At 71.4% G+C, this 55,643-nt stretch carries 53 protein-coding genes, 1 pseudogene and 1 riboswitch (2 of these 55 only partly in view); of the genes and pseudogenes, 24 read left to right on the forward strand and 30 right to left on the reverse strand.

What is annotated here, in order from left to right; all coding sequences use genetic code 11:
• Positions 1-656, reverse strand: partial view of an alpha-galactosidase gene (locus ACFY36_RS31145; RefSeq protein WP_499749477.1) — the beginning only. 1,417 nt of this gene lie to the left of the window's left edge; 656 of the gene's 2,073 nt are visible here — the first part of the coding sequence; it begins with the start codon at positions 654-656; its stop codon lies beyond the left edge, outside the window.
• Between the two features lie 130 nt (positions 657-786).
• On the opposite strand from ACFY36_RS31145, the gene ACFY36_RS31150 reads away from it, so the two are divergent.
• Positions 787-2,379, forward strand: coding sequence for a methyl-accepting chemotaxis protein (locus ACFY36_RS31150; RefSeq protein ID WP_499749478.1), 1,593 nt, complete (start codon positions 787-789; stop codon positions 2,377-2,379).
• Between the two features lie 6 nt (positions 2,380-2,385).
• The gene (locus tag ACFY36_RS31155) at positions 2,386-3,258 is read left to right on the forward strand and encodes a P1 family peptidase (RefSeq protein WP_499749479.1); all 873 of its coding nucleotides are present in this window, start codon (positions 2,386-2,388) and stop codon (positions 3,256-3,258) included.
• Here ACFY36_RS31155 and ACFY36_RS31160 read toward each other — a convergent pair.
• The 3 genes from ACFY36_RS31160 to ACFY36_RS31170 all read right to left on the reverse strand — a co-directional run bounded on the left by ACFY36_RS31160 (position 3,208) and on the right by ACFY36_RS31170 (position 10,550).
• Positions 3,208-4,575: a hypothetical protein gene (locus tag ACFY36_RS31160; RefSeq protein WP_499749480.1), complete on the reverse strand. Its 1,368-nt coding sequence runs from the start codon at positions 4,573-4,575 to the stop codon at positions 3,208-3,210. The genes ACFY36_RS31155 and ACFY36_RS31160 overlap by 51 nt on opposite strands.
• A gap of 141 nt (positions 4,576-4,716) precedes the next feature.
• On the reverse strand, positions 4,717-7,662 hold the full coding sequence (locus ACFY36_RS31165; protein WP_499749481.1) for an ABC transporter permease: 2,946 nt from the start codon (positions 7,660-7,662) through the stop codon (positions 4,717-4,719).
• Positions 7,659-10,550: an ABC transporter permease family protein gene (locus tag ACFY36_RS31170; RefSeq protein WP_499749482.1), complete on the reverse strand. Its 2,892-nt coding sequence runs from the start codon at positions 10,548-10,550 to the stop codon at positions 7,659-7,661. Before ACFY36_RS31170 ends, ACFY36_RS31165 begins: the two co-directional genes overlap by 4 nt.
• A 105-nt stretch (positions 10,551-10,655) precedes the next feature.
• Between ACFY36_RS31170 and ACFY36_RS31175 the strand changes: the two genes are divergently transcribed.
• Entirely contained in the window at positions 10,656-11,525 is an 870-nt protein-coding gene (locus tag ACFY36_RS31175) for an LLM class F420-dependent oxidoreductase (RefSeq protein ID WP_499749483.1), read from the forward strand.
• A gap of 133 nt (positions 11,526-11,658) precedes the next feature.
• Complete coding sequence (locus ACFY36_RS31180; RefSeq protein WP_499749484.1) at positions 11,659-12,282, forward strand: cation efflux transmembrane domain-containing protein; 624 nt, start codon at positions 11,659-11,661, stop codon at positions 12,280-12,282.
• On the opposite strand, the gene ACFY36_RS31185 is transcribed toward ACFY36_RS31180, so the two are convergent.
• Positions 12,233-12,814, reverse strand: a complete 582-nt coding sequence (locus tag ACFY36_RS31185; RefSeq protein WP_499749485.1) for a DUF6518 family protein — start codon at positions 12,812-12,814, stop codon at positions 12,233-12,235. The genes ACFY36_RS31180 and ACFY36_RS31185 overlap by 50 nt on opposite strands.
• 343 nt (positions 12,815-13,157) lie before the next feature.
• On the opposite strand from ACFY36_RS31185, the gene ACFY36_RS31190 reads away from it, so the two are divergent.
• The gene (locus ACFY36_RS31190; protein WP_499749486.1) at positions 13,158-14,591 is read left to right on the forward strand and encodes a gamma-aminobutyraldehyde dehydrogenase; all 1,434 of its coding nucleotides are present in this window, start codon (positions 13,158-13,160) and stop codon (positions 14,589-14,591) included.
• Positions 14,592-14,715: 124 nt separating this feature from the next.
• Here the strand turns inward: ACFY36_RS31190 and ACFY36_RS31195 are convergent, their stop codons facing one another.
• A complete protein-coding gene (locus ACFY36_RS31195) occupies positions 14,716-15,888 on the reverse strand; it encodes a saccharopine dehydrogenase family protein (protein ID WP_499749487.1) in 1,173 nt (390 codons plus the stop codon).
• Between the two features lie 94 nt (positions 15,889-15,982).
• On the opposite strand from ACFY36_RS31195, the gene ACFY36_RS31200 reads away from it, so the two are divergent.
• Positions 15,983-16,504 carry an Lrp/AsnC family transcriptional regulator gene (locus ACFY36_RS31200; RefSeq protein WP_097329353.1) on the forward strand — a complete coding sequence of 174 codons (522 nt, stop codon included), beginning with the start codon at positions 15,983-15,985 and terminating at the stop codon, positions 16,502-16,504.
• Positions 16,501-17,763 (forward strand): NAD(P)/FAD-dependent oxidoreductase, encoded by a 1,263-nt coding sequence (locus tag ACFY36_RS31205; protein ID WP_499749488.1) that lies wholly within the window; start codon positions 16,501-16,503, stop codon positions 17,761-17,763. The genes ACFY36_RS31200 and ACFY36_RS31205 overlap by 4 nt, the downstream gene beginning before the upstream one ends.
• Here ACFY36_RS31205 and ACFY36_RS31210 read toward each other — a convergent pair.
• Positions 17,760-18,011 (reverse strand): DUF3040 domain-containing protein, encoded by a 252-nt coding sequence (locus ACFY36_RS31210; protein WP_499749489.1) that lies wholly within the window; start codon positions 18,009-18,011, stop codon positions 17,760-17,762. The genes ACFY36_RS31205 and ACFY36_RS31210 overlap by 4 nt on opposite strands.
• An 82-nt stretch (positions 18,012-18,093) precedes the next feature.
• On the opposite strand from ACFY36_RS31210, the gene ctaD reads away from it, so the two are divergent.
• Positions 18,094-19,839: an aa3-type cytochrome oxidase subunit I gene (gene ctaD / locus ACFY36_RS31215; RefSeq protein WP_499749490.1), complete on the forward strand. Its 1,746-nt coding sequence runs from the start codon at positions 18,094-18,096 to the stop codon at positions 19,837-19,839.
• Positions 19,840-19,887: 48 nt separating this feature from the next.
• Complete coding sequence (locus tag ACFY36_RS31220; RefSeq protein ID WP_499749491.1) at positions 19,888-20,109, forward strand: DUF6928 family protein; 222 nt, start codon at positions 19,888-19,890, stop codon at positions 20,107-20,109.
• Positions 20,110-20,112: 3 nt separating this feature from the next.
• On the opposite strand, the gene ACFY36_RS31225 is transcribed toward ACFY36_RS31220, so the two are convergent.
• The 3 genes from ACFY36_RS31225 to ACFY36_RS31235 all read right to left on the reverse strand — a co-directional run bounded on the left by ACFY36_RS31225 (position 20,113) and on the right by ACFY36_RS31235 (position 23,111).
• Positions 20,113-20,949, reverse strand: coding sequence for a DUF72 domain-containing protein (locus ACFY36_RS31225; protein WP_499749492.1), 837 nt, complete (start codon positions 20,947-20,949; stop codon positions 20,113-20,115).
• Positions 20,950-21,003: 54 nt separating this feature from the next.
• Positions 21,004-21,519: an alpha/beta hydrolase gene (locus tag ACFY36_RS31230; RefSeq protein WP_499749493.1), complete on the reverse strand. Its 516-nt coding sequence runs from the start codon at positions 21,517-21,519 to the stop codon at positions 21,004-21,006.
• A gap of 80 nt (positions 21,520-21,599) precedes the next feature.
• Positions 21,600-23,111, reverse strand: a complete 1,512-nt coding sequence (locus ACFY36_RS31235; RefSeq protein ID WP_499749494.1) for a hypothetical protein — start codon at positions 23,109-23,111, stop codon at positions 21,600-21,602.
• A 161-nt stretch (positions 23,112-23,272) separates the two neighbouring features.
• Between ACFY36_RS31235 and ACFY36_RS31240 the strand changes: the two genes are divergently transcribed.
• The 3 genes from ACFY36_RS31240 to ACFY36_RS31250 are packed head-to-tail and all read left to right on the forward strand — an operon-like array spanning position 23,273 to position 25,753.
• The gene (locus ACFY36_RS31240) at positions 23,273-24,094 is read left to right on the forward strand and encodes a peptidoglycan-binding domain-containing protein (RefSeq protein ID WP_499749495.1); all 822 of its coding nucleotides are present in this window, start codon (positions 23,273-23,275) and stop codon (positions 24,092-24,094) included.
• Positions 24,095-24,134: 40 nt separating this feature from the next.
• On the forward strand, positions 24,135-24,875 hold the full coding sequence (locus ACFY36_RS31245; RefSeq protein WP_499749496.1) for an arylamine N-acetyltransferase family protein: 741 nt from the start codon (positions 24,135-24,137) through the stop codon (positions 24,873-24,875).
• A gap of 8 nt (positions 24,876-24,883) precedes the next feature.
• Positions 24,884-25,753 (forward strand): PhzF family phenazine biosynthesis protein, encoded by an 870-nt coding sequence (locus ACFY36_RS31250; RefSeq protein ID WP_499749497.1) that lies wholly within the window; start codon positions 24,884-24,886, stop codon positions 25,751-25,753.
• Between the two features lie 2 nt (positions 25,754-25,755).
• Here ACFY36_RS31250 and ACFY36_RS31255 read toward each other — a convergent pair whose 3' ends face one another.
• From ACFY36_RS31255 to ACFY36_RS31305, 11 genes are all read right to left on the reverse strand, one after another.
• Positions 25,756-26,157 (reverse strand): cobalamin biosynthesis protein, encoded by a 402-nt coding sequence (locus ACFY36_RS31255; RefSeq protein ID WP_499749498.1) that lies wholly within the window; start codon positions 26,155-26,157, stop codon positions 25,756-25,758.
• Between the two features lie 140 nt (positions 26,158-26,297).
• Positions 26,298-27,650 carry a cobyrinic acid a,c-diamide synthase CobB gene (locus tag ACFY36_RS31260; protein ID WP_499749499.1) on the reverse strand — a complete coding sequence of 451 codons (1,353 nt, stop codon included), beginning with the start codon at positions 27,648-27,650 and terminating at the stop codon, positions 26,298-26,300.
• Complete coding sequence (gene cobO, locus ACFY36_RS31265; RefSeq protein ID WP_499749500.1) at positions 27,644-28,243, reverse strand: cob(I)yrinic acid a,c-diamide adenosyltransferase; 600 nt, start codon at positions 28,241-28,243, stop codon at positions 27,644-27,646. Before cobO ends, ACFY36_RS31260 begins: the two co-directional genes overlap by 7 nt.
• 229 nt (positions 28,244-28,472) lie before the next feature.
• Positions 28,473-30,581 (reverse strand): VWA domain-containing protein, encoded by a 2,109-nt coding sequence (locus tag ACFY36_RS31270; protein WP_499749855.1) that lies wholly within the window; start codon positions 30,579-30,581, stop codon positions 28,473-28,475.
• A gap of 34 nt (positions 30,582-30,615) precedes the next feature.
• Positions 30,616-30,785, reverse strand: a riboswitch (cobalamin riboswitch).
• A 19-nt stretch (positions 30,786-30,804) separates the two neighbouring features.
• Entirely contained in the window at positions 30,805-32,379 is a 1,575-nt protein-coding gene (locus tag ACFY36_RS31275; RefSeq protein WP_499749501.1) for a gluconokinase, read from the reverse strand.
• 61 nt (positions 32,380-32,440) lie between these two features.
• The gene (locus tag ACFY36_RS31280; RefSeq protein ID WP_499749502.1) at positions 32,441-33,667 is read right to left on the reverse strand and encodes a hypothetical protein; all 1,227 of its coding nucleotides are present in this window, start codon (positions 33,665-33,667) and stop codon (positions 32,441-32,443) included.
• Positions 33,664-34,176 carry a SigE family RNA polymerase sigma factor gene (locus ACFY36_RS31285; RefSeq protein ID WP_499749503.1) on the reverse strand — a complete coding sequence of 171 codons (513 nt, stop codon included), beginning with the start codon at positions 34,174-34,176 and terminating at the stop codon, positions 33,664-33,666. Before ACFY36_RS31285 ends, ACFY36_RS31280 begins: the two co-directional genes overlap by 4 nt.
• Before the next feature lie 58 nt (positions 34,177-34,234).
• Positions 34,235-34,759 (reverse strand): SRPBCC domain-containing protein, encoded by a 525-nt coding sequence (locus ACFY36_RS31290; RefSeq protein ID WP_499749504.1) that lies wholly within the window; start codon positions 34,757-34,759, stop codon positions 34,235-34,237.
• The gene (locus ACFY36_RS31295) at positions 34,756-35,079 is read right to left on the reverse strand and encodes an ArsR/SmtB family transcription factor (RefSeq protein WP_499749505.1); all 324 of its coding nucleotides are present in this window, start codon (positions 35,077-35,079) and stop codon (positions 34,756-34,758) included. Before ACFY36_RS31295 ends, ACFY36_RS31290 begins: the two co-directional genes overlap by 4 nt.
• A gap of 515 nt (positions 35,080-35,594) precedes the next feature.
• On the reverse strand, positions 35,595-35,780 hold the full coding sequence (locus ACFY36_RS31300) for a hypothetical protein (RefSeq protein ID WP_499749506.1): 186 nt from the start codon (positions 35,778-35,780) through the stop codon (positions 35,595-35,597).
• A 174-nt stretch (positions 35,781-35,954) separates the two neighbouring features.
• Positions 35,955-36,827, reverse strand: coding sequence for an alpha/beta hydrolase family protein (locus ACFY36_RS31305; protein WP_499749507.1), 873 nt, complete (start codon positions 36,825-36,827; stop codon positions 35,955-35,957).
• Between the two features lie 107 nt (positions 36,828-36,934).
• Between ACFY36_RS31305 and ACFY36_RS31310 the strand changes: the two genes are divergently transcribed.
• From ACFY36_RS31310 to ACFY36_RS31320, 3 genes are all read left to right on the forward strand, one after another.
• Positions 36,935-37,654, forward strand: a complete 720-nt coding sequence (locus ACFY36_RS31310) for an alpha/beta hydrolase-fold protein (RefSeq protein ID WP_499749508.1) — start codon at positions 36,935-36,937, stop codon at positions 37,652-37,654.
• A 59-nt stretch (positions 37,655-37,713) separates the two neighbouring features.
• Positions 37,714-38,076 carry a hypothetical protein gene (locus ACFY36_RS31315; protein ID WP_499749509.1) on the forward strand — a complete coding sequence of 121 codons (363 nt, stop codon included), beginning with the start codon at positions 37,714-37,716 and terminating at the stop codon, positions 38,074-38,076.
• An 86-nt stretch (positions 38,077-38,162) separates the two neighbouring features.
• Entirely contained in the window at positions 38,163-39,026 is an 864-nt protein-coding gene (locus tag ACFY36_RS31320; protein ID WP_499749510.1) for an alpha/beta fold hydrolase, read from the forward strand.
• 174 nt (positions 39,027-39,200) lie between these two features.
• Here the strand turns inward: ACFY36_RS31320 and ACFY36_RS31325 are convergent, their stop codons facing one another.
• From ACFY36_RS31325 to ACFY36_RS31335, 3 genes are read right to left on the reverse strand one after another with little or no spacing between them, the layout of a single operon-like run.
• Complete coding sequence (locus ACFY36_RS31325; RefSeq protein ID WP_499749511.1) at positions 39,201-39,752, reverse strand: GerMN domain-containing protein; 552 nt, start codon at positions 39,750-39,752, stop codon at positions 39,201-39,203.
• The gene (locus ACFY36_RS31330) at positions 39,749-41,074 is read right to left on the reverse strand and encodes a sensor histidine kinase (RefSeq protein ID WP_499749512.1); all 1,326 of its coding nucleotides are present in this window, start codon (positions 41,072-41,074) and stop codon (positions 39,749-39,751) included. The genes ACFY36_RS31325 and ACFY36_RS31330 overlap by 4 nt, the downstream gene beginning before the upstream one ends.
• Positions 41,071-41,751, reverse strand: coding sequence for a response regulator transcription factor (locus ACFY36_RS31335; protein ID WP_499749513.1), 681 nt, complete (start codon positions 41,749-41,751; stop codon positions 41,071-41,073). Before ACFY36_RS31335 ends, ACFY36_RS31330 begins: the two co-directional genes overlap by 4 nt.
• A 99-nt stretch (positions 41,752-41,850) precedes the next feature.
• Here ACFY36_RS31335 and ACFY36_RS31340 point away from each other — a divergent pair, with 99 nt between their 5' ends.
• The 3 genes from ACFY36_RS31340 to ACFY36_RS31350 are packed head-to-tail and all read left to right on the forward strand — an operon-like array spanning position 41,851 to position 42,820.
• On the forward strand, positions 41,851-42,198 hold the full coding sequence (locus tag ACFY36_RS31340; RefSeq protein ID WP_499749514.1) for an SPW repeat domain-containing protein: 348 nt from the start codon (positions 41,851-41,853) through the stop codon (positions 42,196-42,198).
• Positions 42,195-42,464: a GlsB/YeaQ/YmgE family stress response membrane protein gene (locus ACFY36_RS31345; protein WP_499749515.1), complete on the forward strand. Its 270-nt coding sequence runs from the start codon at positions 42,195-42,197 to the stop codon at positions 42,462-42,464. The genes ACFY36_RS31340 and ACFY36_RS31345 overlap by 4 nt, the downstream gene beginning before the upstream one ends.
• A complete protein-coding gene (locus ACFY36_RS31350) occupies positions 42,461-42,820 on the forward strand; it encodes an STAS domain-containing protein (RefSeq protein WP_499749516.1) in 360 nt (119 codons plus the stop codon). The genes ACFY36_RS31345 and ACFY36_RS31350 overlap by 4 nt, the downstream gene beginning before the upstream one ends.
• A 4-nt stretch (positions 42,821-42,824) precedes the next feature.
• On the opposite strand, the gene ACFY36_RS31355 is transcribed toward ACFY36_RS31350, so the two are convergent.
• The 3 genes from ACFY36_RS31355 to ACFY36_RS31365 all read right to left on the reverse strand — a co-directional run bounded on the left by ACFY36_RS31355 (position 42,825) and on the right by ACFY36_RS31365 (position 45,724).
• Positions 42,825-44,279, reverse strand: coding sequence for an FGGY-family carbohydrate kinase (locus ACFY36_RS31355; RefSeq protein ID WP_499749517.1), 1,455 nt, complete (start codon positions 44,277-44,279; stop codon positions 42,825-42,827).
• On the reverse strand, positions 44,279-44,644 hold the full coding sequence (locus ACFY36_RS31360; RefSeq protein WP_499749518.1) for a thioredoxin family protein: 366 nt from the start codon (positions 44,642-44,644) through the stop codon (positions 44,279-44,281). Before ACFY36_RS31360 ends, ACFY36_RS31355 begins: the two co-directional genes overlap by 1 nt.
• A gap of 66 nt (positions 44,645-44,710) precedes the next feature.
• Entirely contained in the window at positions 44,711-45,724 is a 1,014-nt protein-coding gene (locus tag ACFY36_RS31365; protein WP_499749519.1) for a LacI family DNA-binding transcriptional regulator, read from the reverse strand.
• A gap of 276 nt (positions 45,725-46,000) precedes the next feature.
• On the opposite strand from ACFY36_RS31365, the gene ACFY36_RS31370 reads away from it, so the two are divergent.
• The 5 genes and pseudogenes from ACFY36_RS31370 (at position 46,001) to ACFY36_RS31390 (ending at position 51,118) form a co-directional block, all read left to right on the forward strand.
• Complete coding sequence (locus ACFY36_RS31370; protein WP_499749520.1) at positions 46,001-47,272, forward strand: ABC transporter substrate-binding protein; 1,272 nt, start codon at positions 46,001-46,003, stop codon at positions 47,270-47,272.
• A 60-nt stretch (positions 47,273-47,332) separates the two neighbouring features.
• Positions 47,333-48,265, forward strand: coding sequence for a carbohydrate ABC transporter permease (locus ACFY36_RS31375; protein ID WP_499749521.1), 933 nt, complete (start codon positions 47,333-47,335; stop codon positions 48,263-48,265).
• A 2-nt stretch (positions 48,266-48,267) separates the two neighbouring features.
• Positions 48,268-49,164, forward strand: coding sequence for a carbohydrate ABC transporter permease (locus ACFY36_RS31380; RefSeq protein ID WP_499749522.1), 897 nt, complete (start codon positions 48,268-48,270; stop codon positions 49,162-49,164).
• Positions 49,161-50,532, forward strand: a pseudogene (locus ACFY36_RS31385) (GH1 family beta-glucosidase). The gene ACFY36_RS31380 and the pseudogene ACFY36_RS31385 overlap by 4 nt, the downstream one beginning before the upstream one ends.
• A 190-nt stretch (positions 50,533-50,722) precedes the next feature.
• Positions 50,723-51,118, forward strand: a complete 396-nt coding sequence (locus ACFY36_RS31390) for a winged helix-turn-helix transcriptional regulator (RefSeq protein ID WP_499749523.1) — start codon at positions 50,723-50,725, stop codon at positions 51,116-51,118.
• Here ACFY36_RS31390 and ACFY36_RS31395 read toward each other — a convergent pair.
• Entirely contained in the window at positions 51,115-51,522 is a 408-nt protein-coding gene (locus tag ACFY36_RS31395) for a RidA family protein (protein WP_499749524.1), read from the reverse strand. The two genes, ACFY36_RS31390 and ACFY36_RS31395, sit on opposite strands and share 4 nt — an antisense overlap.
• 251 nt (positions 51,523-51,773) lie before the next feature.
• Here ACFY36_RS31395 and ACFY36_RS31400 point away from each other — a divergent pair, with 251 nt between their 5' ends.
• The gene (locus tag ACFY36_RS31400; RefSeq protein ID WP_499749525.1) at positions 51,774-52,700 is read left to right on the forward strand and encodes an SDR family NAD(P)-dependent oxidoreductase; all 927 of its coding nucleotides are present in this window, start codon (positions 51,774-51,776) and stop codon (positions 52,698-52,700) included.
• 178 nt (positions 52,701-52,878) lie between these two features.
• Here ACFY36_RS31400 and ACFY36_RS31405 read toward each other — a convergent pair whose 3' ends face one another.
• Positions 52,879-53,409 carry a hypothetical protein gene (locus tag ACFY36_RS31405; RefSeq protein ID WP_499749526.1) on the reverse strand — a complete coding sequence of 177 codons (531 nt, stop codon included), beginning with the start codon at positions 53,407-53,409 and terminating at the stop codon, positions 52,879-52,881.
• Position 53,410: 1 nt separating this feature from the next.
• Positions 53,411-55,643, reverse strand: the end of a protein-coding gene (locus ACFY36_RS31410; protein ID WP_499749527.1) for a LamG-like jellyroll fold domain-containing protein. 7,130 nt of this gene lie beyond the right edge of the window; only the last 2,233 of its 9,363 coding nucleotides appear in the window; the start codon falls outside the window, past its right edge — the gene reads right to left on this strand; it ends in the stop codon at positions 53,411-53,413.

A 55,643-nucleotide genomic window follows, 5' to 3' on the forward strand; every position in this document is an offset into this window, starting at 1 on the left:
TGGGTGTGGTTGCCGCTCCAGGCGGTGTGCACCGCCCAGATCCGGCCCGTCCCGAAGCCGAAGCCGGGTGTGCCGGCGTGCAGCAGATAGGCGCTGTCGGCGCCGGTGCGGCCCTTGCGGTTCTCGCGCAGGTGGATGCCGGTCCGCAGCGGCGACCGCTGCGGGACCCGCTCCAGGTTGTGCCGGCCCGCGAAGTCGAGCAGCTCGGTCGCCTCGGCCGGCAGCGGATAGGAGAGGACCAGGTCATTGAGGGTGTACGTCTCGTCGCCGTCGTTGCGCACGGTGGCGCGCTGCCGGGCCAGCCCCGACGGCAGCAACTCGATCTCCAGGCGCAGCGTGAGGCCCTCGGCCTCGTACACGAACGCGCCGCCGCCCGGCCGGAAGGAGGGCGACCAGCCACGGCCCGACGCCGATCCGCTCAGGCCCGGGCGGCCGGTCCAGCCGGTGCGGTGCTCGGGCAGGACGGCGACGCGCGGGACCGGGTCGATGTTGTTGGTGCCGGCCACCGGCTCCCGGGCGCGCAGGAGGGCGGCGAGCTGCGCGCCGTCGAGCGCGGGCAGCTCGGGGCCCCAGTACGCGATCACCGGAAGGCCCGGCCCGGAGGCATCGACGATCAGAGTCACCCCGGCCTCGGTGAGCGCGACGACATCCTGCACCCTGAACCGCCCCTCGTACCGCCCTGCTAAATCGATGAAACCGAGATTGCTGGGATGTAACGGGCGTGTCAACCCTTGCCATAACGCAAAAGACCGACTGCCGAAGATCCGAGAAAAGTACGCTTAAGAGGTGAATCGCGGGTTTTTCGTCAATCTCAGCGTCCAGGTCAAGATCGTGATCGCGTCGGCCGTCGGGGTCGTGGTGGCCGCCGTGGTCGGCTTCCTGGCGCTCCTGGCGCTCAGCGACGCCGCCGACTCGGCGGCGGAAATCCACGAGGTGAACGTCCAGAACGTCGCCGAGGTGGGCGCCCTCGAAGCGGCCCTCGGCGTGGCCCGGGTCGATCTCGCCAATCAGCTGATCTCCCGCGACACCACGACGACCTCGAAATACACGGCGAAGTTCCAGGAAGACGTCGAGATCTTCGAGGCGGCGCTGGCCGACTACAAGGAGGGCAGCCCGGCCGCGACCGCCGCCGAGATCGCGGCGCTGGAGGCGTTCTGGGCCACCTACGTCGAACTCGCCACCACCAAGCAGCTCGTCGCCGGCGCGCGGAAGGACTACACGTCCTGGCAGACAGTCCGGGACACTGAGATCACCCCGCTGCTGGCCGACCTCACCCAGGGCATCGACGACCTGGGCGCCGCCGAGCAGGCGGAGGCGGCCGCCTCCGCGGCGCACGCCCGCGACAGCCACGACCAGAACCGCGTCGAGACGCTTCTGCTCATCGTCGTCGGCGGCGCGGCCGCGCTGGGCCTGGGCATCGTCATCGCGCGCGGCATCGTGCGCTCGCTCAACCGGGTCCGCGCGGTCTGCGAGGGCCTGGCCGCCGGCGACCTGACCCGCACGACCGGCCTGCTGTCGGCCGACGAGCCGGGCCGGATGGGCCGCGCCCTCGACGAGGCGCTGCTGAAGCTGCGCGGCACGGTCTCCACCATCGACAGCTCGGCGACCCAGCTGGCCGGCGCCAGCGAGGAGATGAACGGCGTCGCCCAGCAGATCGCCTCGTCCGCCGAGGAGACGTCGGTGCAGGCGCAAGCGGTGTCGACGGCGGCCGAGCTGATCTCGCGCAGCGTCGACTCGGTCTCGGCCGGAGGCGAACAGATGGGCGCCGCCATCCGCGAGATCTCGCAGAACGCGGCCGAGGCCGCGCAGGTCGCGAACGAGGCCGTGGGCCTGGCCGCGACGACGTCGGGCCGGATGAACCAGCTCGGTGAGTCGTCCTCGGAGATCGGCGACGTCATCAAGGTGATCACCTCGATCGCTGAGCAGACCAACCTGCTGGCCCTGAACGCCACGATCGAGGCCGCCCGCGCCGGCGAGATGGGCAAGGGCTTCGCCGTGGTCGCCTCCGAGGTCAAGGACCTGGCCCAGGAGACCGCCCGCGCCACCGATGACATCTCCCGCCGCGTCGAGGCCATCCAGACCGACGCCGACGGGGCGGTGACGGCGATCGAGGAGATCACCCGCGTGATCGCCCGGATCAGCGACTTCCAGACCACCATCGCCTCGGCGGTGGAGGAGCAGACGGCCACCACGGCCGAGATGAACCGTAGCGTCGGCGAGGCCGCCACCGGCAGCAACGAGATCGCCCAGAACATCACCGGCGTCGCCGAGGCGGCCCGGCTGACCACCGAGGGCGTGCAGCAGTCACAGCAGGCCACCAACGAACTGGCCCGCATGTCGGCCGAGCTGACGAGCCTGGTGTCGACGTTCAGGTATTAAGGACGGATGCAGCTGAGGATCGGCCACTGGACGGGCGACGGCACCGGGGTCACGGTGATCGTCCCGCCGCCGGGCACTGTCGCCTCGGGCGAGGTGCGCGGCGGAGCGCCGGCCACCCGCGAGTTCGCCCTGCTCGACCCGACGCGCCTGGTCGACCGGGTGGACGCGGTGGTCCTGTCGGGCGGCTCGGCCCTGGGCCTGGCCGCCGGCGACGGCGTGGCCCGCGCCCTGTGGGAGCAGGGCCGGGGTTTCCCCACCCCGGCCGGAGCGGTCCCCATCGTGGTGGGCATGTCCCTGTTCGACGCGTCGGTGGCCGGCACGCCGCCCACGGCCGCCAACGGCCGGTCCGCGCTCGAGGCGGCGACCCCCGACCTGGTGGAGGGCCGCGTCGGCGCCGGCACGGGCGCCACGGTCGGCAAATGGCGCGGCGGCTTCTCCCCCGGCGGCCTGGGCATAGCGCACGGCACCGTCGGCGAGGCGTCCGTGCTGGTGATCGCCGTGGCCAACGCCTGGGGCGACGTGATCGCCCCCGACGGCGCCGTCCTGAACGCCGCCGGAGACCCGGAGCTGGCCCCGGTCCCCCGCTTCGGCATGACGAACACGACGCTGGCCGTGGTGGCGACCGACGCCCGCCTGACCAAGACCGACTGCTTCCTGCTGGCTCAGAGCGGCCACACGGGCTACGCCCGCGCCTTGCACCCGGCCCATTCCCGCTACGACGGCGACGCCGTGGTCGCCCTGTCCACCGGCGAGAAGGAGGCCGACCTGGACCTCCTGCGAGCCACGGTCACCGAGGTCACCGCCGACGCCATCCGCCGAGCCATCACCTCAGGCCATGAGATGAACAACGATGGACTTCCTGCCGGTGATCGGCGGTAGAGCGCGGAAGTCGAGATACTTCCCCTTCGCCGGCAGAAGTTCGATCTCGATCAGCATGGGGCTGTCCACAAGAGGCTTCCCCGGAAATGCGTAGAGTGTGACCGAGTCGCTCTGCTGATCGCTGCACGGCTGAATTTCAGCCTCACTCGCGGTTGGCGCAGCGAATTCCACCTCACGAGAGCTCCCATCGCGATCGGTCGTCCGGCACGCGATTGTCGTGTACCCGGTGCCATATCGCGGAAGCAGCCGGATCACAGCGAAGTGCTCCCCGATCTTGTCCAAGACCGTGAAATTCATGTGCACGGCAAGCATCTTCCGCGTGTAGACGACGCAATACCCCGAAATTCGCACCGGAGAGCTCTCGGAAATGATGTCCGGCACGTCGTCGCTGGGCCTGCAAGCTGGGGTCAGCACCTTCCCGTCGGCACCGGTCAAGTTTCCCCATCGGCGGATGAGCGCCGCAGCTTCCTCGGACCGCTTCGCTTCGATGCCGCCGAAACGTGCGACGGTACGACTGTTCTCACGCAGGCACTCTTCGTCGTGACCGCCACCCAGCATCCGGTCGACGTTGGCGTAGCCGTCGCCCGATTGCGTCACCCAGGCCGCCGGACCGACAGCGACCGGATCGTCGAGAGAGTCGACCTCGAGGGAGATGTCGGCGACGTACAAGGCGGCACCGCCGGAAGCGGGATGATCCACGTCCGGGCCGATGGTGAGCGTGAAACGCTCGACATCGTGTGGTTCGACCTCGAACGGCTCGATCTCCTGCCGAACCGCGAAAGGAGCAGGCCGGTCGGCCGGTAGCGGAATCTGGTAGTCGGCCGCGACCTTGACGGGGCCGCCGATGCCCAGGCAAGCGGAGAGTGTCTCCGCGAACCGCACCTCCACAACCGCGGCGATGACGACCGCTGGAGCACCGCCGGAGTTCTTGACGGTGATGTCCACCGGAGTGACCGGCACCTTCGCCGGCCTCACGATATCCGGTTCGACGGTCTCCGTCCCACTGATCGCACCGGGCGTGCCCACACCGTAGGAGACCAGTTGAAATTCGGGCGTCGCCGCCCACGGCCTGACGTAGAGGAGAACGGCCACAATGGCCAGGATCACGATCATCGGCGCGGCCAGAGCAGCCGGACCGGGGGCTTTCTTCACCGACGACAGATAGTTGGTCTGCGTATTCACGCCGGCCGCATTGACCTGAACGCCGAAACCGTGATTGACATGCACCGGCCCGGTGTCTTCTCGGGTCGCGCCGGGCGGGCCGGGAATCGCCGACCGGAGCCGACGTAAAATCTTGATCACGGTGCGGCGCGGCATGGGAGATCCCCTCCTGAACGAATCCCAGGGGAGCGAATGCTAGTGGATCCGGCCCGATCGCCTACTGTCGCTTGCCCGACACACCCGTCAGCGGAGACGAGCAATTTTCATAATTGCTCGGAAGCGGTTTGTTCTGGTCGTTCAGGAAATCTCGCGCAGGGTCTTCCGGCCCGCGGCCAAAGCCACCGCGGCCAGGACGGCGGCCGCCGCGAGGCCGGTCGCGGTGAAGACGAGCGGGTTCGGCCATGAGGGCAGCGGGACCTCGGGACGGGTCAGGCCGGCCAGCGGCAAGGCCCATCCCGTCAACCACCAGCCCAGGGCGGCGATCGCCATGCCCGCCACGACCGCCACCGCCACCAGGACCGGATAGGTCCACAGGGTGGCCTGGCGCAGGGCCCGGCGGGTCAGGCCCTGCGTGCGCAGCGCCGACAGGTCCTCGACCCGGCGGGCGCGGTCGACCGACGCCGACAGGATCAGGGCGCCGGCGGCCAGGGCCGTGGCCAGCACGGCGACGATCACGTAGAACCACAGGGCGATGGCCGGGCCCTGGTTGTCCAGGCGGGCCCGGACCTGCTCGGTGCGCACGTCGCCGGTCACCACCAGGCCACGGGCCTCCAGGCGGTCGGCCACGTCGGCCGGGGCACGGGCGTTGAGCCACACCTGAGCGCCGGCGGTCTGCCCGCCGTCGGTGGCCAGGCGGTCGGCGTAGTCGAGGTCGACCAGCACGGCGGGGGCGCCGCCGCCGGGGATCGCGTCGGCCCGGACGGCCACCCGCACCGGGATCTCGCGCGCGTCCAGGCCGTTGATGCTCTTCAGGGCGGTCACCCCGGCCGTGGCCACCGGCAGCGGCCACGGCGCGTCCGCGGGCTGGACGAACAGGCCGTTGGCCTGGCCGTTCAGGGACGCCACGTCGATCTTCAGGCCGTCCGGGGACGCGGCCGCGGTGCCGCCCTCGGAGGCGCGCCAGTCGGCGGTCTTCAGGGAGTGGACCGTCAGCTCGCCGGCGATGTCGAGGGTGCCCTGGCCGCCGGCCAGGCGCAGCGAGTTCAGCGTGCACCCCGAAGCGCAGGCCGGCACGGCCTGGCTGTAGACGTGGCGGCCGTTGGCGACCACGCCGTACGGGACCACCTGGTCGTCGCCGCCGCCCGACGGCGACAGCACCACGGTCAGGTCGACGGTCTTGCCGGGGGCGAAGCCGGACGCGGTGATGTCGAACGTCGCCGTCGTGCCCTTCACCTCGACCGGGGGCGCGGCGCCGGGACGCAGGGCACCGGCATCCGGAAGCGGGCTCAGGGCGACGGCGCCGAGCCGGGTCGTGTCGACGGCCAGCAGGGCGGGACGGCCGGGGTCGTTGGACAGGCGGACGGCGGCCATCGCGTACGCGCCGGACGGGTCGACCGCGCGGACGGCGTTCAGCAGGTTCTGGCGGCCGGTCGCGGCGACGCTGAGCACCCGGGTGGCGCCGGTGCCGACCTCGGCCTCGAGGGTGCGCCCGCGGGCCGCCACGTCGACCGCGGCGGAGGCGTAGCCGACCACGGCCACCGCCGCCGTCAGCAGCGCGAACAGGCGGGCCGCGCCCGGGCGCCGGGACAGTTGGAAGCCGGCCAGGGCGGCGCCGAGACGGCCGGTGCGCAGGGCCCGGCGGCCCAGGACCGTGGCCCAGGGCAGGAGCAGGCGGGCGACGACCAGGGCGGCCGCGATGACGATGAGCGCGGCGGCGAAGGTGCCGACGCCGAGCAGGTCGGCCGAGAGCTGAACGGTGGCCACCGCGGCCAGCAGGACGACCACGGCCTCGGCGGCCACGGCCCGGGCGCTGCCCCGCACGGCGGGGGCGCGGCGCAGCAGTTCGGCCACGGGGGTGGCGATCTGGCGGCGCTCGGCCAGCAGGGCGGTGAGCACGGCGGCCCCGGCCGCCACCGGAGCCCAGCGCAGCGAGGCCAGGCCGGGATCGGCGCCGACGCCGGGGAAGCGCCACGCGCTGAAGAGGGTGACCAGCAGCTGGCCGGCCAGGCAGCCGAGCAGGGCGCCGGCCACGATGGCGACGATGTTCTCGCCGGTCGCCAGCCACCAGCGCTGGCCCCAGCGAGCGCCGCGCAGGGCGACCACGGCCAGCTCGGGGCGGCGGCCCTCGGTGCCGTAGCCGACGGCCAGGAAGATGGTCAGGCAGGCCAGCAGCACCAGGGCCACGGCCAGCACCGGCACGATGCGGTGGGCGGCCCGGCGGCCCTCGTCGATGCGGGTGAGCAGGCCGGGCAGGCCGGAGCGCAGCTCGACACCGGCGCCCAGGTCGGTGATCGAGGTCTGGAGCTGGGCGAGGCGGGTCTGCAGGGCGGGCAGGCGGTCGACGCTCAGGGCGCCCGGGCCGGCGTACGCGTCGAGGCTGGTCTGCATGGCGCCGTGGTCCATGGTCCGCAGCGAGGCGCTGGTGACGAAGGCGGGCTCGCCGGGGCGTTCGCCGGAGTCGCGGCCGAAGTAGCCGTGCGCGCCCCAGAAGACGTCGGACGGGTCGGTGGCCCGGTAGAGGCCGGCGACCAGGAACTGCTTCGGTACCCCGGCCGGCACGTATTCGGGCAGGCGCGGGGACGGGCGTACGGCGAAGGTCAGGGTGATCGAATCGCCCGGCTCGAGGCCCAGCCGGCGCCCGGTCTCGGCGCCCAGGACGACGTCGCCCGAGGAGATCGCGCACCGGCCCGCCGTCATCGTCAGGTGGGCGCAGGCGTCCTGGCGGTAGACGAACCGCGTGCGGTCGCGGTCGTCGGGCTCGATGCCGAGCGTCGGGTATTCGGCCGAGTAGACGTACGTGAAACCGGCCAGGCCGGTCAGGGCGTCACCGGTGCGGGTCAGATCGATGTCGGTCGGCTCGGATCCGGGCGGGTCCCGGCGGTGGTCGAGGCGCAGGGTGGTGAGCTCGACCGCGCGCTCGGACGGCAGCGAGGTCTCGACCTGGCCGGCCGCGACCGCCCGGTCGGCCGCCCGCAGATAGGCCGGGGCGGCGACCGCGGCGGCCACCCCGAACAGCGACAACAGCGCGATGACCAGGGCTTGACCGCGCCGGTTCCAGACCATCGCCAGGACCAGGGAGATCATTTGAGGCCTCCCCGCAGGCGGCGCGCGGACAGCGCCGCGGTCACACCGAGAACGACAAGACCGGCCAGGCCGGCCAGGGTCAGGGGTACGGCTCCGAGCGCACCCGGCGGCGGGATCACCCGCCAGCCGTCGGCGAACGGCGGCGCGGTCACGTCCGCGACCGGCCGGGCCACCAGCGCCGCCACGAGACCGCCGGCCAGGGCGGCGACGACCAGCGCCGCCTGCCCCGCGTATCCGGTGGCCAGGGCGGTGGCCCGCGACAGGCCCTGCGCGCGCAGCGCCCGCAGCTGGCCGAGCTGGGTCTCCCGCTCGACGGACGAGGCGATCGCGACCAGCGTGCCCGCCACGAGCAGGGCGATGGCCACGGTGACCAGGCCGAACGGCGCGGTGACGACCCGGCCCTGCCCGGCCAGCTGCTCGGCCCGGCCGGCGGCCGTGCGGTCGGACAGCACGGGCAGCCCGATCGCGTCGACCACGGCCGCCGGCGCGTCGGCGGTCAGCCACACCTGGAAGGTGCCGCCCTGGTCGCCGGCCCCGGCCAGGCGGCGGGCGGCGTCGAGGTCGGTGAGCACTCCGGCCCGGCCCAGGACGGGCAGCACGTCAGTGGTGGCGACGACCCGGACCGGGGTGGCCGGGTCGCCGAAGCGGTCGAGGGAGGAGTCGTCGAACTGCCAGTTGGCGGGGCGCGGCCCGGCCAGGACGATCGGCAGCGGCAGCGGGGTGTCCACGGCGTACACCGAGGTGCCGGCGCCGGCATCGGCGCCCACCGAGAGCCGCAGGCCGTCGCCGGTGGTCGCGACCCGCAGCGCGGCGCCGCTGAAGTCGGGCCGCCAGCGGCTGACGTCGGCCAGCTGGGCGCCGCTGAGCACCTCGCCGGCCGGGGTGGACAGGCCGCGCAGCGTGAGCGCGCCGTTGTCGGAGCCGGCCGGAGTGTAGAGCTGGAAGCTGACCAGACGGCAGCCGGGCGCGGCCGCGCAGCGCGGCACGGAGGCGGTCACGCTCTGCGAGCCCTGGCGGATACCGCGGAACTCGACTTGAACGCCCTCGCCGGTGGCCTCCTGCTGGAGAACCGCCCCGAGCAGGGTGGTGGTGCGCCGCTCACTGTCCACCCGCACGGTCAGGCGATCGCCTTTCACCAGCGCCGCCGCCGCCGACTTTTCGGAGATATACGACTTTTTGGTAACGGCGGCCAGGCGCGGCGAATCGACGGCCAGCACAGGCGGTGCGCTGGACGTGTCGAGGACGGCGGCCATCGCGTAACGCCCCGAGGGGTCGGCCTGACGTACGGCGTACAGAAGCTGGGTCCTGGTCTGTGCCGTGACCGTCAGAACCCGGGCCGCCCCGAGCTCGGCCGCGGCCCGATCGGCCCGCGACGCCCGCCCGGCCGAGAAGACGCCACCGGTGAGCGCGACCATCGCGATCGCCACCACGGCCAGCGCGAACACCCGGTCGGCGCCCGGCTGGCGCGACACCTGCACCGCGGTCAGCCCGAGCCGGATCCGCCCGGCCCGCAGCGCCACCGCGCCCACCCGGTCGGCGATCCACCGCAGCAGCCGCGCCAGCAGCAGGCCGACGGCGAGCGCCACCATCGCCGGCGCCACCACCCCGAAGCCGGCCCCGCCGGTGCGGGCCTGGAAGACCGCGCCCGCCGCCAGCGCGACCAGCGCGACGTCGACCACGCCGGACCGCCAGTCGTGCCGGTGGGCCGGCACCCGGCGCAGCAGCTCCGCGACCGGCGCGCGGGCCGCGATCGCGTCCATGCCGACCAGCACGGCCAGACCGGCCAGGGTCACCACGACCACCGCGCCCAGCGACAGCACGGCCGCGATCCACAGCTCGACCGGCACCGGCCAGCCGCCCGCGAACGGCCACGCGACCAGCGGCCCGGCCAGCCAGCCGATCAGCGCCCCGCCGGCCAGCGGCACCACGTGCTGGGCCGCGGACAGGCGCAGGATGCCGCCGTAGGTGGTGCCGCGCAGCTTGAGCAGCCCGGCGTCGGAACGCCGGTCACGCCCGGTGAAGCGGCCCGCGAGCCCGATCGCGAACCAGGCCAGCAAAAGCGCCTGCCCGGCCGCGATCAGCACACCCTGCGCCACCGCGATCCGCGAGCCGCGCACCTGGTCGACCAGCTCACCGGCGACCGTGTCCAGGTCGAGCTGGGCCGCCGCGAACCGGGGCCGGGCCGCGTTGATCAGGCCGTTGAGGTCGTAGCCGCCGTCGCCGCGCAGCAGCGGCTCGGGCACCTCGGCCGCCCAGGCCAGGGTGGCGTTGCCGAGCTGCGGTGACCGGAAGGTGTCGCGGGTGGTGAAGAACGGGTCGAGCGAGCCCCGCGACCGGAACAGCTCGTCCGCCCAGTACGGGCCGTTGGGATCGGCCGCCTGATAGACGCCGGTGACCCGGAACCGCACCGGCGTCGCGTCGTCGACCGCCCGCGCCTGAAAGGTGGAGCCCGGCTTCAGCTTGAGCTTGCGGGCGGCGTCGGCGCTGACCGCGACATCACCGGCGGCGGCCGGGCAGGCGCCGGTGAGCCGCACGTGGTCGCAGAAGCCGTCCCGATAGGCGGCCGGCATGCCCGAGGCCGAGCCCGGCTGGTCGGGATAGATGTAGGTCATGTCGGTGGTCAGGCCGAGCACGGGCCGCGCCGAGGGCAGCCCGAGCAGGTCGTCGACGGTGGCCGCGAACGGATCCAGGCCGCCGGCGTCGCCGCGCCCGTGCGCGAGGATCACATGCTGGATGGCGGGCGCGTTGCGCACGTCGGTGCTCGCGGCCCGCGACGCCACGGTCAGCCCGTACCAGGCGGCAGCCGACGCGGCCGTGGCGGCCAGCGCGGCCAGCAGCAGCACGAGCAGAGCCTGGCCGGAGCGCCGGCGCACGGCACCCAAGCTCACGAAGTACATCCGCTCCCCCGTCGAACGAAATCCTCAGACACTCTCGTCCGGCCGTCGGGCGAAGCCAACCCTCGATGCCAACCCGTTACCGCTAGGGTCGATCTCATGAGCGTGAGTTTTGGGGTTTTCGTCCCGCAGGGCTGGAAGATGGACCTGGTCGAGATCGCCGATCCCGAGGAGCAGTACGAGGCGATGACCGCCGTGGCCCGGGTCGCCGACGCCGGGCCGTGGGACTCGATCTGGCTCTATGATCACTTCCACACCTGGCCCGAGCCGTCCATGAACACCACCTTCGAGTGCTGGACGGCGACCTCGACCCTGGCCCGCGACACCAGCCGGGTCAACATCGGGCAGATGGTCGGCTGCAACGGCTACCGGCAGCCCTCGCTCTACGCCAAGATCGCCTCGACCGTCGACGTGGCCAGCAAGGGCCGCCTCTACGCCGGGCTCGGCGCCGGCTGGTACGAGGACGAGTGGAAGGCGTACGGCTACCAGTGGCAGGACGTGCCCACCCGGATGGCCGAGTTCCGCGAGGCGGTCGAGGTCATCCACAAGATGTGGACCGAGGACCGCCCGGTCTACCAGGGCAAGCACTTCACGATCGACGGCCCGATCAACCAGCCGCGGCGCAAGCCGTCGTTCTGGCTCGGCGGTGGCGGCGAGAAGGTCACCTTGAAGCTGGTGGCGCGGTACGCGGACGGCTGCAACGTCGGCGCCGGCGATCCGGCCCTGGTCGAGCACAAGCTGGGCGTACTGCGCGCCCACTGCGACCGCCTCGGCCGCGACTACGACCGGATCCGCAAGTCGACGACGATCGAGCTCGACCTGAACCGGTCCAGCAAGGACACGATCGCCCACGTCGAGCGCCTGGCCGAGGCGGGCGCCGACTACGTCCTGTTCTACATCCCCCGCGTCGCCTACGACCACAGCCACCTGCTGCGCCTGGCCGAGGAGGTCGTCCCGCAGTTCTCTTAGACCTTCAGAGGTACGCCTTCTCGAAGGGCACCCGGCTAATAGGCGGCCTGGGGGCCGGGTCACGGCCGTTGCGCCTCTTTCGCGTGGGGCGCGGGGCTTCCGACAGTACAGCGCACGCTGTACTGTCGGCTCCATGGAGACGGTGGCCCACGGCGCCCCCGGGCGCCGGGCCGTCCTGACCCGGCGGGTCCGGCTGCTGGTCGCGGCCACCATCACGTACAACGTGGTCGAGGCCGTCGTGGCCATCGGCGCCGGCGCCGCCGCGGGGTCGACGGCGCTGATCGGCTTCGGGCTCGACTCGGTCATCGAGGTGTCCTCGGCGGCCGCGGTGGCCTGGCAGTTCAGCGGCCGCGACCCCGGGGCCCGGGAGAGGACCGCGCTGCGGATCATCGCGGTCTCGTTCTTCGCGCTGGCCCTCTACGTGACCGCCGAGTCGGCCCGCGCGCTGATCACCGGGCACGAGGCCGGTCACTCGACCGCCGGGATCGTGCTGGCCGCGGTCTCCCTCGCCGTCATGCCCGGTCTGTCGTACGCGCAGCGCCGGGCGGGCCGGGAGCTCGGCTCGCGGACCGCGGTGGCCGACTCGAAGCAGACACTGCTGTGCACGTACCTCTCAGCGGTCCTGCTCGCCGGCCTCGCCCTGAACTCGCTGTTCGGCTGGCATTGGGCCGATCCGGTGGCCGCCCTGGTCATCGCGGCCGTGGCGGTCAGGGAAGGCCGCGAGGCGTGGCGGGGCGACGCCTGCGCGTGCTGCTGAGAACGAGCAGCGCCACCCCGGCCACGGCTTCGACGACGTACGGGCGGGGGTCCAGCGTCCAATGGATCACCGAGCGCCACCCGGGCACGACCCGGGCCGACACGATCACGATCGGCTCCAGGATCAGCAGCACCGCCGTGACCGGCAGCAGCGCCCGCCGCCCCAGCCAGGCGCCGGCCGCGCCCATCACCGGCCCGCTGAGCAGCCCCGACCAGATCCACCGCCGGTTGAGCCGCAGCACGTGCAGAAGGTGTTCCCGCATGTCCGGCATCTGATCGTCCAGCGTCAGCGTGACCACCACGTAGAACCCGAGCAACGCCACCAGCGTCGACAGAAGCCCGGCAACCGCCCCGCGCCCCACCGAGCGCGCGAACATCCCCGGCACGAACGCCACCAGCAGCCACGGCGTACTGAGGTTCCCGACCGTGTCCCGCACGCCCCCGCCGTCGCCTTTGACGAGCGCCGCCACCATGCCGAACACCAGCGCCGCCGCGAGCACAAGCCCGAGGCGGCGATCGTAGAACCTGACCATGACCCCCCATGATCACATCCCGCGCCAACTACCCGTCCGGGTAGAGGTCGTCGAAGAAGGCCTTCAAGTCGGTGGCCCTCGGCCGGCCGCCGTGAGGATGATCGCCTCGACGGCGCCGAAGACAGGACGCGGCGCTGCCACACCGCGTCCGTGGTGTCGGCCCCGAATAACATCAGGCCGGCCGGAACGAGAAAGAGCAGGATCAGGGCGACCGCGCCGACGTCGGCTCCCGCTCGGCTCGGCGGGCTGGAAGCGCGGAACGAGTCGCTTGAACCTCTTGTCAGCTACGGAATCAGTGGGAAGATGGCTCCCAAACAGTGGAGATCCTGCGTCTGGAGACCGTGTGACCGCCAAGACCGTGCTGCACAACTTCATCGGCGGCGAGTCGGCCGCGCCGGCCGAGGGCCGATACGAAGACCTGATCGATCCCGCGACCGGCGAGGTGTTCGCGTCCGCTCCCGTCTCCGGCAAGCCCGACGTCGACCGGGCCATGGAAGCCGCCGCCAAGGCCTTCGAGACCTGGCGTGACACCACGCCCAGCGAGCGCCAGCAGGCGCTGCTCAAGTTCGCCGACGCCGTCGAGAAGCGCGCGGACGACCTGGTCAAGGCCGAGTCGCGGAACACCGGCAAGCCGCTCGGCCTGACCGCCAGCGAGGAGCTGCCCCCGGCGGTCGACCAGCTGCGGTTCTTCGCCGGGGCGGCCCGGCTGCTCGAGGGCCGCTCGGCCGGGCAATATCTGAACGGCTACGAGAGCTACGTGCGCCGTGAGCCGATCGGCGTGGTCGCCCAGGTGACCCCGTGGAACTACCCGCTCATGATGGCCGTCTGGAAGATCGCCCCGGCGCTCGCGGCCGGCAACACGGTCGTGCTCAAGCCGTCGGACACGACCCCGCTGACCACCGTGATGCTGGCCGAGATCGCCGCCGAGTTCCTGCCCGCGGGCGCGTTCAACGTGGTCGTCGGCGACCGCGACACCGGCCGCGAGCTGGTCACCCACAAGACCCCGCAGATGGTGTCGATCACCGGCTCGGTCCGGGCCGGCATGGAGGTGGCGAGCGCCGCGTCGGCCGACCTCAAGCGCACCCACCTCGAGCTGGGCGGCAAGGCCCCGGTCGTGGTCTTCGACGACGCCGACGTCGAGGCGGCGGCGGCCGCGATCGCCGAGGCCGGATATTTCAACGCCGGGCAGGACTGCACGGCCGCGACCCGGGTGCTGGCCGGCCCGCGCGTCCACGCCGACTTCGTGGCCGCGCTGGCCGAGGCGGCCAAGGGCACCAAGACCGGCGCCGCCGACGACGAGGACGTGCTCTACGGGCCGCTGAACAACGCGCGCCAGTTCGACCGGGTCTCCGGGTTCGTCGACCGCCTGCCCGACCACGCGGTTCTGAGCGCCGGCGGCGCGCGGGTCGGCGACCGGGGGTACTTCTATTCCCCCACGGTCGTCTCCGGCCTGCGCCAGACCGACGAGATCGTCCAGGACGAGGTGTTCGGGCCGGTCATCACGGTCCAGCAGTTCACCGACGAGGACGAGGCGGTCCGCTGGGCCAACGGCGTCGAGTACGGCCTGGCCTCCTCCGTCTGGACGAAGGACCACGGCCGCGCCATGCGGATGACGCAGCGCCTCGACTTCGGCTGCGTCTGGGTCAACTGCCACATCCCGCTGGTCGCCGAGATGCCCCACGGCGGCTTCAAGCACAGCGGTCACGGCAAGGACCTGTCGGTCTACGGCCTCGAGGACTACACCCGCCTCAAGCACGTCATGCACAGCCTCGGCTGAGCGCGAGTGAAGGTCCGGCCGTTGCGCAACCCCGCGCCCCACGCGAAAGTGGCGCAACGGCCGTGACCCGGCGCCCAGGTCGCTTCGAGCTTCCCGGGGCTTGTCGTGGGGTCGTACCTCCGCGTTATTGCTCTCGAAGTGCCCAGGGGCTGCCGTATTCGGTGAGTTTGGCGAGGAACGGGAGCGGGTCGAAGGCTTCGGGCCCGAGGACGCCCTTGCCCGCCCATGTGCCGGCGGCCAGGAGTTCGAGGGCGATGACCGGGTTGACGGCGGTCTGCCAGACGACGGCCTGGGAGCCGTATTCGCGCATCGACCACTCGTTGTCGACGAGGTGATAGAGGTAGACCTCGTGCGGCTCGCCGTTCTTGTCCAAGCCCTTGACCCACGTGCCGGCGCAGGTGACGCCGGTCATCCGGTCACCGAGAGTGGCCGGATCGGGGAGGACGGCCGCCACCACGTCGCGCGGTGAGACGGACACGCCGCCGGCCGGGACCGGGGTGGTGCGGTCGAGGCCCAGCTTGTGGAGGGTCTTGAGGACGTCGATGAACTCGCGGCCCAGGCCGTACTTGAAGGTGACCTTGCCGGCCTCCACCCAGCGCGGGATGAGCAGCACCTCCTCGTGTTCGACGTGGACGCACTCGACCGGGCCGATGCCGCCGGGGAAGTCGAAGATCTCGGGCTCGCTGAACGGCTCCAGGGTGTACCAGCCGCGGTCGCGCTCGTAGACGACGGGCGGGTTGAGGCACTCCTCGATGGTGGTCCAGATGGAGAACGACGGGGCGAAGTCGTAGCCGTCGACGACCAGGTTGGAGCCGTCGCGGATGCCGATCTCGTCGATCCTTTCGAACAGATGGTCGGCGGCGTAGCGGGCGAAGATGTCGGACAGGCCGGGCTCGACGCCGATGCCGACCAGGGCGAGCCGGCCCGCCTCCTCCCACTGCGGGGCCTCGGCGAACTGCTCGTCGCCGAGCTTGACGCCGTCACGCGTGCTCAGCGACATCGCCATGTCGAGGTAGTCGGCGCCGGCCTCCAGGGCGCCCCGGAACACGGGCATGACGAAGCGTGGATCCACGGCGTTCAGGACGTGGGTGATGCCGTGCTCGCGGCACAGATTCGCCACCGCCGCCGCGTCTGACGCGTCTACCTGGGCCGCTACGAAACGATCATCGAATAAACAAGAGGCCGCCCTGTCCAGGGAGTAGTCGGCGATGACGAACTTGTCGTAGAAGGAGCGGCGGGCGGCGATGCCGGCGGCGGCGGAGCCGACACCCCCGGCACCGACGGTCAGGATGCGCATGAAGAACCCTCCCGATCACTGAAACCGTGTCGTCAGAGCCTCTTCGCGCGGGAAAAACTTGTCAAGAGCGATCAACTCTGCGATAAACGCAGGTATGCCGAACGCCGAGCCCATCCGGGCGATTGCCCCGCCCGCCGCCGGCGGGAAGAATCGCGGCGTGACGGCGGACGTGGCACTTGACGAGATCAACAAGCAGATCATCGAGCACCTTCAGCGCGACGGGCGGATGTCGTACGCGACGCTGGCCAAGACCATCGGGCTGTCCGAGGCGGCGGTACGCCAGCGGGTGCAGCGCCTGCTCGACGGCGGGCTGATGCAGATCGTGGCGGTGACCGATCCGCTGACGCTCGGCTTCGCCCGGCAGGCCATGGTCGGGCTGAAGGTCAACGGCGATCTGCGCGCCATCGCCGACGAGATCGCGGCCATCCCCGAGGTCGACTACGTGGTGATCTGCGCGGGCGGCTTCGACCTGCTGGTCGAGCTGGTCTGCACCGACGACGAGCACCTGCTCGACCTGCTCAACGAGAAGGTCCGCACGATCAAGGGCGTCGCCGTGTGCGAGACGTTCATGTATCTGAAGCTGGCCAAGCAGACCTACGCCTGGGGAACTCGATGACACCGTCCTTCTGGTTGTCCACTCTCGGCCCGCTGTCCGAGCGCCCCGCCCTGCCGGGCGACCTCGAGGCCGACGTGGCGATCGTGGGCGGTGGCTACACCGGCCTGTGGACGGCGTACTACCTGTCCCAGGCCGCGCCGTCGCTGTCCATCGTGGTGCTGGAGTCGCGCTACTGCGGCTTCGGCGCCTCCGGGCGCAACGGCGGCTGGGCCTCCGGGCTGTTCCCCGTGTCCGAGGCCAAGCTGGCCCGCCGGCACGGCGCCGCTCAGGCGGCGGCGATGCATTCTGCATTGGCCGGTGCGGTGGATGAGGTCGGGCGCGCCGCCTCGGCGGAGGGCATCGACTGCCACTACGCCAAGGGCGGGACCATTTCCCTTGTACGGTCGGCCGCGCAGCTCCGCCGGGCCCGCAACGCCCCCGGGTTTCTCGAGGCGTCCGAGGCTCGCGCCATCTGCAACGCCAGCGACGTGCTGGGCGGCGTCTACAGCCCCGACTGCGCCGCTCTCCATCCGGCCCGGCTCGTGCGCGGTCTGGCCGAGGTGGTCGAGCGGCGCGGGGTCAAGATCTTCGAAGGCACGAGGGTACGGACCATAGCCCGCGGCCGCGTCGTCACGGACCACGGCGTCGTCACCGCCGGGACCGTCGTGCGGGCCCTGGAGGGCTACACCGCCCAGCTCGACGGCTACCGGCGCGCGCTGGCGCCCGTCTACAGCCTGATGATCGCCACCGAGCCGCTGCCCTCGTCGTTCTGGGACCGCGTCGGCCTCGCGCGCCGGGAGACCTTCACCGACGAGCGCCACATGATCATCTACGGTCAGCGGACGGCCGACGACCGGCTCGCGTTCGGCGGGCGGGGCGCGCCCTACCACTTCGGATCGCGCGTCGAGCCCGGCTACGACCAGGTGCCCGCCGTGTTCGACTCGCTGCGCGACACCCTGGAGCAGATGTTCGGGATCCGGCCGGAGATCGCCGCCCGCTGGGGCGGCCCGCTCGGCATCCCCCGCGACTGGATGCCCTCGGTCGGCCTGTCCGGCGGCATCGCCTGGGCCGGCGGCTACGTGGGCGACGGCGTGGCCGCGGCCAACCTGGCCGGCCGCACGCTGGCCGACCTGATCCGCGGCGCCGAGACCGATCTGACCTCGCTGCCGTGGGTCGGCCACCGCTCCCGCCGCTGGGAGCCCGAGCCGCTGCGCTGGCTCGGCATCAACGCGGCCCTGCGCGCGACGAACCTGCGCGACGCCCTGGAGAAGGCCCGCTAACGGCGCCGGCGGTGGACGATCACCGCCACCACCGCGATCACGAAGGACGCGGCCACGATCTCCAGGCCGGTCCAGCCGAAGAGCAGCTTGGACAGCGGCGCGCAGACGTACAGGCACGCGCAGAGGAAGAAGACGGTGGGGAATCGCCGCGTTTGCGGCGGGGTCAAGTGGGCACTCAGGGCGGGGTCCTCGCTCGCCAGATGCCGTTCGATGTCATCCAGGGCACGACGGTCATGATCGTCAAGCATCGATGCACCATCCCGATGGACCACTGGGGGGAAGCGGTCCTACTCTGAGCAAAGCATCGATCCCACGAGGGGGGAACACCCCATGACGTCCGTCGTGCCCAAGCCGATCGTCACCCGGCCCTACCCTGTGCGGCGCACGTTCCGCGGCTCGGCCCTGGCCCGCACGATCCGCACGACGGACGCCAAACAGATCGGGATCATGTATCTCGTCACGGCCTTCGCGTTCTTCATGATCGGCGGCCTGATGGCGCTGCTCATGCGGGCCGAGCTGGCCCGCCCGGGCATGCAGTTGCTCTCCCCGGAGCAGTACAACCAGCTGTTCACCATGCACGGCACAGTCATGCTGCTGTTCTTCGCGACGCCGATCGTGTTCGCCTTCGCCAACTTCGTGGTGCCGATCCAGATCGGCGCCCCCGACGTCGCGTTCCCCAGGCTGAACGCGTTCGCCTACTGGCTGTTCCTGTTCGGCGGCACGCTGACCATCTCGGGCTTCGTCCTGCCCGGCGGCGCCGCCGACTTCGGCTGGTTCGCGTACACGCCGCTGAGCGACTCGCTGCACTCCCCCGGCATCGGCGGCAACATGTGGGCGGTCGGGCTGGCCCTGTCCGGCCTGGGCACCATCCTCGGCGGCGTCAACATGATCACCACGATCCTGACCCTGCGCGCGCCCGGCATGACCATGTTCCGGATGCCCATCATGACGTGGAACATCCTGGTGACGAGCCTGCTGGTCATCATGGTCTTCCCGTTCCTGGCGGCGGCGCTGTTCGCGCTCATGGCCGACCGGGTGCTCGGCGCGCACGTCTTCGACATCGACACCAACGGCCCGATGCTCTGGCAGCATCTGTTCTGGTTCTTCGGCCACCCCGAGGTGTACATCGTGGCGCTGCCGTTCTTCGGCATCATCACCGAGGTCATCCCGGTCTTCAGCCGCAAGCCGGTCTTCGGCTACAAGGGCCTGGTCTCGGCCACCCTGCTGATCGCCGCCCTGTCGATGTCGGTGTGGGCCCACCACATGTTCGCCACCGGCCAGGTCCTGCTGCCGTTCTTCAGCCTGCTCAGCTTCCTGATCGCGGTGCCCACGGGCATGAAGTTCTTCGTGTGGATCGGCACGATGTGGCGCGGCCAGATCAGCTTCGAGACCCCGATGATGTTCGCGCTCGGCTTCCTGGTGACGTTCCTGTTCGGCGGCCTGTCCGGCGTCCTGCTGGCCTCACCGCCGATCGACTTCCACGTCTCCGACTCCTACTTCGTGGTGGCCCACTTCCACTACGTCCTGTTCGGAACGATCGTGTTCGCCGTCTTCGCCGGCATCTACTTCTGGTTCCCGAAGATGTTCGGCCGCATGCTGGACGACCGTCTCGGCAAGGTCCACTTCTGGCTGACGTTCATCGGCTTCCACAGCACATTCCTCGTGCAACACTGGCTGGGCACCGAGGGCATGCCCCGCCGGTACGCCGACTACCTGCCGAGCGACGGCTTCACTTTCCTGAACACGTTCTCCACGATCGGGTCGTTCGTGCTGGGCCTGGCCACGCTGCCGTTCATCTACAACTGCTGGAAGTCCTACAAGGTCGGCCAGCTGGTCACGGTCGACGACCCATGGGGCCACGGCAACAGCCTCGAGTGGGCCACCTCCTCCCCACCGCCACTGCGCAACTTCGACCGCATGCCGCGCATCCGCTCGGAGCGCCCCGCCTTCGACGCCAAGTTCCCCGAGCTGGCGGCGGGCAGCCAGTCGGTCGCCGGCCCACCCGAGGGCGGCGCCCGCCCCTTGACCGAGGAGTCGTCGGGCGGCGCCCGCTACCAGGAGGACCCCGACGCCTGACGCCTGCCGCGTCTCCGCGTGATCATCTAGCGGCAGGCCGAGGTCTCGATGGGCGCGAACATCGGCGAACCGTACGACTTCGAACGGCCGCATTGGGCGGGTGAGCGCCCGGTCGGGTCGACATTGCCGGGAGATCCGTATCCGCTGCCGTTCCACCCGTTGACGCTGGGCGAGGACGCCTTGCGGGCGTTGTTCGGTTTCATCCTGGCTCCGGCAACGGATGGGACCGGCGCGCCGCTACCGCCTACAGGCCGACGGCACATGGGCTGAGGCTTAGAAGAGGGTTGTCGGCACCGGCTCGGGCAGCGGCTTCAGCCCCGGCGTCCGCCGCCGCACCTCCTCGTGGAAGCGGCGGGCCAAAGCGGGCGCCTCCACGTTGTCCGGCGTGTGCACGAAGACCGTCGGTGAGCGGCCCTCCTTCAACCACTCCGCGGCGATCTCCACCCACGGCTGCCAGCCCTCGACCGTACGGGCCGTGTCGTCGCGGCCCAGGTAGCGCACGATCGGCCTCGCGGTCAGCGCCCTCGTCCGGCGTGGCATGCGCGGCTTCTTCATCCAGGCGTCCCGCTCCATGTCGCTGACCGGCGGGCTCGCGAACATCACCGTCGTGTCGAACGGCACCCATTCGGCGCCCGCCTTCTCCAGCACGCTCTCCAGCGCCCGCGGCTCTTCGAAGAAGCCCGGGTGCCTGACTTCGACCGCGTAGTCGTACGACGCCGGAAGCCTCCTCAGAAAAGCGGCGAGCACGTCGAGGTCGCCCGGCCCGAACGAACCCGGCAGTTGCACCCACAACGCGTGGATCCGCTGTCCCAGCGGCTCGACGGCGTGCAGGAACCGCGTCAGATCCTCCCCGCCGCCGAGCCCGAGCCGATGCTCGTGGGTGACCGGCTTCGGCAGTTTCAGGACGAACCGGAAGTCCTCCGGCGTCTGCCGGGCCCATCCCGCCACGGTCTCCCGGCTCGGCGTCGCGTAGAAGGTCGTGTTGCCCTCGACCGCGTCACACCATTCCGCGTACGCCTTCAGCCGATCCTGCGCCGCCGAGAACTCCCACGCCTTGTGCGTCCACTGGGCGCACCCCACGTGCAGCCGCGTCCCTTGCTTGCCATCCACCGCAGAAACCTATCGCGAACACCGTCACGACCAGGATCCCGTCCTCGGCGACAGTCAGGACCACCACGCCATCGCCGCCATGTACGCGGCGAGCAGTTCCCGGGCGCGCGGCGAGGACGCGCCCGGCACGAGCGCGTCCCGCCCGCGACCTTCGATCACGGTCAGGCACACATTCGTCGCGATCCAGCAGAGCCAGGTCCGTACGGACGAACGCCCTTGAAACCCCGCCCAGCCCCGCAGCGCCCGTACGTAAGTCTCCCGCACCGCGTCCTCGGCCTCATGGCATGCGGCCATCCTCCCGATCGCCTCGCCGGCCGCCCACCGGTACGCGGTGACCGCGTCCTCGACCCGCGCCGGGAACCGGAACGCCGGGGCGAGCCGATAGGTGGCGAGCAGCACCCGGACGCCCGCGGCCTTGGCGAGGTGCCCGTACATCGTGCGGTGGGTGTAGAGCGACCCGCCGACGAAACCGCCCCCGTGGAAGGCGACGATGACCCGATCACGCGCGGCGCCGTGCGGGCTGAGCCACATCGCCGGCACCCCGCCCGCCGACACCTTGGTGTAGTCCACGCCGCCCACCGGGCGTACATCTGCTTGATGGCATCCATGTGCGTACCGACCGCCGAACGGCCCGATAGGAATCGGTGCGGTCAGGCCGCGAACAGATCGCGGGCGAAGCGGGTGGTGTGTTCCAGCCAGGCGATGGCGTCGCCGGGGCTGGTCAGGTCGGGGACCGGGACGCCGGGCGCTCGCGGTCGGGGCCGGGTCCCGGTGGGCTCCAGGGTGTTCATGGCGGCCGCGGTGGTGGCCAGGTAGTGGTCGAACATCCGGTTCAGCGCGGTCCGGCGCTCCCCCGGCGGATCCTGGTCGCGCGCCTGGGCCACGGCGTAAGCCCGTACGAGATCGTGGAATCTGTACCGGCTCGGGAACGTGGGCTGGAGCAGGTGGTCGCCGTGGAGGTGGGCCAGCCCGGCCTCGGCGGCGGGCAGGTCGGTGCCGGTCAGCGCGGCCGCCGCGTAGGCGTCGAAGTCGTGGCCCGGGTGCAGCGCCAGCGGGCGCATCAGCCGTCGCCGGTCTTCGGGCAGATCCTGGTACGACAGTGACAGGGCCAGCTCGACGCCGGAGTCCAGGCGGTGATGGTGCAGGCGTTCGTCGAGCCGGTCGGCGTGCTCGGCCAGGGTCCAGCCCGGTGTGCCGCGGATGTGACCGGCGATCAGGCTCAGGGCCAGCGGGAGGTGGCCGCAGCTCCGGGCGATCCGGCGGGCGACGTGCGGATCCGCGCCGGGCAGGGCCCCGGCCAGATAGCCGGCCGCCTCCTCGGGCGAGAACACGCCGACGGTCAGGCCGCCCGCCGGGCTCAGGCCCAGGTGACGCCGGCTGGTGACCAGGGTGACGCTGCCCGGGGTGCCCGGCACGAGCGGGCGGACCTGCTCGGCGCTGACCGCGTTGTCGAGGACGACGAGGGCGCGGGCGCCGTGCAGACGTCTGCGGTAGAGGGCCACCCGGGCCGTGAGGCCGTGCGGGATCCGGTGGCCGGGCACGCCGAGCAGCCGCAGGAAGCCGTCGAGGACGGCGGCCGGGTCGGCCGGCGGCTGGGCCGGGTCGCTGTGGAAACCCCGCAGGTCGATGAAGAGCACCTGGTCGAAGGACACCCGGCGGCCGGCTTGCAGCGCCAGCTCGGTCTTGCCCACCCCCGCCATGCCCTCGATCGTCACGACCACCGCCGAGTCGCCGGCCAGGACGGTCTCGAGATGACCCAGTTCGGCGGTCCGGCCGGTGAACAGGGCCTGGCCGAGCGGCAGGCTGTCCTGAACACGGACCTGCGACGCGGCCCCGGTCTCACCGCCGATCACCCGCAGGGCCTGGCGCCATTGGGCCACATATCCGGTGTCCGGGTGCAGCGCCTCGACGATCGCCACGACCAGGCCGGTGTTCAGCCGGCGGCGGCCGGGCCGGAAGCAGTGCGCGACGGTGGACCGGATCACCAGCTCGCTCGCCGGCCGTCCGGTGGCGGCCCAGCCCGCGTTCACCCGGGCCATGATCGTCGCGTACGAGGGGTCACCGGCCCAGACCTTCAACGAGCGCAGCTGTTCGACCAGGCCGTCGAGGCTCATCGCCCGGGCCGGGTCGGGCAGTTCGGCGTACGCGTCCGACAGCGACATCCAGCTCACTCCGTTCCGGCATCGCCCGATTTCAGGCTAGCCACGGCGCTGACCGGGGATGTCCGCCGGACGACAGCGGCTCCGTCGCAGACCCGACCCCGCGTGGCCGATGTCGTCCGAATTCGGCGTGACCACGGGCCGGGCCCACGAATCTCCGTTCCATGGATATCGACCTGGAACTGGACGTCGCAACGTCGGCCGAGGACGGCAACGCCGAGTCGCTGATCGGTGAGGAGCTCACCGATGCGGAGCTCCGCGCCGCCTTCGACCCGAAGGATGCCGACGAGTCAACGGCCGAGGAGGCCCGGATGGTACGGCTCCCGGACGCCGAACCCGTCGCGCCGGCCGGCCCGGCCATGCGCGTCGCGGCCTGGCATCTCGCCCCTTCGCTGGCCCGCCTCCGCGCCGAGATCAATCAGAAGTGGCCGCACCGCGACAAGGCCTCCGACGGGTCCATCGGGGACCAGAAGCACAAGGAGCGCGAGTCGGACCACAACCCCAACGGCCGCCAGTCGGTGAACGCCATCGACACGGACAAGGACGGCATCAGCCCGCTGACTCTGGTCACCGCCGCCGCACGGCATCCGGCCTGCAACTACATCATCTGGAACCGCCTGATCTACAGCCGCAGCCGCGGATTCCGGCCGCACCGGTACACGGGCAGGAACCCGCACACCCACCACGTCCACGTGTCCATCCTGCAGAGCTCCGCGGCCGAGCAGTCGGCGCGGCCCTGGGGAATCGCCACGGCCGCCGGCCTCGCTCCGGTCCCGCCGTTCCCCGGCACGCTGAAGCGCGGATCGCGGGGCGCGGCGGTGAGGACGCTGCAGGCGCGCCTGAACCAGCGCGGACAGGCCCACCTCGGCGTCGACGGCGAGTTCGGTCCCGCCACCGAGGACCGGGTGAAGGCGTTCCAGCGTTCCGCCAAGATCGCCGTCGACGGCGTCGTCGGGCCGGTCACGTGGAAACTGCTGTGGTCGTGAGGGTTGACCTCAACCCAGGTCGAGGCCCGATGCTGTGCCGATGGATGTGGACGCCTACCTGAACCGGATCGGTGTCGAGCGATCGGCCACCCTTCACCAGATGCATCGTGCGCATCAGGAGACGGTGCCGTTCGAAAACCTCGGCATTCACCTGGGCGAGCCGATCTCGCTGGCGCCGGACGACCTGTTCGACAAGATCGTCCGGCGGCGGCGGGGTGGCTTCTGCTACGAGCTCAACGGCGCGTTCGCGATCGTGCTGGAGGCGCTCGGCTATTCGGTGGTGCGGGCCGCGGCCAGGGTCTACCGCACGCCCGAGCAGCTCGGCCCGCCCTTCGACCACTTGGCGCTGCTGGTCCACACACCCGACGGTGACGGGCCGTGGCTCGCCGACGTCGGGTTCGGCCGGCACAGCACCTATCCGCTACGGCTGGGCGCGCACGACGACCCCTCCGGGCAGTTCCTGGTGACCGAGACCCCCGACGGCGACCTGGACGTGTTCCGCGACGGGGCCGGGCAATATCGTCTCGAGACCCGGCCGCGGTCCCTGGAGGACTTCGAGCCGACCTGCTGGTGGCAGGCCACCTCACCCGAGTCGCACTTCACGCACGCCCCGGTCTGCTCCCGGCTCGACGGCGACGGCCGCGTCTCCCTGAGCGGGCGCACGCTCATCCGTACCAAGGGTGGCACCCGCTCGGAGACACCGCTGGACTCCGACGACGAGGTCCTGGCGGCTTACCGGGACCACTTCGGGATCGCCATCGACCGCGTCCCCTCCCGATAATGACGGCCATGACTCGCTTCTTCTTCGTCGACGTCTTCGCGGACCGCCCGCTGACCGGCAACCCGTTGACGCTCGTGCCCGAGGCCGACGACCTGACCGTGCCGCAGATGCAGGCCATCGCCCGCGAGTTCAACCAGTCCGAGACGACGTTCCTGCTGAGACCGGGCGAGGAGGGAGTCGACTGGCGGCTGCGCTCGTTCACGCCGGCCGGCGCGGAGGTCGACGGGGCCGGGCACAACGCGCTCGGCGCGTGGCTGTGGCTGGCCGAGCGGGGACTGACCGGCGACCAGCCGGCGGTGACGATGCGCCAGCGGATCGGCGCCGAGATCCTCGACGTCGAGATCCTGCGCGACACCACCGGCCGCATCCGCGTCGTCATGGACCAGGGCGCGCCGTCGTACGGCAAGGAATTCACCGGCACGTCGCGGCTGGCCGGCGCGCTGACCCTGGACCAGGAGCACGTCGCCACCGCACAGGTGGTGTCGACGGGCGTCGGGCACCTGCTCGTCCCGATCACCACCCGCGAGGCGGTGGACGCGGCCGTGGCCCGCGACCGAGACCTGGCGGCGCTGCTGGCCGAGGCCGGGGGCGAGGGCTGCTACCTCTACACGACGGAGGGCGACGGCGCCGCCGCGTACACCCGCTTCTTCAACCCCACGGTCGGCATAGCCGAAGACCCAGCGACGGGCACAGCGGCGGGCCCGCTGGCGGCGTTCCTCGTACGTTCGGGCCACGCGCCGGCGAACGAACCCGTGTTCATCGAGCAGGGCCACCACCTGGGACGCCCGAGCCGCATCAGGGTCGACGTGACCGCCGACCGCGTGCGCTTGTCGGGTTCGGGCCTGATCGTCGCCGAGGGCGAGCTGCGCCTGGACTGACCTCAACCACGGGCGACAGCAACGGTCACCGACGAAAAGACCGTCTTGGGTACGACCAGTGCCGCCCCGGCCCCAGCCGCACACAGGGCCGCCGCCTCAGCCACACTCGGCGTCCCAACGGCAGAAGCCACCACAGAGCTGGGGTGCGGCACGACCTGCCCCGCCAGCTCATCCGGCGACAGCCCGACAAGAAGCCACCCAAGGTCAAGGGCCAGCCGCCGTACGCCGGTTTCACCGGCCCGCCGCTCAACAGTGGCCAGAACACCCACCTCAGCCACCGAGATCCCACCGGCGGCAAGCACTTCGTCAACAGCAGCCCGAAGAACGGCCGTCCCGGTGCCACGGCGAGCCCCAAGTCCCACCACGAGTAGCCCAGCCACACCGTCACCGCGCCCTTCGTCCACGCGCCGTCATCCCACATCCGCCGCGCCGCGAGCCGCCGCCCCACGGCCGGCCAAGCCCTATCTGCCGTGCCCGGAGCGGCGGCTCCCCCATTCGCCGCGCGCTCGCCGCCTTGCCGTGGTCTGCGGGGTGGGCGGGCGCTCTAGGTGAGGGAGCTGACGAGGCGGTCGGCGATGCCGGGGTTGCCGGCCCAGTGCAGGTGCAGGTACGAGGCGTGGACCGTCGGGGTCGCGAAGCCCTCCGGGTCGGCTCCGCGCCACTGCCAGGCCGCGCCGGCCGCCGGGGACAGGAGCAGGCCCGAGCGCGGGTGCACTGTCGTCCGGTGGAACTCGTGGCCCGTCACCCGGGTGCCGGCCGGGGCCAGCGGGCTGTCGGCCAGCGCCACCGCGTCGCGGTAGCCCAGGGTCAGCGACGGGGTCATGGCCGCCTCGGCGTCGATCACGCCGCACATCTCGGCGCCGTCGAGGCTGCGGCACAACCAGAGCAGGCCCGCGCACTCCGCCGCGATCGGGCCCCCGCTCGCGGCCAGGGACCGCACCGACGCCCGGAGGGGTTCGTTCGCCGACAGCTCGGCCGCGTACACCTCCGGGAAGCCGCCTCCGACCACCATCGCCCGGGTGCCCGCCGGCAGTTTCTCGTCCCGTAGGGGGTCCACCGTCACGACCTCGGCGCCCGCTCCCGCCAGCAGTTCGGCCGTCTCGGCGTACGCGAACGAGAAAGCCGGACCACCCGCCAGCGCGACCACCGGACGGCCGGCGGAAGGCGAAGCCGACGCCGGATCCCACGCCGGCACGGCGAGCGGCGGCGCCGAGGCGGCGATCGCGGCCACCTCCTCGAGGTCGACCGACGCCGCGACCAGCGAGGCCAGCGCGTCGACCGAAGCCCGCGCCTCGGCCCGCCGCTCGGCCGCCGGCACCAGGCCGAGGTGGCGTGAGGGCGCGGCGACCGCGTCCGCCCGGCGCAAAGCGCCCAGAACCGGCGTGCCGACCTCTTCGCAGGCTTCGCGCAGGATCGACTCGTGCCGGTCGGAGCCGACCCGGTTGAGGATCACCCCGGCCAGCCGTACCGTGCCGAAGCTGCGGAAACCATGCACGAGCGCGGCGATCGAACGCCCCTGCGCGGCCGCGTCGACGACGAGGATCACCGGGGCTTCGAGCAGCCCGGCGACCTGCGCCGTCGAACCGGTCTCCCCCGCGCCGGTCCGCCCGTCGTAGAGGCCCATCACGCCCTCGACGATGGCCAGCTCGGTTCCCTGGCTGCCGTGGGCGAACAGCGGCCCGATCCGTTCCTCGCCCACCAGCACCGGGTCGAGGTTGCGCCCCGGCCGGCCCGCGGCCAGCGCGTGATAGCCCGGGTCGATGTAGTCGGGACCGACCTTGAACGGCGCCACCGGCACTCCACGCCGCGCGAACGCCGCCAGCAGCCCGGTCGCCACCGTCGTCTTGCCGTGCCCCGAGGCCGGCGCGCCGATCACGACGCGGGGGATGCTCACCATTCGATGCCCTGCTGTCCCTTGCGCCCCGCGTCCATCGGATGCTTGATCTTCGTCATCTCGGTGACCAGGTCGGACGCGTCCAGCAGCGCCTGCGGCGCGTCCCGCCCGGTGATCACCACGTGCTGGGTGCCGGGCCGCTCGTTCAGCGTGGCCACGACGTCCCCGACATCGACCCAACCCCACTTCAGCGGGTACGTGAACTCGTCGAGCACATAGAACTTGTGCGTCTCGGCCGCCAGGTCACGCTTGATCTGCGCCCAGCCCTCGGCCGCTTCCGCCGCGTGGTCGCGCTCGGTTCCGGCCCGCTGGATCCACGACCACCCTTCGCCCATCTTGTGCCAGGTCACGGGCGCCCCGCCGGTGGTGCCGAGCGCCTTGAGGGCGGCTTCCTCACCGACGCGCCACTTCTCCGACTTGACGAACTGGAACACCCCGACGGGCCAACCGGCGCTCCAAGCACGGAGCGCCATCCCGAACGCGGCCGTCGACTTCCCTTTGCCGTGCCCGGTGTGCACAGCGAGCACAGCTTGCCGCCGCCGCTGCCGCGTCGTGAGCCCGTCATCGGGCACGCTGGTCACTTTCCCTTGCGGCATCAGACAAACCTCTTTCTTCCGTACGCCTGAAGCACGCCGGCCCGCCTCCGCACGCTGACGTCCTGGCGCCCGCGCGGAACTCCCGAGCTCCGCTCTCCGGCCGAACGGCAGCATCCGTGCCCGGAACCGCTCCGCCGGCTCAACGCGACCGGCGACGCGGGCTCACTCGATGGTCCCGCGTCACTCCGCCCTCTCGTTGTGCGCGCTGCGCCGTGCTCGTTCGGCGGCATCACGCCGCTCTCCCCTGGGCGGCGCTCCCCATCTCGAGGGCGTCCAGCGGCATGAGGTCGGCGTCCAGGGCGGTCGCGAGCCGGCCCGCGAGGTTCAGCCGGATCGGCCCGCTCTCACAATCGACGACCACAGTGGAGACTCCGGCCAACGCCGGCGCCACCGTGACCGGGTCGGGCCCGCTGGTGGCCCGGCCGTCGGTGACGACGATCAGCAGCGGCCGGCGGCGCGGGTCGCGGCGGCGCTCGGTGGCGATGGTCGCCGCGGCGGCGCGCAGCCCGGCGGCCAGCGGCGTACGCCCTCCGGTCCGCAGGCTCGCCAGCCTCATCACGCCGACCTCGTGACTGGACGTGGGCGGCAGCACCTGCTCGGCCTCGTGCCCCCGGAACGTGATCATCCCGATCCGGTCCCGCCGCTGGTAGGCGTCCCGCAACAACGACAGCACCGCCGTCTTGACGATGGTCATGCGCTTCCGCGCGGCCATCGACCCCGAGGCGTCCACCACGAAGAGCACGAGGTTGGCCTCCCGCCCGACATGCACCGCCTCGCGCAGATCACGCGGGTGCACGACCCCGCCGGCCTCCGCGTCCTCGGCGCGCCGGTGCAGGGCCGCGCGCAGGGTCGCCGGCAGGTGGGGTGCGCCCGCGAGTTTGCCCTGGGGCACCCGCGAGCCGACGACCCGGCCCCGCCGCGCGTAGGCCGGCGAACGCTTGCCGGCGTGGCCACCGGTGCCGCGCCGGGCGATGCTCAGGTTCCTGGTGCGATAGGGAGCGGCCGCGGCCGGGGACGGCTGCTCCTGGCCCCCGGCCGACTGGTGCCCGGCCTGATCCTGCTGCCCGGCCTGATCCTGCTGCCCGGCCTGATCCTGCTGCCCGGCCTGATCCTGCTGCCCGGCCTGATCCTGCTGCGGCGCCGGCCCGGCGTCACCGCTCTGCCGCGGCGCCGGCCCTCGGTCATCAGGGCCGGGCCCGCCGTCACCGGGGCCACCGCCCGGAGGTGGAGTCGGGTCGTCGTCGGGATCGGTGTCGTCGCCGGTCTGCTGAGCCTGGCGCTCCGCTTCCTGCCGCTCGGCCTCCTGGCGGTCGGCTTCCTGCTGCTGGGCCTCCGCTTCGGCCAGGGCCTCGTCGAGCTTCTCCTCGTCGGTGCCGGGCGGGTCGAGCGGGTCGCGGCGGCGCCGGTGCGGGAGGGCGAGGCGGGCCGCGTCCCGTACGTCGTCCGCGCTCACCACGTCGCGGCCGTGCCAGGCGGCCAGGGCGACCGCGCACCGGGCGACCACGATGTCGGCGCGCATGCCGTCGACCCCATAGGCCAGGCAGACCCGGGCGATCCGGTCGAGCTCGTGGTCGGGCAGGGCAACCTGGGGCAGGCGTTCGCGGGCGGCCGCGATCCGGGCCGCCAGCTCGCGCTCGTCGCCGGCGAAGCGGGCCGCGAACCCGTCCGGGCCGGCCTCGTAGGCCAGCCGCCGCCGCACCACTTCGGCCCGGTCGGCCGCGTCGCGGGGCGCCGCCACCGTCACCACCAGGCCGAACCGGTCGACGAGCTGCGGGCGCGGCTCGCCCTCCTCGGGGTTCATGGTGCCGACCAGCAGGAACCGGGCGGCGTGCTTGACCGACACCCCGTCGCGCTCCACGTGGGCCCGGCCCATCGCGGCCGCGTCGAGCAGCAGGTCGACCAGGTGGTCGGGGAGCAGGTTGACCTCGTCGACGTAGAGCACACCCCGGTGCGCCCCGGCGAGCAGTCCCGGCTCGTACGCCTTGACCCCGTCGGCCAGCGCCCGCTGAATGTCCAGCGTGCCCACCACGCGGTCCTCAGTGGCGCCGACCGGCAGCTCGACCAGAGTGGCCGGCCGGCGGAACCGGGGGCTGTCGGGCGCGTGCGGCCCGTCCGGGCACTCCGGGTCGGGCGCGGCCGGATCGCAGGCGAACCGGCAGCCGCGCACGACCGCCACCTCGGGCAGCAGGGCGGCCAGGGCCCGCACGATGGTGCTCTTGGCGGTGCCCTTCTCCCCTCGGACCAGCACCCCGCCGACGGCGGGCGAAACGGCCGTGAGCAGCAGGGCAAGTCGAAGGTCGGCCAGGCCGACAACGGCCGAGAACGGGTACGGCGTCACGCGGATCCCTTCTGTGCGGGTGTCCACGCCCGCACGATGAGTGACACGAGCGGCCGGAGTCTCCTGACTCCCGGATCAGCGCTCCCCGCACGCCTTCCGGCCTGGCCGGCCGTGGCTTCTCGGCGGATCGCTCCCCGGTCACAGTGGCGGGACCGTCCCGGATTTCCACCGGGTTCCTCCGCTACCGCTCGTGGGCAATGCTTTCCTACGGCGAACCGCGCCGTCAACGCGGGGTGTCGCTCACCGCTTTTTCGGTGTCCGGGATCGGCTGCGGCGCGAGCCGGTCGAGTTCCTTGACCACGTCGAGCACGGCCAGCGCCGATGTCTCGATGAGCGGCCGCAGCCGGGCGTAGAGCTCCGCGTTCCCCGGGTCGGGAACGGTCGGCTCGCCGATCGGGATGAGCGCGGCCGCGTGGTCGAGGTCGGGCAGCTCTCCCAGCGCGTGCCGCGCGAGCAGGCAGGCGCCGAGCGCCGTGCCCTCCGGGGTGTCGGCCACCGACACCGGCAGGTCGAGCGCGGCCGCGAGCACCCCCACCCACAGCTCGGAGGCGACCGCCCCGCCGGTGGCCCGCACCTCGGTGACCGGGATGCCCTCGGCCGTGAAAGAGTCGCGCACCAGCGCGAGCTGCTGGCAGACCCCTTCGACGGCCGAGCGCACCAGATGGGCCCGCCCGTGCTCGCGCCGCAACCCCAGGTAGGCGCCGCGCAGCCCGGAACGCCACCACGGCGCCCGCTCCCCCAGCAGGTACGGCAGGCAGAGCAGCCCGTCACTGCCCGGCGCGACCTCCTGGGCCTCGATGAGCAGGGCGGCGTCGCGCTCGTCGGCGTCCTCACCCTCGGCGCCGGGACGCTCGAAGCCGCCCGCGAAGCTCTCACCGGCCCACCGCACGACGGACCCGGCGTTGTTGACGGCGCCGCCGATCACCCACCGGTCGTCGGTCAGCGCGTAGCAGAACAGCCGCCCCGCCTTGTCGGCCGTGGGCCGGTCGACCACGGTGCGCAGCGCGCCGCTGGTGCCGAGCGAGATGGCCGCCACCCCGGCCGGGGTGGCCCCCACGCCGAGGTTGGCCAGCGGCCCGTCGGCGGCCCCGATGATGAGCGGGGTGGCCGGGTCGAGCCCGGCCGCGCGGGCCACGTCGGCGCTCAGGCGCAGCCGCTGGGTGGTGCTCACCACCTCGGCCAGCTGCTCGGCCCGGACCCCGCCGATCTCGAGCGCCTCCGGATCCCACCGGCGCTCGTGGATGTCGTACAGCCCCGTGCCCGAGGCGACCGACAGGTCGAGCAGGAACGGCTCGTCGGCCACCGCCGCCAGCACCAGCTCCTTCACCCCGCCCCACCGCGGCGTCGCGCGCAGGGTCTCGGGATCGTTCTCGCGCCACCAGGCCAGCTTGGTCAGCGGCGACATCGGGTGCACGGGCGTGCCCGTACGCGCCTGGAGCTTTTTGCCCAGCCCGGCCTCGATGAGCTCGTCGCACTGCTTGCCGGCCCGCCCGTCGGCCCACGTGACCAGCGGCCCGAGCGGCGACCCGTCGCTGTCCATGGGCACCAGCGCGTGCAGGAAGGCACTGAGACTGACCGCGATGACCCGGTCGCCCTGCTCGTGGCAGGCGGCGGCCACGTCGACGAGCGCCTTCACCGCGGCGTCGCGCAGCTGGGCCGGGTCGAGCTCGGCGCGCCCCGGCCCCGGCACGGAGAGCGGATAGTGAACGCTGACCAGCGCGCGCAACTGCCCGTCGGGCCCGGCCGCCACCCCTTTCGTCGCGGTGGTGCCGGTGTCGATCCCGATCACGACGTCCATGCGCAGCCTCCAGTCCCGAGCGCCTTACCGACTTCCAACCTAGTGCCCACCCGGCGGTCTCTCATGGCAGAGGGACCAGTACCCGCTGCCCCCGCGACGGAGTGACCTCGAGCTCGGTGGCGGCGTCGGGAAGCAGCGCGGCCGGACCTGTCGCCGGCAGCCAGGAGCCGGCGGCGGCGCGGTAGCGCAGCGCACAGTTGAGCGCGGCCACCGCCACGCCCAGGCGCTGCGGGAGCCGGGCGTGGAAAATGCTCAGACCGCCGGGCGTCTCGGTCGCCAGGCCGTCCTCCAGCAGGCCCAGATAGTGCGGCGTCGGCGTCTCGGCGGCCGAGTCATGCATCCAGAAGACGCGCGCGGTGCCGTCGAGGGCCACGGTCTGCACGACCAGGCGGCGCCCGTCCGGGGTGGCGGCACGCAGGTACCACTCGGTGGGGCCGGTCCAGGCGTGGTAGCCGTACGGGTCGGAGTACCGGGGCAGGGTGACGATGTCCCACCCGTCGACGGTGGCGCGGCCGGCCCGCTCCCAGCCCGGCATGTCCCGCTCGATCCGCTCGGGGATCTGATTGTCGGCCGCGCCGGTGTCGACGACGTCGTGCAGATTGGCCAGCGGCACCGCCGGATCCTCGCCGTCCTGCCGCAGCGCGATCCGCACGACCCCGTCGGCCGCCTCGAACCGCCGGATCGCCATGCCGTCGGCGTCGGCGGGCAGCGGGGCGAAGGTGCGCTGGACCTGCCCGTGGCCGTCGAAGACGTAGTCGGGCGAGAACCTGATCGCCCGCCCGGCGGTCGCGACGACGAGCACGTCGCGGTCCGGCCCGGCGAGCACGGCGCCCGGCGGCACGGTGCCGTACGGCACGTGGAAGGTGCTGCCCGTGGTCCGCAGCTGATCGCCGTCGGAGTCGACGAAGCCGAGCGCGTCGAAGGCGGCCTGGATCTGCTGGGCCACGAGCGCCACCGGGCCGGCCGGCGTGGACCCGGCCCAGTGGATCCGCGTGACGCCCGGGCCGACCATCTCCTGCCAGGTCTCCCGCACGCGCCCGAGCAGTTCGAGATCGCCGGCGAGGTCGCCCCGGGTGGCGGTGGGGATGGTGGGTGCCCGGTTGGACCGCGTCGCGAAGGCCGCACCGGCGGCCCCGGCGACGCCGGCGGCCAGCCCGCCGGCCAGAAGGGTGCGGCGCCGCACGACCCGGCGCCGGCCGCCCGCGCGCACCCGGTCGAGAAGGTCGGGCGGAGCCTCGAGATGGTCGGTGGCGCGGGCCAGGGCCTGTCGGATGTCGGTGTTGCTCATCGTTCTCCTCCGTCCGGGACGACGGCCGGGCCGAGCACCTCACGGAGCCGGTCCAGACCGCGGGCGGCGTTGCTCCGGACCGTGCCCTCCGTGCAGCCGAGCGCCGCGGAGACCTCATGGACGGGCAGGTCGGCGAGATAACGCAGGACGACGGCGGCCCGCTGCCGGGGCGGCAGGTCGCGCAACGCGACCAGCACGGCCTCACGGATCGCCACGTCGTCGCCGTGATCGGGCTCGACCCGGGTCTCCAGGTGACCCTCGATCGAGATCTCCTCACGCAACGCGCGGCGGCGCCAGCGGTTGGTCGACCGGTTGACCAGCGCACGGCGCGCATAGGCCTCGGGCATGCCGTCGATGCGCCGCCAACGGACGTACATCTGCTCGAGAACCTCTTGTAAAAGGTCCTCGGCCGCATGCCGGTCACCGGTCAGCAGGTAGGCGATCCGCAGCAGGCCCGTGGACCGGGTCCGCACGAAATCGTCGAAGCCCGCTCGTGGGCTTGATGCCATCGCCGTCCTTCCGCCGTTGTCACCATTCACGACAAGCGGGGGCGGCTGGGCGTTGCACCTAGATCGCGAATAGTTTGGCGTACCCCTCGCGAAGCTCCTCGAAGCCGTGATTCATCGCATCGGACCCGCGGATCACCCCGGCCGGCCGCCCGTCCAGCAGCCGCCGCAGCACTTCGGCGCACAGATGCCACCCGGCCGCGACCATGGCCTCCATGCCGGGGTGCGAGAGAGTATGCCGCAAGATCAGGCGGGTCCCGCCCGGGCTTTCCTCGAGCTCCCACCGCAGAAGATCACCACCCCACGAGTACTGAAGAAGCGAAGGAGCCTCGGCCCGGGTCACCACGGCCGGCACATCCTCCCGCGCGGCACCGTCCACCATGGTCAAAGTCGTTTCACCCAAAGACCCGAGATCGCGTACGGGGACGAAGGGCGCCCACTGATCAAGTTGCTCCGGCTCGGTGAGCGCACTCCACACGACGATCGGCGCGTGCCGGAACTCCCGCACGAAAACGAGCGTCCACCGGTCACCGTCCGCCGCGACAAGCTCGGCCCCACCCGCCGCAGTGGCGATCTCTTCGGTCATTGCTCCTCCTTGATGTCGTGTCCCACCGCGTCCAGATGGCGCTCCAGGGCCGCCAGATGATGAGCCCAGAGATTGCGGTACGGCGCCAGCCAGGCATCCAGCTCACGAAAAGGCGCCGGATCGAGGCGATAGATCCGCTGCTGAGCCCGGGTACGCACGGCGACCACCCCGGCCTCCCGCAACACCCTGAGGTGCTTGGAAACGGCCGGCTGGCTCATCGCGAGCAGGCCGACAAGGTCGGAGACCGTGCACTCACGAAGCCGGAGAGCCTCCACGATCCTCCGCCGGGTCGGCTCCGCGATCGCCGCAAAGGCATCCACGCCCTCAACATGCCATCGCAGTTATATAACCGTCAAGGCATGCACTCGAACGCCATACGGTTGGCCGGCAGAAGTGGCAGCACCAATCGGAGGGGTGGGGCAGAAGGGCGGCGCGGAGGGCGGGGCGCAGACCGCGGGGCACAGGGCGGCGCGGACGGCGGCGCAGACCGCGCGGGGCCCGCGCGGAGCCGAGACCAGACCGCGGGGCCAGCGCGGAGTCGAGACCAGACCGCGGGGCCCGCGCGGAGCCGAGACCAGACCGCGGGGCCAGCGCGGGCGCGGAGGGCGGGGCGCAGACCGCGGAGCACAGCTCGGCGCGGACCGCGGGGTACAGCTCGGCGCGGAGGGCGAGCGCGGACCGCGGGGTAAAACTCGGCGCGGAGGGCGGGCTGCGCGGAGGGCCAGGCGGCACGAAAGCCAGGCGGCACGAAAGCCAGGCGGCACGAAAGCCAGGCGGCACGAAAAGCCAGGCGCGAGAAGCGGGGCGCTGACGGCGAAGCGCGAAAGGCCGCTGGTCAGCAGCCCGGGCCGGCGGCCTGGCCCTTCACGATGCGGTAGGCGGAGACGTCGCCCTTCACGAAGTCGGCTACCTCCGTGATCGAGGTGGGGGCCGTGCCGTTGATGCCCACGTAGGCGACGATCGCGGCGTCCACCGTCCGGCACGTGGCGCGGTCGGCCACCGACTGCGCCTTCTGCTTCAAGGCTTCCGGGTTCAACGCTGAGTAAGAAACCCCGGCAACACTCAAAGTCACTGCTGCGGCCACTGCGACGTGAGTTAAATGCACCAACGCAGCCTAGGCAACATTACAGTGAGTGCTGACCCGGCCGTTCGGGCAGGGTTGATCAACCGCGCGTACAGCTCTTCCCGAAAACCCTCAACTCGGGGACACGGGCAGCTGAGCAGCCAGGAAGGCGAGAATCAGGCCGGAGATCCGGACGTACGAAGCGTTACCGGGACGCAGATACTCACCGTGACCGGCATTGCGGACGGTGACGAAGCGTTTCGGCCACGGGTCGGCACCGTAGGCCCGGCGGGCGGCAGCCATCGGCACCACGCGGTCACGGGAGCCGTGCACGAAGAGCAACGGCGCGGGGCGGCCGCCGAATCCGGACGGCGCCTCGCGACCGGCGACCGACACGCCCGCTCGCAGCCGCGGGTCGTGTCCGGGGCCGAAGAGCCCGAGTGTGGTCGTACCACCGGCCGAGAAGCCGACCGCGGCCCAGCGCGACGGATCCAGGTGGCCGAAGAACGCGTCGCCGGGCACGCCGGACAGGCGCCGCACCTGATCGACGACGTAGAGGGCGTCCGCCGGCTGCGACCGCACGTCCGCTCGCACGACGCGGACCCGGCGGTTCGTGTGCGGGTAGGCCGGAGCCGCCACCACGTAACCCGCCTCGGCCCAGCCCGCGATCAACGGCGCGAAGTCGGACGGCATCCCGCCCAGCCCGTGACTGAACAGGATCAGCGGGTGGCGCCCCGTGAGCGGCGAGGGATACCAGATCGTGGTCGGCAGCGGCCGGTCGGCGTCACGCGCGAGCATGACCGTCCGCGTCATCACCCGCACCGAGGCGGTGGCGGCCCGCGCCGGCCCGAAGCCGCTCAGCAAGAGCACCAGAGCGACCAGCACCGCACCGGCCCGCCGCAGCCGGGCAGGCTCGCCGAGAAAGGCCAGGGAGCCGGAGAGAGGGCCGAGGAAGGGCAGCGGCCCGCGCCGGAAGAACCCGCGGGGAGGGAGGACGCTGCGCACGTCGTGAGCCTATGAACGTGACGCAACGGGGGCGATCACCGTTGTGGGTGGCGATGAGACGACGAACATTCGTAGGCATTGGGGCGACAGTCGCCGCAGTTGCCGGATTGGCCGGATACCGTAGCCGATCGGGTGATCCAGAACCCCTGGTCCCGCACGCCCCCGTCGGTGACGAGCGGCTGACCCGGCGCGATTCGCGGGCCCGGGGCCGGCTGGTCGATTTCTACACGGCCGTGCCCGCCGGTCTCGGCGACGGCCGCGGCCTGCCCGTCTGCCTGATCCTGCACGGCGGCTCCAAGACCGCCGCCGATTTCCCCGGTCTGGGTCTTGGCCGTTTCCTCACCGATGCCGTACGCCGGGGCGCGCCCCCGTTCGTCCTGGCCGGCGCCACCGGCGACCGCCTGTGGTGGCAGCCCGACAAGGGCGACGACCCCCAGCGAATGGTCCACGAGGAACTCCCCCGATGGTGTGCCGAACGCGGTTTCGACACCTCCCGCGTCGCTCTCTGGGGCTGGTCCATGGGCGGTTACGGTTCCCTTCTCCTGGCCGAGGCCTTTCCCGGTTTCGCGAAGGCCGTCGCCGCCTTTTCCCCGGCCGTGCGAAAAGGAGATGAGGTATTCACGTCAGTCAGTCATCTTCGTGGCACACCGGTCGGCCTGTGGTGCGGCGAGGACGACGATCTTCTCGGCAACGTGGAGGATCTCGCCGCTGAGCTGCCGGAACGGCCGGCCCGGATGACCACGGGGCCGGGGCGGCACAACTTCGGATATTGGTCGCGGTGCATACCCGAAGGGTTCGACTTCGTCGCCGGGGCTTTACGGGGCTGAGGCGTCGTCCGTACCGTAAATGACTCAGAGCAACGGTCTCAACACGCTGGAGGACCCCCATGCGTCGTGCCGCCGCCGTACTCGCCCTCGTCCTCGCCGGTCTGTGGATCGCCGCGCCCGCGCAGGCATTCGCCCACAACGCCGTGCACAACACCTACATGCACGCCCTCCTCGACGCGTTGACGCTGGTCGTGGTGTCGGCGCCGATCTGGACCGCCCTGCTGTGGAGCGGCGGGAACCGCTGGTGGCTGGCCGGCCTGATCGCGGTCGTGCAGATCCCGGTGGCGATCATCGGCTTCGTGCCGATCGCCAACCCGTACCTTCACCTCTCACTCTTCGTGATCGCCATCGCGCTGACCGGTCTCTCGCTGCGGGCCGTACGGGCCCAGGCGCGCACCGCCGCGGTGGCCGCGGACCGCTGAACGCGCCGGTGTCCGGGCCGCGAAAGGCCCGGACACCGGAAAAGACAGCCATGAGTGATCGATTTTTAACCTGCCCGTGAAGTCCGATGGCCGACAATGGGCGGGTGGTCACCGAGACGATGATGCCGGTCGACGGCATCGAGCTGTGTGTGGAGACGTTCGGCGAGCCGGGCGATCCCGCCCTGCTGCTCATCGCCGGCGCCGCCAGTTCGATGGACTGGTGGGAGGACGAGTTCTGCCGCCGCCTCGCGGCCGGCGGGCGGTTCGTGATCCGGTACGACCATCGCGACACCGGGCGGTCGACCTCGTTCCCGGCCGGCGCCCCGCCGTACTCCGATGTGGACCTGGCTCATGACGCGCTGGGCGTGCTCGACGCTCTCGGCGTACATCAAGCTCATCTCGTCGGTCTTTCGATGGGTGGCCTGATCGCCCAGCGTCTCGCGGTCGAACGCCCCCACCGGGTTCTGTCGCTGGTGCTGATGTCCACCTCGCCCGGCCCCGGCGACGACGACCTGCCGTTGGGTGCGACCGGCGAGGGGGGCGAGAGCGACTGGACCGACCGCCGTTCGAGCGTTCGGAGCATGGTCGCGACGGCCCGCCAGCTGGGCGGCCCGTTCACCGCCGAGGACGCCCATCTGCGCCGGCTGGCCGAGCGGATCTTCGACCGTACGCAGGACATGACGGCCTCACAGACCAACCACTACTGCTGCTCCGGCGGCCCCGCCGTGCGGCATCGGCTCGGCGAGATCACCGTTCCCACGCTGATCCTGCACGGCACCCTCGACAAGTTCCTCCCCGGCGCCCACGCCCGGGCCCTGCGGGCCGAGATCCCCGGCTCGCGGCTGGTCTGGCTCGAGGGCGTCGGCCACGAGTTCCCGCCCGCGGCCGTCTGGACCCAGGTGATCGACGAGATCATCGACCAGGCCGGCCGCCGCACCCAGCCGGCGTAAGCGTCACACAACTGTCATACGGCGGCGGGCCAATGGTCATGTGCGGCGCGAAGCATGGTGTGCGGGACGGAACCCCACTCCGGTTCGCGTCCGGGCGTACCGATGCGGGCGCCCGGACGCGGACGGTCCTGCCGGCCGTGACGTGGCCCAGCACGACCGGCAGGACGTTCCCGGTCAGGCCGGTGCGACCAGCGCCGCGTAGTCCCCGGAGGTCAGCGGCCCCTCGGTGAGGGTGCCGTCGGCGCGGGGCACCTCCAGGCCGCGCCCCTCCCGCGTGAACGACACCGCGGCGACGTCGGGGCGAGCGGTCAAAGTGCACACCATCTGCCCGTACGCCAAGATGTCGTCCTTGTGGGTCTCGCCCTCGGAGACCTCGACCGTCACCCGCGTGCCCGGCCCGGCCGTCGCGGTCACCGTGAGCCCGGCCAGAGCCGTCGACAGCCCGCTCTCGCTCTCCTCCGGCGCCGGCCCGGTCACCAGGTCGTTCATCTGCTGCTGCACGCTCGGATAGGACGGCGCCCGCCGCACCGACTGCACGAGCCGGTCGTCACGCACCAGGCACAGCACATGCGCCACCTCACCGGCCGGTGGCACCGCCGGCGTCCCCGAGTTGTTCAGCGGCGCCCGGGGCAGCTCGACCGGATGCGGCGAGTCCTCCGCCGGCACCCCGCACGACGCCAGAAGGGCGACACCCAGGACCATTCCCATTCGCTGTACGGTCTTCACGGCAGCTCCACGCGGAATCGCGCGCCCCCGCCGGGCCGCTCACCGGCCGACGCCGACCCGCCGTGCGCCGCCGCGTGCTCGGCCACGATGGCCAGCCCCAGCCCGGTCCCGTCCCCCGCACCGCGCGCCCCGGCCGCCGGCCCCCGCACGAAACGGTCGAAGATCGACGCCCGCAGGTCCTCCGGCACGCCCGGCCCGGCGTCGTCCACTTCCAGAAAGCCCTTTCCCACTCGTACGGCGACCGGCCCACCGCCGTACCGAACGGCGTTCTCGATCAGGTTGCCCAGTGTCTGTTCCACCCGCCGCGCGTCCACCCGCCACTCCCCCGGGTCGTCGCTCTCCACAATGTCCGGGTCCAGGCCATGTGCCCGCACGACCCGCTCGGCCAGCGCCACGATGTCGGTCGGCTCCCGGCTCACCGGCTGATCGCCGCGGGCCAGCTCCAGCAGGTCGCCGACCAGCTCCTGGAACCGGTTGACCTCGGCCACGATCAGCCCGAGCGCCGCCGCCGACCGCTCGTCCAGGCCGTCCTTGCGGCGGTCGACCACGCTGACCGCCGCGGCCAGGGTCTGCAGCGGGGATCGCAGCTCGTGGCTGACGTCGGCCGCGAACCGCCGGTCACGCCGCATCCGCCGGTCCAGCTCGTCGGCCATGTGGTTGAACGACGCGGCCAGCGCGGCCAGATCGGGCTCGGTATCCGGGTCGAGCCGGGTCTGCAGATCGCCGCCGGCGATGTCCCGGGCCGCGTCGGCGACCGCGCCGAGGGGCCGCAGGGCGTGCCGGGTGACGTACCAGCCGACCGCCGCCCCGCCGGCCGCCATCATGATCGCGACGGCGGCCAGGACCAGCGCCAGCACCTGCAGGGTCCGTTCCAGCTCGCGCTGGGCGACGATCTCGTAGAACACCGTGTCGTCGTCGAGCGGCACGGCGATGACCAGAGCCGGCGCCCCGTCGCGGCGGATGCGCTGTGCCGCCGCCCCACCCTCGGCCGCCATCTCCTGCAACGCGGCCGGCACGGCGGCGTGGGCGTCGGTGTCGGCGGTGCGCGAATACCAGCGCCCGGCCCGCTGCACCATCACGTAGCGGTCGCCGCCGGCGTCGAGCGAACCCAGCACGTCGGCCACGTTCGTGGCGCCGCCGCGCAGGCTCGCGTCGATCAGCGCGGCGTCGAAGTAGGCGGCCCGCACGGCCGTACGCTCCCGTTCGCGGAACAAAGTGCTTCGGGTCAGCTCGTACGACACCACGGTCACACACACGGAGAGCGCGAGCGCCCCCACGGCGAACGCGGCGCTGACCCGGGTCCGGAGACCGGCCCGCCTCACGGCTGGAGCTTGTAGCCGAGGCCGCGCACGGTCACCAGGTGGCGAGGCGCGCCCGGCACGTCCTCGATCTTGTGGCGGAGCCGGCCCACGTGCACGTCGACCAGGCGCTCGTCGCCGACCTGGTAGCCCCAGACGCGCTGGAGCAGCTGCTGGCGGGACAGCACCTGGCCCGGGTGGTCGGCCAGCTCGCAGAGCAGCCGGAACTCGGTGCGGGTGACCCGGACCTCGGCCCCGTGCAGACGTACCTCTCCGGCCTCCGGTCTGAGCTCCAGATCTCCGAAGGTGAGCGCCCGCACGGCCGGGGACTCGGTGGCCGCCCGGCCCCGGCGGCGCAGCGCCCGCAGCCGGGCCGCCAGCTCCTTGACCGCCACCGGCTTGACCAGATAGTCGTCGGCGCCCGCCTCGAGCGCGGCCACGATGTCGTGGGTGTCGTCCCGGGCGCTGATCACCACGATCGGCACGTCGTCGTCGCGGCGCAGCCGGCGGATGCACTCGAAGCCGTCCATGCCCGGCAGCATCAGGTCGACCAGCACCGTGTCGGCGCCGACCCGCCGCTGCTCGGCCAGCCCGTCCTCGGCGGTGGCGACGGCGTGCGCGGTGTATCCCTCGTCCTCCAGGGCCAGGCTGAGCGACAGCCGGATCCGGTCGTCGTCCTCGATCAGCAGCACGGAGGTCATAACCGCATGATGCCCGGTCGCGGTGGGGCCGGCACGTTCGTACCCAAGGATCTGTGACCTTGTCATGGAACCGTCAAATACGTCGGTCACCGTGGAGGCATGACAGCGACCGGCGTTTTCACGGTTCTGGCCGGGGTGTGGATCGCCCTGACGCCCCTGTTCGCCCCCGACCTTTCGTCGTACGCGGCCACGAGCGACGTGGCGACGGGCACGGCGGTCGCCGTCCTGGGCCTGGTGCGGCTGCTGAGGCCGGGGCGGACGGCCGCGCTCGGCGTGGTGCTGACGCTGCTCGGCGCCTGGCTGGTGGCGGCGCCGTTCGTGCTCGGCTACGGCCATCACCCCGCCGTGGCCTGGAACAACGTCATCATCGGCGTCCTGGTCGTGATGTTCTCGGGTGTGAGCGTGGCGGCCATGCTGTCACCGGTCCGGCCGGCTTCCCGCTCATGACGGCCAGCAGCCTCGTGACCGCCCTGCTGGTCGGCGCCGCGCTGGGCGCCGGCGCCCGCTGGCTCGTGCCGGCGACCCGGGGCGTCCCGTTCTGGGTGCCCGTGGCCGTGGCCGTGGGCGCGGCCGTCTTCGCCACGGTCGTGGCCCGCTTCGCCGGCGTGGACACGTCGGGCGTCGCCCCGGTGGAGATCGTCCTGCAGGTGGTCTTCGCGGGTGGCGGCATCGCCCTGGTGGCCGGCACGGCCGATCGGAGGTACTCGCGATGACGGCAGCACCGGCCCACGGCCCGTCCTACTACGTCCGCACGCTGGGCGACACGGCGGTGGTGACGCCCTTGACCGACCTGGACGCCACCCTGGCCGACCACCTGCGCGACGACCTGATGCAAGCGGCCGCCGACCACCCCCACGTGGTGGTGGACCTGCACGCCGCGAAGTTCATCGACTCGGCCGCCCTGGGCCTGCTGGTGCGGGCCCGCCAGGAGGCCCGTCAGCACGGGGCGACGTTCGCCCTGGTGGCGCCGTCCCCCTTCGTCCAGACGGTCCTGCACACCATGCGGCTGGACCGCGCCTTCCACAGTTATCCCGACCGGGACACGGCGCTGGAGCAGCTGGGCGCCTGACTGATCAGGCCCGCCCTTCGGCCTCGGCGACAAATCGCTCGAACATCAGGTCGTACGAGGAACCCCCACCCGCCACGGCCTCGGAGTCCAGGCGGGGCGCCGCGGTGCGACCGGCACGGGCGAGGGCGAGCAGGGCCGCACCGGCCGCAACCGTCTCCGGTTCGCGGACGAGACGGAGGCCGCCCGCGAAGGTGCGGGCCTTGACGCGTACCCAGTCCGGATTGGCCGCGAGCGGGCCACCGAAGAGATAGACCGTGGGCTCGGGCTCGCCGGCCGGGTGCGGCTCCCGGTCGCCGCTGAAGCGCGGCTCCGGCTCGCCGGCCAGGCGCAGCTGCTCGGTCAGCATCCAGCGCGCGTGCAGGCTGAGTCCTTCCAGCAGCGCCTTGGCCAGCAGGGCGGGGTGGTGCTCCGGCCGCCGCCCGGCCACTCGCGGGCGCGCGGCGGGATCGGGCGATGGCGTCTGCCGTCCGGCGAGGTAGGGCAGCACGATGACACCGGTCGGCTCGTCCCCCAGCGCGGCCACCCCGGCGAACGCGCCGTCCCCCTCGTTCTCCCGCCACCAGGCGATCGCGGCGCCCGCACTGGCGGAACCGGCGAGGAGGGCCCGGTGTCCGCCTTCGACGGTGAGCACGACGCTCATGCCGGCGCGACCGGCCTCGACGGCGGACGGGTGACCGCCGACCACCGTCATGACGGCCTCGGCCGTACCGACCGAATCGGCCACGTCGCCTGGAGCGCGCACCCCACAGGCGTACGCGCCCACCTGATGGTCGTGCCCCGCCACCACGACCGGCGTGCCGGCCCGGAGCCCACAGGCCACGAACGCCGGATCGCGCACCACACCCGCGGCCTCACCGGGAGCAACCACGGCCGGCAGTTGCGAGGGACGCAGGCCGACCTCGGCCAGCAGATCAGCGTCGAAAGCCCCGGCCGGCGACTCCCCCACCGCGGGAAGGCGATAGGCCATGCTGCGGCCGGCGAGGGTGTGATCGGTGGCGAGCCGTCCGGTGATCAGAAGACAGGCCAGGTCGGCCGCGCCCGACCAGGACTTCAGGGCCGCCCACAGGGAAGGCCGATGCTCGCGCAGCCAGGCCAGCTTGGCCAGCGGCACCTTGGCGCTGGGCCGCACACCGGTGGCCGCGATGAGTTGTTCCCGCCCGAGCCGCCGGGCCAGGGCGTCCGCCGCCGCTCCGGCCTCTTGTTCATGCCACCGCAGCCAGGGCCCCAGAGGCTCCCCGGAGGCGTCGATCGGCACCCCGGTCTCAGCCATGGAGGCGATGCCGACCGCGTCCGGCGCGGCCCGCCCCTCGAGCACCTGGCCGATCAGCCCGGCCAGCATGCCCTTGAGCTCCCCCGGCCCCGGCGTGGGCGCGGACGCGACCGCCCGCACCCGCCCGCCACCGACCAGCGCGACCTTGGTGTTCGTGGTCCCGATGTCGATGCCGAGCCCGTACGGCATCAGCCCTGCGAGGTGGCGTCGAGCGTGGCCCGCACCTCATCCATGTCCAGCTCCTGAACGGCCGTGATGACCTTCTCCAGGGCCGCCCCGGGCAGGGCACCGGGCTCGGAGAAGACCATGACACCATCACGGAAGACCATCAGAGTCGGGATCGACGAGATGCCGGCGATGGCCGACAGCCGCTCCTCGGCCTCGGTGTCCACCTTGGCGAAGACGATGTCAGGATGCTGCTCACTGGCCTTCTCATAGACCGGAGCAAAGCTACGGCAGGGCGCACACCAGTCGGCCCACCAGTCGACCAGCACGATCCCGTCCCCGGTCACCGTCTGCTGAAAGCTCTCCTTGGTCAGGTTCACCGTGCTCATCTGTGCAGTCCCCTTTCGTGGCGCACCGGCGAAACGACAACGGGGGAAAGGAAATTCCCGGCCCGCTCAGGTCGAACCGCGGAGGACCAGCGTGGTGGGCAGGGTCGTCGGTTCCGGCGGGGTCGCCGTGCCGGCGAGCATGGCCATGAGCGACTCCGCGGCCGCTGTGCCGAAGCCGGTCTTGTCCTGCGTGACGGTGGTCAGGCCGGGCGGTATCAGCGCCGCCACCTCGATGTCGTCGAAGCCGATGACGGCGACGTCGCCGGGGACGCGCAGGCCGGCCTCGTGGATCGCCTTGATCGCGCCGACCGCCATCTCGTCGCCGGCGGCGAATACGGCGGTCGGGCGGGGATCGCGGGCCAGCAGCTTCGTCATGGCGGCGTGCCCGCTGTCCAGATAGAAGTCGCCGGCCACCACGTCGTCATCGGCCAGGGGGATCCCTGCCTCGGCGAGCGCCTCCCGGAAGCCGGCCAGGCGTTGCGCGGCCGGCCAGTTACGGGCCGGGCCGGCGATGGTGGCGATGTGCCGGTGACCGCGTTCGATCAGGTGGGCCGCGGCCAGCCGGCCGCCTCCGGCGTTGTCGGAGGTGATGTAGGTGCAGGTCGGCCCGGTGAAGCGCAGGTCGAGGGCGACACAGGGCACCTCGGCGTCGACCAGGGCCAGCACCGCGGGGTCCCGGCTGCCGTTGTCGATGATGACCACGCCGTCGACGTTGTGACGCTGGACGGCGCGCAGGAATCGTCGCGGGTCGGCCGGGCCGGCGCCCGGGTCGGGGGCGAGCATGAGCAGGTTCAGGCCGTGCGCGCTGAGCGCGCTCTTCAGCGCGACCAGGATGTCCTGCAGGAAGGGATGCCGCCAGCCGGGGCGGCGGTGGTCGGTGTCCCACACGAGGCCGACCATGTTGGACTTCTTGGTCGCGAGGGTGCGGGCCGACTCGTTCGGCAGGTACCCGATCTCGGCGGCCATGCCGAGAACGAGCTGACGCGTCTGCTGGCTGACCACCTCCGGAGTGTTGAAGACGCGGGACACGGTGGCGACGGAGACGCCGCACCGGCGTGCCAATTCTCTGATGCTGGACACGGCGAACACCCTAATGTAACCGGTTTCAAAAAGGTAACAGCGCCGTGTCGCGCCAGTCAACACAGTGGATCGCGTTACCTTTTTGTGACTTGACGACAGCGGCACCCATCGATGCAAACTCTTGGCTCGAGGGGCCACACCCACCCCTCCGAAGTGATTCCCCGGCCGCATCCATGCCGGCCATTCTCTCGATTCAGCTCATTCACAACTTCGGTTCTGCGGTATGTAACCGGTTTCATGTAACCGTTTACATCACACCAAAAGGGGAGAACTGTCATGCTCTTGTCTCGATCCGTGCGGGCCCTGACCGCAGCGACGGTCGCCGCGGTGATGCTGACCGCATGCGGCTCCGGCGGCGACGACGGTGCGGGCAGCGACGGCGGCAACGTCACGCTGAACGTCAATCTGTTCGGCAACTTCGGCTACGAGGAGCTGTACCGGGAGTACGAGAAGGCGAACCCCAACGTCAAGATCAAGGAGAGTACGGCCGCCTACAACGATCACCACCGCAACCTCGCCACGCATCTCGCCACCAATTCCGGCGCCGGCGACATCGAGGCTGTCGACACCGGCTTCATCGCGCAGATGCGCGATGTCGGCAAGCAGTTCACCGACCTCGGCGCCGAGCGCCAGCCGGAGTACCTGCCGTGGAAATGGCAGGCGTCGCTGACCAAGGACGGCCAGCAGATCGGGTACGGCACCGACGTCGGCGGACTGGCCATCTGTTACCGGCGCGATCTGTTCCAGAAGGCCGGCCTGCCCACCGACCGCGACAAGGTCTCCGCGTCGTGGGCCGCCGGCTGGGACAAGTACATCGAGCAGGGGCAGAAGTACACCGAGAAGGCGCCGGCCGGAACCGCGTTCTTCGACGGCGCGGGCGCGCTGTACAACGCCGTCATCGGGCAGGCGCCGGTGGGCTTCTACAGCGAGGACAACACCGTCGTCGTCGGCAGCAACCCCGAGGTCCGCAAGGCCTGGGACCTGGTCGTCCGGGCGGTCCAGAGCGACCTGTCGGCCAAGCTGCTCGAGAGCAGCCCGGAGTGGAACAACGGCTTCGCCAAGGGCCAGTTCGCGACCATCGCCTGCCCCGCCTGGATGATGGCCAAGATCAAGGACCAGTCGAAGAACGCGGCCGGCAAGTGGGACGTGGCGGCCGTACCCGGCGGCGGCGGCAACTGGGGCGGCTCGTACCTGACCGTGCCCAAGCAGGGCAAGCACGTCGAGGAGGCGAAGAAGCTCGCCGCCTGGCTCACCGCGCCCGAGCAGCAGGCCAAGGTCTTCACCTCGAAGGGGCTGCTGCCCTCCATCCCGGCGTTGTACGACAAGCCGGAGATCGCGCAGTACAAGGACCCGTTCTTCAACGACGCGCCGGTCGGCAAGATCTTCACGACGGCCGCCAAGGAGTTGAAGCCGCAGTACCAGGGCCCGCGCACCGGTGACATCCAGACCACCATCCGCGACGGCCTGGTGCGCATCGAGCAGGGCAAGCAGAGCTCCGACGAGTCCTGGCAGCAGACGGTCAGCGACGTCGAGCGCCTCGCCAAGTAGCCCATCCGTACGGCCGGCGGTCCCCGGACCGCCGGCCGCCCCGGCGACGAAGGATCGACCATGGCCATCCCCGCGCTGACCGCCCGCCGGGCGAGACTGAACCGGCTCGACACCAAGGGCTCGCCCTATCTGTACGTACTCCCGTTCTTCCTGCTCTTCGGCGCGTTCGGGCTCTTCCCGCTGATCTACACCGGATACGTCTCGTTCAACGACTGGGACCTGCTCGACGCCGGCGCGCACGAATGGGTGGGCCTGGCGAACTACCGCGAGCTGTTGCAGGATCCGTACTTCTGGAACGCGCTCGGCAACACGCTGAGCATCTGGGTGCTGTCCACGGTGCCGCAACTGCTCGTCGCGCTCTGGATCGCGCACCTGCTCAATCACAAGCTGCGGGCCCGCACCACCCTGCGCATGGGTGTGCTGCTGCCGAACATCACGTCCATCGTCGCGGTGACGATCGTCTTCACCCAGCTGTTCGGCCGCGACTTCGGCATGGTCAACTGGCTGCTCGGCGTCGCCGGCCTCGGCCCGGTCGACTGGCAGGCCGACACCTGGAGCTCCCACCTGGCCATCTCGATCATCGTGGCCTGGCGCTGGACCGGCTACAACGCCCTCATCTACCTCGCCTCCATGCAGGCCGTTTCCCATGACCTGTACGAGGCCGCGGAGCTCGACGGCGCGTCCTCGTCACAGCAGTTCTGGAAGATCACGGTGCCCATGCTGCGGCCGACGATCATCTTCACCGCGGTGATCTCGACGATCGGCGGCCTGCAGATCATCGCCGAGCCGCTGCTGTTCGCCGGCAGCTCGACGCCCACGGGCGGCTCCGACCGGCAGTTCCAGACCGCCGCGCTGTTCATGTACGAGCAGGGGTTCCGCGAGTTCCGGTTCGGCTACGCCTCCGCGATCGCCTGGACGCTCTGCCTCGTCATCGCCCTCTTCGCGATCGCCAACTACCTGATCACCCGGCGCATCGCCAACGACGAGGAGTAGTCGTGACCGTTCTCGCCGACCCACCGTCCACCCGCGCCGAGACGCCGGCCGAGCCACGCCGGGCACGCCGCCGCAGCTTCGGCTATCCGCGCAAGGCCTCGGTCTGGACCTACGCCGCCCTGCTCGCGGTCGTGGCCGGATCGGTCTTCCCGCTCTACTGGTCGCTGGTCGTGTCGTCGCAGACCAGCGACGCCGTCGCCAAGGTGCCGCCGGTCCTGATCCCGGGCGGGCATCTGTTCGACAACATCGCGCGGGTCTTCGACTCCACCGATTTCGCCGAGGCGCTGCTCAACTCGTTCATCGTCAGCGGCTCGGTGACGATCTCCGTGGTCTTCTTCTCGACGCTGGCCGGTTTCGCGTTCGCCAAGCTGCGCTTCCGCGGCCGCAAGGCGCTGCTCGTCGTCGCCATCGGTACGTCGGTGGTGCCGCAGCAGCTCGGCATCATCCCGCTCTACCTGCTGATGGCCGAGTTCGGCTGGACCGACCGGCTCGCCGCCGTGATCGTCCCCGGCCTGGTCACCGCGTTCGGCGTCTTCTTCATGACCCAGTACCTCGGGCGGGCGGTGCCCGACGAACTGCTGGAGGCCGGGCGGATCGACGGCTGCGGCACGTTCGGCCTCTTCTGGCACGTCGTGCTGCCGGCCGCGCGGCCCGCGGCGGCGGTGCTCGGCCTGTTCACCTTCATGCAGGCGTGGAACGACTTCTTCTGGCCGCTGGTCGTGCTGCAGGACAACGCCACGGTCCAGGTCGCGCTCTCCTCGCTGGCCAGCGGCTACACCACCGACTACACCCTCACTCTGACCGGCACGCTGCTGGCCACCCTGCCGATCCTGGTGATCTTCATGGTGCTCGGCCGGCAGATCGTCGGCGGCATCATGCAAGGAGCGATCAAAGGATGACGGACTCGGAACTGCCGCGGATGCCGGCCGGGTTTCTGTGGGGCGCCGCTACGGCGGCGTACCAGATCGAGGGGGCGGTGGCCGAGGACGGCCGCGCCGACTCGATCTGGGACACGTTCAGCCGGCGCCCGGGCGCCGTCGCCGACGGGAGCTCCGGGGTGGTGGCCTGCGACAGCTACCACCGCTGGCGCGACGACGTGGACCTGCTCGAGGGCCTGGGCGCGGGCGCCTACCGGTTCTCGGTCGCCTGGCCGCGGATCGTGCCGTCGGGCGACGCCGAGGTGAACAAGCCGGGCCTGGACTACTACGACCGGCTCATCGACGCCCTGTGCGAGCGCGGCATCCGGCCGTTTGTCACGCTCTACCACTGGGATCTGCCGCAAGCGCTCGAGGACCGGGGCGGCTGGCGCGTACGGGACACAGCGGAGCGCTTCGCCGAGTACGCCTCCGTGGTCGCGGGGCGGCTCGGCGACCGGGTGGCCGACTGGATCACGCTGAACGAGCCGTACTGCTCGTCGATCGTCGGCTACGCCGAGGGCCGGCACGCCCCGGGCGCCACCGAGGGCCACGGCGCGCTCGCGGCCGCCCACCACCTGCTGGTAGGGCACGGGCTGGCGATCGCGGCGATCCGGGCCGCCCGCCCGGGCGCCCGGGTGGGCATCACGCTCAACCTGTCCCCGGCCGTGCCGGCGACCGGCACCGAGGCGGACTCCGAAGCCGCGCGGCGGATGGACCTGCTGGTCAACCGGCAGTTCACCGATCCGGTGCTGGGTGGCGCCTACCCGGACGGATTCGACCGTCTGTACGCCGGGGTGAGTGACCTGTCGTTCCGGCGCGCCGGCGATCTCGAGCTCATCGGCGCCCCGCTGGACTTCCTCGGCGTGAACTACTACTACCGGATCCACGCCGCCGCGGCGCCGTACGAGCAGGCCGACCCGGTGCTGCGCACCGCCTGCGACATCGGCGTGCGCTCCGTGCCGCGCGAGGGGGTGCCGGTCACCGATCTGGGCTGGCCGATCGAGCCGCGGGGCCTGACGGACACGCTGACCGGTCTCGCCGCCCGCTTCCCGGGCCTGCCCCCGATCTACGTGACCGAGAACGGTGTCGCCGAGGTGCGCGAGGACCTGGGCGCGGACCCGGACCGCGCCCGATTCATCGCCGCGCACGTGGCCGCCGCCGCCGAAGCCGGCGTCGACCTGCGCGGCTACTTCTACTGGTCACTCATCGACAACTTCGAGTGGGCCCCGGGGGTACGGTCCACGCTTCGGCCTTGTCCACGTGGACTATCCGACCGGAAACCGCACGCCGCGGGCCAGCTACCACTGGCTACGGGACCAGTTGGCACGGCAGCAGGCCACCACCGTGTGACGACGCGACCCGCGCGACCTCGATCATCGGGCCACCGTGGCGGCCCCGGTGACGGCGAGCGTGGACTCACGGTCTTCGGCCTGGCCCTGCTCGCCCGCCGTCACGACGAGCCGTTGCCATAGAGCCGTCGCGGGCAAACCAGCTCGCGATACTCTCTGACAGTTAGTGAGGAACCGAAGGAGAGTACTGGATGGGAACCCGGCGAGATATCAGTGGACTGCCGCCGGAAGCCGATCTGGCCCGGGCGGACTCGCTGGCGCGCGAGATCTTCTCGGATGTCGCCAACAAGTGGGCTTTGCTGATCATCGAGTTCCTGGGCGACGGCGCCCTGCGCTTCAGTGCGCTGCGCAAAGAGATCGGCGGCATCAGCCACAAGATGCTCACCCAGAATCTGCGCATGCTGGAACGCAACGGGCTGGTGGAGCGAACCGTTTACCCCACCATTCCGCCGCGTGTCGATTACACCCTCACCGAGGCCGGTGAAGGGTTGCGTCAAGTGGCCGACGGGATGTGCGGTTGGACCCAGCGTCACCTCAGTCACATCGAGGCGTCCCGAAGCCGATTCGACGACCTGGCCGCCGGCTAGTCCACCACGGCGACGGCCTCCAGCTCGACGAGGTGCTCCGGCACGTCGAGCGCCACGATGCCGAACAGCGACGCCGGCGCCGCCGGGGTGACGCCCAGCTTCGCCGCCGCGCGGCTGATCCCGTCCAGCACCAGCGGCATCTGCTCGGGTTTCCAGCCGACGACGTGCATGGTCAGCTTCACTACGTCGGCGAAGGTCGCGCCGACGCCGGCCAGAGCGGTTCCCACGTTCAGGTAGCACCGCTCGACCTGGGCGGCGAGATCGCCGTCGCCGACCGGCGCGCCCGTCTCGTCCCAGGAGACCTGGCCCGCGATGTGGATGAGCTTCGACCCAGTGGCCACCGATACATGTCGGTAGATCGGGATCTCGGGCAGCCCGCTCGGATTCACCAGGGCTACGGCCATGTCTCTTGCCTCCGCACTCTCTTTCGGTTACTGGAGAACCGTAGGAGACCGATCATGGCTGGGGGAAGAACGCACTTTCTTGTGCCCTGGTCACCAAAAGGTGACCGCGTCATCATCGGGCGCCGCCGCCAGTCCCCCACGCGAGCGACCGCCGACTGTCCACTCGGTGGTGACGTTTTCCCGAAATGGTCGCTCTAACGTCATCGGCATAAGAGCCGAGTGGAACGGAGAGCAGCATGCACACGCTGGTCATGACTGGCGCAACCCGGGGAATCGGACGCTTCGCAGCTGCCGCCCTGCTGCACGACGACCCGGAGCTCCGGCTTGTCGTTCTCGCCCGTGAGTCCACCAGCGCCGAGGCGGTGCGTGAGCTACGGGCCGACGACAGGGTCACGGTCGTGGACACCGAATTGGCGAGTATCGACAGTGTCGAGTCGGCCGGCCGAACCGTGGGCGCTCTGCTCGACGCGGGAGAACTGCCGCCGCTGCGCGGGTTCGCCGGCAACGCGGGCGTCCAGTTCACCGATGCCCTGCACACCACACCGGATGGCCTCGAGACCACGTTCGCCGTGAACGTGGTGGCCAATCATCTGCTCCTGCGTGTGCTCGAATCCCGGCTCGCCGGCCCGGCCCGGATCGTGCTCACGAACAGCGGCACACACTTCGGGGACCTGCGGCACACGTACGGACTGACCCCGGCGCCACGCTGGGCCGACCCGAGCGTCCTGGCCCGGCCAGGCGCCTTCCCGTCGCCGGCGACCGTCGCGGCGGGGTACACCGCGTACGCGACGAGCAGGCTCGCGGCGATGTACCTGGTGCACGAGTGGGCCAGGCGCCTGCCCCTCGGCGTGGACATCGTCGCGCACAGCCCAGGCCTGGTCCCCGCCACCGGGCACGGCCGGCACGCCAAGCCCTTTGCCCGCTTCCTCAACGACCGGGTCGTGCCGTTGCTCACGTGGACGCCCGTCATCGACAACGCCGCGACGGCCGGGTGCCGGCTCGCCGCCACCGTCACCGGGCGTACGGCCGCGCCGTCTGGCTCGTACATCGACCGCACCCGTGTGACACCGTCGTCGAACGAGTCCTACGACGTCGACCGCGAACGCGCCCTGTGGGACTACCTCGAGGCCGTGCGGTCAAGAGTTCAGGGGGATGGGCGCCACACCACGCTGACGTAGAAGGACACACTGCCTGAGCCGGCGGGGTGGCGAATCAGGTCTCGGGTCATGCCGGTGGCCTTCATGAGGGGACGTCCACGCAGCATGGCCGGGATTCTCACACACGGGCATTGACGTCGGTGGACGTGGCGCCTGAGCCGAAGACCACTGAAGATTTCCACGCAGTTTCCGGAGTTGATCATCCGGGAAAAGCCGATGCGCTGTGGTCTGTACCGCCGAACAGGTCATCGAAGGGTTCCAGCCGTATCTCGCCCACGAGAACCTTGTACATACACTCGGTGGCCGATAATTCGAAATCGTACCAGCCTTCGAGGTCGGCATCGACGAAAACCACGCTCCACGCCTCCGGGGCGACCGTTTCCTTGGCGTGCCAAAAGAAGTAGTTATCCTCGATGGCCGCGAAGGCGAGCAGCTTGCTCCCTTCCACGAAGTATTTTCTCGGCATTTCCACGCCGGACTCGCGGAACTTCGCCCAGGCGTGCTCCCGCTCCCGCATGAGGGCGGCGATGTCCGAGCTTCTGTTCCCGGGCTCTGGACCGAAAAGGCAGAGCCAGTCGTCGACGATAACCGCTCCCGTGCGGTCGATCATCTCCTTGTAGTCCCCCGGCATCCGCAGCCCGGCCGCCGCTTCGACGGCATCCCACGAATAAGGCTCCGCTCGCTCCGGCACCCCTAGCAGATCGACCAGGCTGCTCGCGAAGTTCCGCATGTCAGTACCTCCGGTTCAGGACGGTGACGTCGAGCATAAGCGGATCCGGGCCGCTACCTATCGCCGTGATCGTTATACCTAGAGGCCGGGAGTCGGTTCCGCTGTAGATGGGCGTGGCGCGGAAGTCAACTTGCTGCCCGGCCTTCAGCGCATCACGAATTTGGTACTCATGGCTCAGCATCTCCGGGTTGTTGGCCTCCCTGAACATGGCTACGAAATTCCGGGGGTCTGTGTTCGAGCCACCTATGAAAGCACCCAGCAGATGCGTCCGATTGTCCTGTCCGGAGACGAAGGAGGGAATTGGCCGGCTGGGACGCGGCTTTGTCCTTCCGCCAAGGTTGCCGCTGTCCAGGAGCGCATGAACGCCACTCCTCTGACCATCATCGTTGATCGCGCCGTAGTCGATGCAATCGGTGTTGTGGACAAGTACCGGACTGTCGCCGGCGACGACGTAATAGGTGTGAATCTGGTCGACCGTGAGGTCGTGCATGTCCCGGGCACCGGCGAAATTGCGCTTGGTCAGTACCGTTGTCCGGCCGGCGCCGGCGTACAGTTCGGCGTCGGGCCGCAAGGTGCCGGCGTTATCCCAGCTTCCGGTGGTGGAGTTCCAGACCTTGTGGTGCTGGGTGGTGTGGACTACGGCCTGCTTGCCGTCCTTGGTGCGCACCGTGAGGTCGGTCAGGTCGCGGTCGTGGTTGACGTGGATCGCGGTGACCTTGCGGGCGCCGGTCAGGCCGCTGGCCGGGTCCGTGGTCCGTACCTGGTCGCCGACCTTGACGTCCTTGATCGGCTTGGTGGAGCCGTCGGCCATCAGGACCGGTGTGCCGGCGGCGAAGCTGTTGCGCCTCGGGCAGGCCAGGGTGGGGCCTTGGGTGTTCCGCGTGCCGATCTTCGGCGAAGCCGGCGTCAACAGGTCCGGGCCGCTCGAGGTGGTCGGGGTCGGTCCGCCCCGGCTCAGTTTGAAGCGCCGGCCCAGCCCGGGCATGAAGGCGTCGATGGCCCCGGCGGTCAGCGCGTCGCTGTAGTCGACCGAGCCCTTGGTGATCAGCTGGGTAGCGGCGTCACCCAGGGTGGACGCGACCGCGTCGGCGCCGCGGTTGGTGACGAACCGGCTGACCAGGTTGGAGCTCGACCGGGCGACCAGCGGGCCGCCGAAGCGGCCGAGGAACTGGCCGCCGAACTTGTTCAGCAGGCCGTTGACCGCGCCTTCGCCGAGGGATTGGAAGGCGTCGCCGTAGTTCTTGATGTCGCCCTGAAGGGCGTCCTTGGTGAGGTTGATGAGGGCGGCGGTGCCCACGAAGCACGCCGCGCTGGCCAGACCGCCGGTGATGCCCATGCAGGCGAAGCCGGCCACGATGATCGCGGCGTACGCGGCGTACTCGATGATTTTGTCGGAGTTCTCCTGGACCCATTCCTTGGCGTCGCGGATCGCCGCGGCGGGGTCGGTGAAAACCTGCTTCACCTTGTCGAGCCAGCCGCCGCCGTCCTTCTCGGCTTTCTCGACGACCTTCTTCTGGACCTTCGCCGCCTGATCGGCCGACTTCGCCACGCCTTGCTTGCCCGCGGGCGGCGACACGGTGCCGGTGACCTTCGCGCCCTTGGTCGGCGTCGCCCTCCCGTTGGGGGTCTGGGGTGCTGGAGTCTTCTTGGCGGGAGCCGCCTTCTTGGCTTCGCCGGCGATCCGTCCCTCGAGGAAGATCAGCCTGTCCTCTCCGCCGCGGTCCTTGTTGAGCCACTTGGCGAGGGGAACGACAGTGTGTTCCCGGATCCAGTCGATGGGGCCGTGGCCGCTGGGATCGGTGGCGAGCAGTGGCGAGTTGTTCCCGTAGGCGAAGCGGTTCGCCGCGACAGGGTTGGGGACCGGGCTGTTCGTGACCGAGTCACGGGAGTCGAACTGGCCGGTGTCCGGGTTGTACCAGCGGGACAGCATGTTGACCCGGCCCGTGCTGGTGTCCGTCCACTCCTGCTGGTAGCCGAGTGCTCCGGTCATGCCGCTGGTGGCGAGGACCTTGCCCAGCGGGTCGTACGTGGTGGAACCGGTCAGGGTGGCGCCGGAGGCGGTGAACTGGCCCACCTGGTCGGTGTGCTGGTCGGTCCACGAGTATCGGGCGGTGGCCCCGGTGACCGTCCCGAACAGGCCTCCCCCGGGATCCCGGACGTACGTGGACACGCCGTCGGAGGCAAGGGTGTTGCCCATCCCCGAGTAGCTGAAGCCGGCGCGCATCACCCGGCCC

The organism is Actinoplanes sp. NPDC000266 (genome assembly GCF_042899005.1).
Classification (GTDB): Bacteria; Actinomycetota; Actinomycetes; order Mycobacteriales; family Micromonosporaceae; genus Actinoplanes.

Excerpts from the sequence above, each read along its gene's own strand:
- cobO (WP_499749500.1), bottom strand. The coding sequence starts at position 28,243 with ATGCCGCAAGGGAAAGTGACCAGCGTGCCCGATGACGGGCTCACGACG.
- ACFY36_RS31315 (WP_499749509.1), top strand. The coding sequence starts at position 37,714 with ATGCGTCGTGCCGCCGCCGTACTCGCCCTCGTCCTCGCCGGTCTGTGG.
- ACFY36_RS31185 (WP_499749485.1), bottom strand. The coding sequence starts at position 12,814 with ATGGTCAGGTTCTACGATCGCCGCCTCGGGCTTGTGCTCGCGGCGGCG.
- ACFY36_RS31285 (WP_499749503.1), bottom strand. The coding sequence starts at position 34,176 with ATGGCATCAAGCCCACGAGCGGGCTTCGACGATTTCGTGCGGACCCGG.
- ACFY36_RS31320 (WP_499749510.1), top strand. The coding sequence starts at position 38,163 with ATGGCCGACAATGGGCGGGTGGTCACCGAGACGATGATGCCGGTCGAC.
- ACFY36_RS31290 (WP_499749504.1), bottom strand. The coding sequence starts at position 34,759 with ATGACCGAAGAGATCGCCACTGCGGCGGGTGGGGCCGAGCTTGTCGCG.
- ACFY36_RS31340 (WP_499749514.1), top strand. The coding sequence starts at position 41,851 with ATGACAGCGACCGGCGTTTTCACGGTTCTGGCCGGGGTGTGGATCGCC.
- ACFY36_RS31375 (WP_499749521.1), top strand. The coding sequence starts at position 47,333 with ATGGCCATCCCCGCGCTGACCGCCCGCCGGGCGAGACTGAACCGGCTC.
- ACFY36_RS31335 (WP_499749513.1), bottom strand. The coding sequence starts at position 41,751 with ATGACCTCCGTGCTGCTGATCGAGGACGACGACCGGATCCGGCTGTCG.
- ACFY36_RS31200 (WP_097329353.1), top strand. The coding sequence starts at position 15,983 with ATGCCGAACGCCGAGCCCATCCGGGCGATTGCCCCGCCCGCCGCCGGC.
- ACFY36_RS31355 (WP_499749517.1), bottom strand. The coding sequence starts at position 44,279 with ATGCCGTACGGGCTCGGCATCGACATCGGGACCACGAACACCAAGGTC.
- ACFY36_RS31195 (WP_499749487.1), bottom strand. The coding sequence starts at position 15,888 with ATGCGCATCCTGACCGTCGGTGCCGGGGGTGTCGGCTCCGCCGCCGCC.
- ACFY36_RS31175 (WP_499749483.1), top strand. The coding sequence starts at position 10,656 with ATGAGCGTGAGTTTTGGGGTTTTCGTCCCGCAGGGCTGGAAGATGGAC.
- ACFY36_RS31155 (WP_499749479.1), top strand. The coding sequence starts at position 2,386 with ATGCAGCTGAGGATCGGCCACTGGACGGGCGACGGCACCGGGGTCACG.
- ACFY36_RS31180 (WP_499749484.1), top strand. The coding sequence starts at position 11,659 with ATGGAGACGGTGGCCCACGGCGCCCCCGGGCGCCGGGCCGTCCTGACC.
- ACFY36_RS31370 (WP_499749520.1), top strand. The coding sequence starts at position 46,001 with ATGCTCTTGTCTCGATCCGTGCGGGCCCTGACCGCAGCGACGGTCGCC.
- ACFY36_RS31235 (WP_499749494.1), bottom strand. The coding sequence starts at position 23,111 with ATGTCGCTGTCGGACGCGTACGCCGAACTGCCCGACCCGGCCCGGGCG.
- ACFY36_RS31280 (WP_499749502.1), bottom strand. The coding sequence starts at position 33,667 with ATGAGCAACACCGACATCCGACAGGCCCTGGCCCGCGCCACCGACCAT.
- ACFY36_RS31390 (WP_499749523.1), top strand. The coding sequence starts at position 50,723 with ATGGGAACCCGGCGAGATATCAGTGGACTGCCGCCGGAAGCCGATCTG.
- ACFY36_RS31350 (WP_499749516.1), top strand. The coding sequence starts at position 42,461 with ATGACGGCAGCACCGGCCCACGGCCCGTCCTACTACGTCCGCACGCTG.
- ACFY36_RS31345 (WP_499749515.1), top strand. The coding sequence starts at position 42,195 with ATGACGGCCAGCAGCCTCGTGACCGCCCTGCTGGTCGGCGCCGCGCTG.
- ACFY36_RS31400 (WP_499749525.1), top strand. The coding sequence starts at position 51,774 with ATGACTGGCGCAACCCGGGGAATCGGACGCTTCGCAGCTGCCGCCCTG.
- ACFY36_RS31165 (WP_499749481.1), bottom strand. The coding sequence starts at position 7,662 with ATGATCTCCCTGGTCCTGGCGATGGTCTGGAACCGGCGCGGTCAAGCC.
- ACFY36_RS31210 (WP_499749489.1), bottom strand. The coding sequence starts at position 18,011 with ATGCTTGACGATCATGACCGTCGTGCCCTGGATGACATCGAACGGCAT.
- ACFY36_RS31360 (WP_499749518.1), bottom strand. The coding sequence starts at position 44,644 with ATGAGCACGGTGAACCTGACCAAGGAGAGCTTTCAGCAGACGGTGACC.
- ACFY36_RS31245 (WP_499749496.1), top strand. The coding sequence starts at position 24,135 with ATGGATGTGGACGCCTACCTGAACCGGATCGGTGTCGAGCGATCGGCC.
- ACFY36_RS31260 (WP_499749499.1), bottom strand. The coding sequence starts at position 27,650 with ATGGTGAGCATCCCCCGCGTCGTGATCGGCGCGCCGGCCTCGGGGCAC.
- ACFY36_RS31240 (WP_499749495.1), top strand. The coding sequence starts at position 23,273 with ATGGATATCGACCTGGAACTGGACGTCGCAACGTCGGCCGAGGACGGC.
- ACFY36_RS31160 (WP_499749480.1), bottom strand. The coding sequence starts at position 4,575 with ATGCCGCGCCGCACCGTGATCAAGATTTTACGTCGGCTCCGGTCGGCG.
- ACFY36_RS31395 (WP_499749524.1), bottom strand. The coding sequence starts at position 51,522 with ATGGCCGTAGCCCTGGTGAATCCGAGCGGGCTGCCCGAGATCCCGATC.
- ctaD (WP_499749490.1), top strand. The coding sequence starts at position 18,094 with ATGACGTCCGTCGTGCCCAAGCCGATCGTCACCCGGCCCTACCCTGTG.
- ACFY36_RS31220 (WP_499749491.1), top strand. The coding sequence starts at position 19,888 with ATGGGCGCGAACATCGGCGAACCGTACGACTTCGAACGGCCGCATTGG.
- ACFY36_RS31405 (WP_499749526.1), bottom strand. The coding sequence starts at position 53,409 with ATGCGGAACTTCGCGAGCAGCCTGGTCGATCTGCTAGGGGTGCCGGAG.
- ACFY36_RS31250 (WP_499749497.1), top strand. The coding sequence starts at position 24,884 with ATGACTCGCTTCTTCTTCGTCGACGTCTTCGCGGACCGCCCGCTGACC.
- ACFY36_RS31275 (WP_499749501.1), bottom strand. The coding sequence starts at position 32,379 with ATGGACGTCGTGATCGGGATCGACACCGGCACCACCGCGACGAAAGGG.
- ACFY36_RS31205 (WP_499749488.1), top strand. The coding sequence starts at position 16,501 with ATGACACCGTCCTTCTGGTTGTCCACTCTCGGCCCGCTGTCCGAGCGC.